Origin of the sequence: Actinoplanes sp. NPDC051861 (assembly GCF_040681145.1) — a bacterium.
In the GTDB taxonomy this organism is placed as follows: Bacteria; Actinomycetota; Actinomycetes; order Mycobacteriales; family Micromonosporaceae; genus Actinoplanes.
In genome coordinates this window covers 1-55953 of record NZ_JBFAYE010000021.1, presented here as the reverse complement: position 1 = coordinate 55953, position 55953 = coordinate 1, and the positions used below count along the sequence as shown (strand labels likewise).

At 68.0% G+C, this 55953-nt stretch carries 62 protein-coding genes and 1 tRNA gene (1 of these 63 only partly in view); 35 read left to right on the top strand and 28 right to left on the bottom strand.

Features of this window, described 5'->3' with window-relative positions; translation table 11 throughout:
- Positions 1-1308, top strand: partial view of a S9 family peptidase gene (locus AB0M02_RS36870; RefSeq protein ID WP_364235736.1) — the 3' portion only. The gene continues 756 nt to the left of window position 1, outside the view; 1308 of the gene's 2064 nt are visible here — the last part of the coding sequence; its start codon lies beyond the left edge, outside the window; the stop codon is at positions 1306-1308.
- A gap of 5 nt (positions 1309-1313) precedes the next feature.
- Here the strand turns inward: AB0M02_RS36870 and AB0M02_RS36865 are convergent, their stop codons facing one another.
- Positions 1314-1985 carry a transcriptional regulator gene (locus AB0M02_RS36865; protein ID WP_364235734.1) on the bottom strand — a complete coding sequence of 224 codons (672 nt, stop codon included), beginning with the start codon at positions 1983-1985 and terminating at the stop codon, positions 1314-1316.
- 85 nt (positions 1986-2070) lie between these two features.
- Here AB0M02_RS36865 and AB0M02_RS36860 point away from each other — a divergent pair, with 85 nt between their 5' ends.
- From AB0M02_RS36860 to AB0M02_RS36850, 3 genes are all read left to right on the top strand, one after another.
- A complete protein-coding gene (locus AB0M02_RS36860; RefSeq protein ID WP_364235731.1) occupies positions 2071-2421 on the top strand; it encodes a DoxX family membrane protein in 351 nt (116 codons plus the stop codon).
- Between the two features lie 72 nt (positions 2422-2493).
- Entirely contained in the window at positions 2494-4773 is a 2280-nt protein-coding gene (locus tag AB0M02_RS36855; RefSeq protein WP_364235729.1) for an EAL domain-containing protein, read from the top strand.
- A 113-nt stretch (positions 4774-4886) separates the two neighbouring features.
- Complete coding sequence (locus AB0M02_RS36850) at positions 4887-5306, top strand: hypothetical protein (RefSeq protein WP_364235727.1); 420 nt, start codon at positions 4887-4889, stop codon at positions 5304-5306.
- Here the strand turns inward: AB0M02_RS36850 and AB0M02_RS36845 are convergent.
- Positions 5300-6100, bottom strand: a complete 801-nt coding sequence (locus AB0M02_RS36845) for a L,D-transpeptidase family protein (RefSeq protein ID WP_364235725.1) — start codon at positions 6098-6100, stop codon at positions 5300-5302. The two genes, AB0M02_RS36850 and AB0M02_RS36845, sit on opposite strands and share 7 nt — an antisense overlap.
- A gap of 133 nt (positions 6101-6233) precedes the next feature.
- On the opposite strand from AB0M02_RS36845, the gene AB0M02_RS36840 reads away from it, so the two are divergent.
- Together AB0M02_RS36840 and AB0M02_RS36835 are read left to right on the top strand one after the other, a co-directional pair.
- A complete protein-coding gene (locus AB0M02_RS36840; RefSeq protein ID WP_364235724.1) occupies positions 6234-6863 on the top strand; it encodes a CGNR zinc finger domain-containing protein in 630 nt (209 codons plus the stop codon).
- A gap of 69 nt (positions 6864-6932) precedes the next feature.
- On the top strand, positions 6933-7709 hold the full coding sequence (locus AB0M02_RS36835) for a zf-HC2 domain-containing protein (RefSeq protein ID WP_364235722.1): 777 nt from the start codon (positions 6933-6935) through the stop codon (positions 7707-7709).
- 2 nt (positions 7710-7711) lie between these two features.
- Here the strand turns inward: AB0M02_RS36835 and AB0M02_RS36830 are convergent, their stop codons facing one another.
- The 3 genes from AB0M02_RS36830 to AB0M02_RS36820 form a co-directional block, all read right to left on the bottom strand.
- Positions 7712-7945 carry a hypothetical protein gene (locus AB0M02_RS36830; protein ID WP_364235719.1) on the bottom strand — a complete coding sequence of 78 codons (234 nt, stop codon included), beginning with the start codon at positions 7943-7945 and terminating at the stop codon, positions 7712-7714.
- Positions 7946-8008: 63 nt separating this feature from the next.
- Positions 8009-8476, bottom strand: a complete 468-nt coding sequence (gene mscL / locus AB0M02_RS36825; protein WP_364235980.1) for a large conductance mechanosensitive channel protein MscL — start codon at positions 8474-8476, stop codon at positions 8009-8011.
- A gap of 107 nt (positions 8477-8583) precedes the next feature.
- Complete coding sequence (locus tag AB0M02_RS36820) at positions 8584-8937, bottom strand: anti-sigma factor antagonist (protein ID WP_364235717.1); 354 nt, start codon at positions 8935-8937, stop codon at positions 8584-8586.
- Between the two features lie 161 nt (positions 8938-9098).
- Here AB0M02_RS36820 and AB0M02_RS36815 point away from each other — a divergent pair, with 161 nt between their 5' ends.
- The 7 genes from AB0M02_RS36815 (at position 9099) to AB0M02_RS36785 (ending at position 16705) form a co-directional block, all read left to right on the top strand.
- Positions 9099-9950 carry an STAS domain-containing protein gene (locus AB0M02_RS36815; RefSeq protein ID WP_364235715.1) on the top strand — a complete coding sequence of 284 codons (852 nt, stop codon included), beginning with the start codon at positions 9099-9101 and terminating at the stop codon, positions 9948-9950.
- 1 nt (position 9951) lies between these two features.
- Complete coding sequence (locus AB0M02_RS36810; RefSeq protein WP_364235713.1) at positions 9952-10371, top strand: STAS domain-containing protein; 420 nt, start codon at positions 9952-9954, stop codon at positions 10369-10371.
- On the top strand, positions 10368-10772 hold the full coding sequence (locus AB0M02_RS36805; RefSeq protein ID WP_364235711.1) for an ATP-binding protein: 405 nt from the start codon (positions 10368-10370) through the stop codon (positions 10770-10772). Before AB0M02_RS36810 ends, AB0M02_RS36805 begins: the two co-directional genes overlap by 4 nt.
- Positions 10769-11800 (top strand): SpoIIE family protein phosphatase, encoded by a 1032-nt coding sequence (locus AB0M02_RS36800; protein ID WP_364235709.1) that lies wholly within the window; start codon positions 10769-10771, stop codon positions 11798-11800. The genes AB0M02_RS36805 and AB0M02_RS36800 overlap by 4 nt, the downstream gene beginning before the upstream one ends.
- Positions 11797-13146: a sensor histidine kinase gene (locus AB0M02_RS36795; RefSeq protein ID WP_364235707.1), complete on the top strand. Its 1350-nt coding sequence runs from the start codon at positions 11797-11799 to the stop codon at positions 13144-13146. The genes AB0M02_RS36800 and AB0M02_RS36795 overlap by 4 nt, the downstream gene beginning before the upstream one ends.
- On the top strand, positions 13143-14714 hold the full coding sequence (locus AB0M02_RS36790; RefSeq protein WP_364235706.1) for a SpoIIE family protein phosphatase: 1572 nt from the start codon (positions 13143-13145) through the stop codon (positions 14712-14714). The genes AB0M02_RS36795 and AB0M02_RS36790 overlap by 4 nt, the downstream gene beginning before the upstream one ends.
- A gap of 89 nt (positions 14715-14803) precedes the next feature.
- Positions 14804-16705: a glycosyltransferase family 2 protein gene (locus tag AB0M02_RS36785; RefSeq protein ID WP_364235705.1), complete on the top strand. Its 1902-nt coding sequence runs from the start codon at positions 14804-14806 to the stop codon at positions 16703-16705.
- Here AB0M02_RS36785 and AB0M02_RS36780 read toward each other — a convergent pair.
- Genes AB0M02_RS36780 through AB0M02_RS36770 form a run of 3 tightly spaced genes read right to left on the bottom strand, consistent with a single transcriptional unit; the run spans position 16689 to position 19014 of the window.
- Positions 16689-17726, bottom strand: a complete 1038-nt coding sequence (locus AB0M02_RS36780; protein ID WP_364235703.1) for a glycoside hydrolase family 16 protein — start codon at positions 17724-17726, stop codon at positions 16689-16691. The genes AB0M02_RS36785 and AB0M02_RS36780 overlap by 17 nt on opposite strands.
- A gap of 3 nt (positions 17727-17729) precedes the next feature.
- Complete coding sequence (locus tag AB0M02_RS36775; protein ID WP_364235701.1) at positions 17730-17888, bottom strand: hypothetical protein; 159 nt, start codon at positions 17886-17888, stop codon at positions 17730-17732.
- A gap of 22 nt (positions 17889-17910) precedes the next feature.
- Positions 17911-19014, bottom strand: a complete 1104-nt coding sequence (locus AB0M02_RS36770) for a glycosyltransferase family 2 protein (RefSeq protein ID WP_364235699.1) — start codon at positions 19012-19014, stop codon at positions 17911-17913.
- 375 nt (positions 19015-19389) lie between these two features.
- Here AB0M02_RS36770 and AB0M02_RS36765 point away from each other — a divergent pair, with 375 nt between their 5' ends.
- Positions 19390-20631, top strand: coding sequence for an Ig-like domain-containing protein (locus AB0M02_RS36765; protein WP_364235696.1), 1242 nt, complete (start codon positions 19390-19392; stop codon positions 20629-20631).
- A gap of 182 nt (positions 20632-20813) precedes the next feature.
- Here AB0M02_RS36765 and AB0M02_RS36760 read toward each other — a convergent pair whose 3' ends face one another.
- The gene (locus tag AB0M02_RS36760) at positions 20814-22604 is read right to left on the bottom strand and encodes a phytase (protein ID WP_364235695.1); all 1791 of its coding nucleotides are present in this window, start codon (positions 22602-22604) and stop codon (positions 20814-20816) included.
- A gap of 26 nt (positions 22605-22630) precedes the next feature.
- On the opposite strand from AB0M02_RS36760, the gene AB0M02_RS36755 reads away from it, so the two are divergent.
- The 4 genes from AB0M02_RS36755 (at position 22631) to AB0M02_RS36740 (ending at position 26577) form a co-directional block, all read left to right on the top strand.
- The gene (locus AB0M02_RS36755) at positions 22631-22774 is read left to right on the top strand and encodes a hypothetical protein (RefSeq protein WP_364235692.1); all 144 of its coding nucleotides are present in this window, start codon (positions 22631-22633) and stop codon (positions 22772-22774) included.
- A gap of 136 nt (positions 22775-22910) precedes the next feature.
- A complete protein-coding gene (locus AB0M02_RS36750) occupies positions 22911-23387 on the top strand; it encodes a YcxB family protein (RefSeq protein WP_364235690.1) in 477 nt (158 codons plus the stop codon).
- A 1207-nt stretch (positions 23388-24594) separates the two neighbouring features.
- Complete coding sequence (locus tag AB0M02_RS36745; protein ID WP_364235687.1) at positions 24595-25950, top strand: helix-turn-helix domain-containing protein; 1356 nt, start codon at positions 24595-24597, stop codon at positions 25948-25950.
- A 249-nt stretch (positions 25951-26199) separates the two neighbouring features.
- Positions 26200-26577 (top strand): hypothetical protein, encoded by a 378-nt coding sequence (locus tag AB0M02_RS36740; RefSeq protein WP_364235684.1) that lies wholly within the window; start codon positions 26200-26202, stop codon positions 26575-26577.
- 305 nt (positions 26578-26882) lie between these two features.
- Here AB0M02_RS36740 and AB0M02_RS36735 read toward each other — a convergent pair whose 3' ends face one another.
- The gene (locus AB0M02_RS36735; RefSeq protein WP_364235682.1) at positions 26883-27212 is read right to left on the bottom strand and encodes a hypothetical protein; all 330 of its coding nucleotides are present in this window, start codon (positions 27210-27212) and stop codon (positions 26883-26885) included.
- Between the two features lie 123 nt (positions 27213-27335).
- Here AB0M02_RS36735 and AB0M02_RS36730 point away from each other — a divergent pair, with 123 nt between their 5' ends.
- Positions 27336-27578 (top strand): hypothetical protein, encoded by a 243-nt coding sequence (locus AB0M02_RS36730; protein ID WP_364235680.1) that lies wholly within the window; start codon positions 27336-27338, stop codon positions 27576-27578.
- A 435-nt stretch (positions 27579-28013) separates the two neighbouring features.
- On the opposite strand, the gene AB0M02_RS36725 is transcribed toward AB0M02_RS36730, so the two are convergent.
- Positions 28014-28499, bottom strand: coding sequence for a MarR family transcriptional regulator (locus AB0M02_RS36725; RefSeq protein ID WP_364235677.1), 486 nt, complete (start codon positions 28497-28499; stop codon positions 28014-28016).
- A gap of 87 nt (positions 28500-28586) precedes the next feature.
- On the opposite strand from AB0M02_RS36725, the gene AB0M02_RS36720 reads away from it, so the two are divergent.
- From AB0M02_RS36720 to AB0M02_RS36675, 10 genes are all read left to right on the top strand, one after another.
- Positions 28587-29234, top strand: coding sequence for a maleylpyruvate isomerase family mycothiol-dependent enzyme (locus AB0M02_RS36720; protein WP_364235674.1), 648 nt, complete (start codon positions 28587-28589; stop codon positions 29232-29234).
- Positions 29235-30146: 912 nt separating this feature from the next.
- Positions 30147-30518: a hypothetical protein gene (locus AB0M02_RS36715; protein WP_364235672.1), complete on the top strand. Its 372-nt coding sequence runs from the start codon at positions 30147-30149 to the stop codon at positions 30516-30518.
- Between the two features lie 156 nt (positions 30519-30674).
- Positions 30675-31022 carry a hypothetical protein gene (locus AB0M02_RS36710; RefSeq protein WP_364235669.1) on the top strand — a complete coding sequence of 116 codons (348 nt, stop codon included), beginning with the start codon at positions 30675-30677 and terminating at the stop codon, positions 31020-31022.
- 939 nt (positions 31023-31961) lie between these two features.
- Positions 31962-32243 carry a hypothetical protein gene (locus AB0M02_RS36705; RefSeq protein ID WP_364235668.1) on the top strand — a complete coding sequence of 94 codons (282 nt, stop codon included), beginning with the start codon at positions 31962-31964 and terminating at the stop codon, positions 32241-32243.
- A 189-nt stretch (positions 32244-32432) separates the two neighbouring features.
- Positions 32433-33908 carry an IS21 family transposase gene (gene istA, locus AB0M02_RS36700; RefSeq protein ID WP_364235665.1) on the top strand — a complete coding sequence of 492 codons (1476 nt, stop codon included), beginning with the start codon at positions 32433-32435 and terminating at the stop codon, positions 33906-33908.
- Positions 33905-34087: a hypothetical protein gene (locus AB0M02_RS36695; protein WP_364236005.1), complete on the top strand. Its 183-nt coding sequence runs from the start codon at positions 33905-33907 to the stop codon at positions 34085-34087. Before istA ends, AB0M02_RS36695 begins: the two co-directional genes overlap by 4 nt.
- Entirely contained in the window at positions 34084-34740 is a 657-nt protein-coding gene (locus AB0M02_RS36690; RefSeq protein WP_364235978.1) for an ATP-binding protein, read from the top strand. Before AB0M02_RS36695 ends, AB0M02_RS36690 begins: the two co-directional genes overlap by 4 nt.
- Positions 34741-34989: 249 nt before the next feature.
- Positions 34990-35358: a hypothetical protein gene (locus AB0M02_RS36685; protein WP_364235662.1), complete on the top strand. Its 369-nt coding sequence runs from the start codon at positions 34990-34992 to the stop codon at positions 35356-35358.
- A gap of 9 nt (positions 35359-35367) precedes the next feature.
- Positions 35368-35592: a hypothetical protein gene (locus AB0M02_RS36680; RefSeq protein ID WP_364235660.1), complete on the top strand. Its 225-nt coding sequence runs from the start codon at positions 35368-35370 to the stop codon at positions 35590-35592.
- Between the two features lie 349 nt (positions 35593-35941).
- Positions 35942-36013: transfer RNA gene (locus tag AB0M02_RS36675), tRNA-Lys, on the top strand.
- A gap of 85 nt (positions 36014-36098) precedes the next feature.
- On the opposite strand, the gene AB0M02_RS36670 is transcribed toward AB0M02_RS36675, so the two are convergent.
- Positions 36099-37301, bottom strand: coding sequence for a site-specific integrase (locus AB0M02_RS36670; protein ID WP_364235657.1), 1203 nt, complete (start codon positions 37299-37301; stop codon positions 36099-36101).
- Entirely contained in the window at positions 37294-38004 is a 711-nt protein-coding gene (locus AB0M02_RS36665; protein WP_364235656.1) for a hypothetical protein, read from the bottom strand. The genes AB0M02_RS36670 and AB0M02_RS36665 overlap by 8 nt, the downstream gene beginning before the upstream one ends.
- Positions 38005-38138: 134 nt before the next feature.
- On the opposite strand from AB0M02_RS36665, the gene AB0M02_RS36660 reads away from it, so the two are divergent.
- Positions 38139-38339: a DNA-binding protein gene (locus AB0M02_RS36660; RefSeq protein WP_364235653.1), complete on the top strand. Its 201-nt coding sequence runs from the start codon at positions 38139-38141 to the stop codon at positions 38337-38339.
- Between the two features lie 173 nt (positions 38340-38512).
- Positions 38513-39286, top strand: a complete 774-nt coding sequence (locus AB0M02_RS36655; RefSeq protein ID WP_364235652.1) for a helix-turn-helix domain-containing protein — start codon at positions 38513-38515, stop codon at positions 39284-39286.
- 146 nt (positions 39287-39432) lie between these two features.
- Here the strand turns inward: AB0M02_RS36655 and AB0M02_RS36650 are convergent, their stop codons facing one another.
- From AB0M02_RS36650 to AB0M02_RS36630, 5 genes are all read right to left on the bottom strand, one after another.
- Entirely contained in the window at positions 39433-40245 is an 813-nt protein-coding gene (locus AB0M02_RS36650) for a hypothetical protein (protein WP_364235649.1), read from the bottom strand.
- Between the two features lie 82 nt (positions 40246-40327).
- A complete protein-coding gene (locus AB0M02_RS36645) occupies positions 40328-40489 on the bottom strand; it encodes a hypothetical protein (protein WP_364235648.1) in 162 nt (53 codons plus the stop codon).
- Entirely contained in the window at positions 40486-41610 is a 1125-nt protein-coding gene (locus tag AB0M02_RS36640) for a radical SAM protein (RefSeq protein WP_364235646.1), read from the bottom strand. The genes AB0M02_RS36645 and AB0M02_RS36640 overlap by 4 nt, the downstream gene beginning before the upstream one ends.
- Before the next feature lie 41 nt (positions 41611-41651).
- Entirely contained in the window at positions 41652-41975 is a 324-nt protein-coding gene (locus AB0M02_RS36635) for a hypothetical protein (RefSeq protein ID WP_364235644.1), read from the bottom strand.
- On the bottom strand, positions 41972-42238 hold the full coding sequence (locus tag AB0M02_RS36630; protein ID WP_364235641.1) for a hypothetical protein: 267 nt from the start codon (positions 42236-42238) through the stop codon (positions 41972-41974). The genes AB0M02_RS36635 and AB0M02_RS36630 overlap by 4 nt, the downstream gene beginning before the upstream one ends.
- Before the next feature lie 256 nt (positions 42239-42494).
- Here AB0M02_RS36630 and AB0M02_RS36625 point away from each other — a divergent pair, with 256 nt between their 5' ends.
- The 4 genes from AB0M02_RS36625 (at position 42495) to AB0M02_RS36610 (ending at position 46133) form a co-directional block, all read left to right on the top strand.
- Positions 42495-43664 carry a hypothetical protein gene (locus AB0M02_RS36625; protein ID WP_364235639.1) on the top strand — a complete coding sequence of 390 codons (1170 nt, stop codon included), beginning with the start codon at positions 42495-42497 and terminating at the stop codon, positions 43662-43664.
- An 18-nt stretch (positions 43665-43682) separates the two neighbouring features.
- Complete coding sequence (locus AB0M02_RS36620; protein WP_364235636.1) at positions 43683-44609, top strand: inositol monophosphatase family protein; 927 nt, start codon at positions 43683-43685, stop codon at positions 44607-44609.
- An 817-nt stretch (positions 44610-45426) separates the two neighbouring features.
- Positions 45427-45822 (top strand): type II toxin-antitoxin system RelE/ParE family toxin, encoded by a 396-nt coding sequence (locus AB0M02_RS36615; RefSeq protein WP_364235633.1) that lies wholly within the window; start codon positions 45427-45429, stop codon positions 45820-45822.
- A complete protein-coding gene (locus AB0M02_RS36610; protein ID WP_317787984.1) occupies positions 45819-46133 on the top strand; it encodes a helix-turn-helix transcriptional regulator in 315 nt (104 codons plus the stop codon). The genes AB0M02_RS36615 and AB0M02_RS36610 overlap by 4 nt, the downstream gene beginning before the upstream one ends.
- Before the next feature lie 68 nt (positions 46134-46201).
- Here AB0M02_RS36610 and AB0M02_RS36605 read toward each other — a convergent pair whose 3' ends face one another.
- The 10 genes from AB0M02_RS36605 to AB0M02_RS36560 all read right to left on the bottom strand — a co-directional run bounded on the left by AB0M02_RS36605 (position 46202) and on the right by AB0M02_RS36560 (position 55759).
- Positions 46202-46636 carry a hypothetical protein gene (locus AB0M02_RS36605; protein WP_364235630.1) on the bottom strand — a complete coding sequence of 145 codons (435 nt, stop codon included), beginning with the start codon at positions 46634-46636 and terminating at the stop codon, positions 46202-46204.
- Positions 46637-47044: 408 nt separating this feature from the next.
- The gene (locus AB0M02_RS36600) at positions 47045-47617 is read right to left on the bottom strand and encodes a TetR/AcrR family transcriptional regulator (protein ID WP_364235628.1); all 573 of its coding nucleotides are present in this window, start codon (positions 47615-47617) and stop codon (positions 47045-47047) included.
- A complete protein-coding gene (locus tag AB0M02_RS36595; protein WP_364235626.1) occupies positions 47614-48180 on the bottom strand; it encodes a TetR/AcrR family transcriptional regulator in 567 nt (188 codons plus the stop codon). The genes AB0M02_RS36600 and AB0M02_RS36595 overlap by 4 nt, the downstream gene beginning before the upstream one ends.
- Entirely contained in the window at positions 48180-49871 is a 1692-nt protein-coding gene (locus AB0M02_RS36590; protein ID WP_364235623.1) for a hypothetical protein, read from the bottom strand. Before AB0M02_RS36590 ends, AB0M02_RS36595 begins: the two co-directional genes overlap by 1 nt.
- A gap of 84 nt (positions 49872-49955) precedes the next feature.
- Positions 49956-50639: an ATP-binding cassette domain-containing protein gene (locus AB0M02_RS36585; protein WP_364235620.1), complete on the bottom strand. Its 684-nt coding sequence runs from the start codon at positions 50637-50639 to the stop codon at positions 49956-49958.
- A gap of 1 nt (position 50640) precedes the next feature.
- Positions 50641-51444 (bottom strand): urea ABC transporter ATP-binding protein UrtD, encoded by an 804-nt coding sequence (urtD, locus tag AB0M02_RS36580; protein ID WP_364235618.1) that lies wholly within the window; start codon positions 51442-51444, stop codon positions 50641-50643.
- Complete coding sequence (gene urtC, locus AB0M02_RS36575; protein ID WP_364235615.1) at positions 51441-52538, bottom strand: urea ABC transporter permease subunit UrtC; 1098 nt, start codon at positions 52536-52538, stop codon at positions 51441-51443. Before urtC ends, urtD begins: the two co-directional genes overlap by 4 nt.
- Positions 52535-53419 (bottom strand): urea ABC transporter permease subunit UrtB, encoded by an 885-nt coding sequence (gene urtB, locus AB0M02_RS36570; protein WP_364235613.1) that lies wholly within the window; start codon positions 53417-53419, stop codon positions 52535-52537. Before urtB ends, urtC begins: the two co-directional genes overlap by 4 nt.
- A gap of 80 nt (positions 53420-53499) precedes the next feature.
- Entirely contained in the window at positions 53500-54798 is a 1299-nt protein-coding gene (gene urtA, locus AB0M02_RS36565; RefSeq protein WP_364235612.1) for an urea ABC transporter substrate-binding protein, read from the bottom strand.
- Between the two features lie 343 nt (positions 54799-55141).
- The gene (locus AB0M02_RS36560; protein WP_364235610.1) at positions 55142-55759 is read right to left on the bottom strand and encodes a PilZ domain-containing protein; all 618 of its coding nucleotides are present in this window, start codon (positions 55757-55759) and stop codon (positions 55142-55144) included.
- Positions 55760-55953: the final 194 nt, after the last annotated feature.

Sequence of the window (55953 nt, the reverse complement as noted above, 5' to 3'; positions counted from 1 at the left end):
ACTTCAGAGGTACGCATCATCCCGGCCGACGAGCCGGACGCCGACGCGGTCGTGCTCGCCCCACGGCAGCAGGGCGTGGAGTACACGATCGACCACCACGGCCACCGGTTCCTGATCCTGCACAACCGTGACGCCGAGGACTTCGCGCTGGCCTGCACGTCGGTGGACAACCCGGGCGACTGGGTGGAGCTGATCGCGCACCAGCCCGGCACGCGCCTGGAGTCGGTCGACGCGTTCGCCCGGCACATCGTGGTGTCGCTGCGCCGGGACGGCCTGACCGGGCTGCGGGTGATGACCGACGGCAGCACCGATGCGTACGACATGACGTTCCCCGAGCCGCTCTACAGCGTCGGCCTCAACGGCAACCCGGAGTACGAGACGGCCTCCGTGCGGATCTCGTACACCTCGATGATCACGCCCGACTCGATCTACGACGTCGACCTGGTCACCCGGGCCATGACGCTGCGCAAGCAGAAGCCGGTGCTGGGCGGTTACGACCCGGCCGACTACGAGCAGTTCCGGGAGTGGGCCAGCGCCGCCGACGGGACCAAGGTGCCGATCTCGATCGTGGCGCGCAAGGGCGTGCCCCGCGACGGGTCGGCGCCCGCGGTGCTCTACGGCTACGGGTCGTACGAGCACTCCATCGACCCCTACTTCTCGATCGCCCGCCTCACCCTGCTGGACCGGGGCGTGGTCTACGCGATCGCACACGTGCGCGGCGGCGGTGAGCTCGGCCGCGGGTGGTACGAGAACGGCAAGATGCTCGCCAAGAAGAACACCTTCACCGACTTCGTCGCCTGCGCCGAGGCCCTCGTCCGCAACCGGTGGACCACGGCGTCACGGCTGGTCGCGCGTGGCGGCTCGGCCGGTGGCCTGCTGATGGGCGCGGTCGCCAACCTGGCGCCGGAGGCGTTCGCCGGCATCCTCGCCGAGGTGCCGTTCGTGGACCCGCTCACCTCGATCCTCGACCCGAGCCTGCCGCTGACGGTCACCGAGTGGGAGGAGTGGGGCAACCCGCTCGAGTCCGCCGAGGTCTACGCGTACATGAAGTCCTACAGCCCGTACGAGAACGTCGCCGACCGGCAGTACCCGCGGATTCTCGCCGTGACCAGCCTGAACGACACCCGCGTGCTGTATCACGAGCCGACCAAGTGGATCGCCCGGCTGCGCGCGACCGCGCCCCGCGGTGACTACCTGCTGAAGACCGAGATGGGTGCCGGGCACGGCGGCCCGAGCGGCCGTTACGACTCCTGGAAGGAGGAGGCCTTCGTGCTCTCCTGGATCCTGGACGTGGTCAAGGCCGTCTGACTCCCCTACGCCTCCCCGCGGACCGCCGCGGGGAGGCGCACACAGCAGCGCTCAGCCCCCGGGTCGAGGACCGGGCTGTACGCGGCCGCGCAGCCGTCGGTCATCCCGCGCAGCAGGTGCAGGTTGAGCCCGCACACGAGCTCCGTGTACCGCTGCGCCAGCCGGTGGAACGGGCAGTTGGCGAGGACGAGCCCGGCATCCTCCTCGCGCGGCTCGTAACCGGTCTCGACCAGCGCCTCGAGCAGGTCCGGTGACGCCGCGGTGATGGCCAGCCCCGCGTCGTAGGCGGTCCGCCGCACTGTCTCCCCCACATCGCCGCCCGTTTCGATCGCCTCGGCGACGGCCGCCGCCAGTAGGTCCGCCGCCAGTTCGTAGCGCCGATCCGGCACGGAGACCGCCACCTCGTCGGCCGCCCGCCGATACAGCTTCGCCGGACGGCCGGCGCCCGGGCCGGTGCGGTCGTGCAGCCGGCGGAACTCCACCGACAGCAGTCCCTGCTCGGCGAGTTTGTCCAGGTGGGCGGCGGCGATGCGCCGGCTGACACCGAGACCGGCGGCGACCGCGTCACGGGTGAGCGGGCCGGCCGCGGGCGTCACGAAGTCGAAGACGGCCCGTGTGGTGGCGTCGTCGAGGGCCGCCACAGAGGCGATGCGTTCGGTCCGGCTCCGGTGTGCCATTCCCCAACTCTAAATGACCCAGGTGTGGACTTTAGAACGCGGCTCTTTCTAAAGTGCGTATGTCCGTACTTTAGAAGGAGACGCCATGTCCGCGTTCCTGCTGCTGCGCACGGTGTTCACCGTCGCGCCCATCCTTTTCGGACTGGACAAGTTCTTCAATCTGCTCACCGACTGGCCCGGCTACCTCGCGCCGTGGATCGACAATCTCGTGCCGGGCACCGCGCAACAGGCCATGTACGCCGTCGGCGTCATCGAGATCATCGCCGGGGTGCTGGTCGCGCTCCGCCCGCGCTGGGGCGCTCTGGTGGTCGCCGCCTGGCTGGCCGGCATCATCGTCAACCTGCTGATCCTGGGCGACTACTACGACGTGGCACTGCGCGACTTCGGCCTCCTCGTCGGCGCGCTCGCACTGGCCCGACTGGCCGCCGACAGGTGAGGCCGGGAATCGGCGAACGTCGAACGTTCGGGGGAGATCCACCTCACATCGGGCGCACTAATGTCGGGTGCCGTGACGGCTCGGACTTACGTGCAGGCCACCACAGCAGTCGCCGCACTGGGCACGATCTGGTGCGTGGCCTACCTGGGAGCCGGCTTCGGCCTCGAAGCGTTCGCCTACGTCTTCGTGCCGATCGGCGGGGCGCTCGCGACCGCGTCGGTCCGTCACCTGGCCCGCACCGCCTTCTGGCGTGCCGTCCGGCTCGCCGTCGCGCTGATCACGATCGGCTACGCCTGGCTGGCCGTGGACATGCTCACCCACGCCGCCGAGGCACGGACCCGGAGCATGCCGGCGCCCGCCGCGGCCTGCGTGGCCGTCGGCTTCCTGATCGCCATCTGGGCGCTGGCCCGGGTGCCGGTCGTCGCACCCGGTGGCGCCGAGCGGTGGCGCGTGGTGCTGGACCGGACGATCGCGTTCCTGGGCTGCGCGGCCGTTCTGTGGTACGTCGGGCTCGCCCCGATGCTCTCCGCGCGCGAGCCGTGGAGCCCGCAGGCGATGCTGCTGGTCGGGCTGGGCCTCCTGGCGGCGGTCGGCGCGGCGACGAAGGTGTCGTACATCGCGGGCGGCCCGGTCGACCGCGTCGCGATGCGGCTCGTCGCGGCCGCCGGCGGCGTCCCGGCCGGTGTCGTCTCGGTGCTCGCGGTGCAGTTCGGCTACATCGCCTCTGTTCCGGCACAGGCGATCGTCATGCCGCTGGCCCCGGTGCTCGTCACACTCGGCGTCGCGGCCCAGATCCGCGCCGATCAGGGGCTGCGCCGTGAACCGGCCCGGCGGGGCGTGCTGCTGCCCTATCTCGCCATGATCTCGGTCGACGTACCGCTGATCGCCGTCGCGGTCGGCGAACCGCTGCGCTGGCCGGTGCGGGTGGTCCTGATCGCCGCGGTCGTGGTGACCGTGCTGGTCATGGTCCGGCAGTACCTCGCGTACCGGGAGAACGCCCGCCTGCTCCGCAACGCGCGTGTCCAGGAACAGCGCCTGCAGTACGAGATCAGCCACGACGGCCTGACCGGCCTGGGTAACCGTGCGCTGTTCCGCGACCGGCTCACGGCGGCGCTGGCCACGACCGGCCCGGTCTCGGTGCTGCTCATCGACCTGGACGACTTCAAGGCCGTCAACGACCTGCTCGGCCACGGGGTCGGCGACCAGCTGCTGGTCGCGGTGGGACAGCTAGTGCAGGCCGAGATGGGTGACGGGGATCTGCCGGTGCGGTTCGGCGGCGACGAGTTCGCGGTGCTGCTGACCGGCGCGGGCGCCGAACCGGAGAGCCTCGCCGAGCGCCTGCTGACCGCGCTCTCCGACCCGGTCAGCGAGCACCGGCTGCTGGTGCAGGCCAGCATCGGTATGGCCACCGCCTCGCCCGGCGACACCGTCGACTCGGTGCTGAGGGACGCCGACGTCGCCCTGTACACGGCCAAGCAGAGGGGCAAGGCGCGGTTCGTGCGTTACGTCGACGGCATGGGCGAGCCGGTCCTGGCGTCCATGCGGCTCGGCGGCGAACTGCGGCGTGCCCTGGACGGCGACGAGTTCCGGGTGGTCTACCAGCCGATCGTGCGGCTGGACTGCAACCTCGTGAGCGGGGTCGAGGCCCTGGTCCGCTGGCATCACCCGGACCGTGGCGTGATCAGCCCGGCCGAGTTCATCCCGGCCGCCGAGCGGACCGGCCTGATCGTGCCGCTGGGCCGGCTCGTGCTGCGCGAGACCTGCCGTCAGGCGGCGGCCTGGCTGGCCGAGTTCGGTCCGGACGGGCTGAGGGAGGCGGCGGTGAACGTCTCCGCGCGGCAGCTGCACGACCCCGACTTCGTGTCCGACGTGACCGAGGCGCTCGCCGAGAGCGGCCTGCCCTGTGAACGGCTCGTTCTGGAGGTGACCGAATCGGCGGTGCTCCGCGGCCGGCAGGTCTCCCGGGCGCTGTACGAACTCGACCGGATGGGCATCCGTCTCGCCCTGGACGACTTCGGCACCGGCGAGTCGTCGCTGAGCCTGCTGCGCGCCTTCCCCGCCGCGATCGTCAAACTGGACAAGTCGTTCGTGGACGGCATCGAGATCGACGATCGCAAGCACGCCCGGCAGGCGGTGGCTCGCGCGGTGATCCAGCTCGCCGGCGCGCTCGGCCTGGACACCGTCGCCGAGGGTATCGAGAGCCCCGAGCAGGTGGCCGCGCTCCTCGAACTCGGCTACACCCTCGGCCAGGGCTTCCATCTGGGCGAGCCGATGACCGCCGACGGCGTGTCGGTCCTGCTCGCACAGCAGCGGCGGGCCGCGCGGAAACAGTCGGTGTACCCGCGGGCCTGAACGGACCCGGCCGAACGGCACCCGGTGGTGTGTATTCGCTTGGTCACCGACGGTCCGGCATGCCAGGGTCAGATGGGCCGCGCGGGGCGGCCGGTCTGGATCGGAGCGTGTGGGTGCCGGAGTACGACCCTGAGCAGCTCGCGGCGGGTTTCCGCTCGATGAGCATGCTGGCCGGTCTCGTGGAGCGGGGCGGGCGGCCGGCGGCGGTCAGCCCGACCGTCGCGCTGCGGGCCGGCGAGAAGCAGTACGGCTGGTTCCCGGTCGACGTCACCGGCGCGGGCCGCCGGCTGGCGGTGATCACGAGTCGGCGGCTGATCCTGGGGCCGGACGAGTTTCCGCTGCGGTCCGTGACCGCCCTGCGCCAGTCACCCGCGGACTGGACGCTCACCCTCGAGACCCGGGACCGGATCGTGACACTGCGCGGCCCTTGGGTGCCGTGGCTGGGCGTGGTCGTCTGCGCCGAGCTCTACGGCACCGCCTGGCCGGTCACCATCCCGGCACCGCGCCGGACCCGTCAGCTGACCCTTCAGTAGACCCAGACGCGGGTCTTGATCGGCAGCGCGTCGTTCTTCCACATCCAGTTCATCGCGGCGACCGAGACGCGGGCGCAGCCGTGCGACGCCGGGTAGGGCGGCACGCTCGGTGCACCGTGCACGGCGATGCCCCCGTTGAAGTACTTCGGGCGCCAGAGCAGGCCGAGCGGTGCGTTGCGCCACCCGTCGATCTGGCGGCTCACCCGGAACTTCCCGCGGGGCGTGTCGGCCAGGTAGGTCTGGCCCTCCTGCTCGTAATAGTCCATCGAGCCGGTCGAGGTGTTGAAGATCTGGGCGATCTGACCGTTGTCGACCAGCAGCAACAGCTGGCGTTTCAGGTCGATCTCGACGACCTTGCCGCTGGTCGACCTGGCCTTCGGCCGGACGCCGGAGTCCAGCGCCTTCCAGGTCTTCGGGCCGACGGTGCCGTCGCGACCCACGCCGGCGGCCTTCTGCAGGGCGAAAACCGCCTGCTGGGTGGTGCCGCCGAACTTGCCGTCGGCCTTTCCGTTCCAGTAGCCGAGCTCGGTGAGCCGGTTCTGCAGCGCGACGACCTCGGCGCCCTTGGCGCCGGATTTGAGCTTCTTCGGCCTGGGCGCGGCCGTCGCGGTTGGCGAGGACGACGGCGACGAGCTGGGTGCCGAGGGTTCCGGTGAGGCGGTGGTTGCGCTTGGTGACGGCGAGAGGGGTACGGACGGAGCCGTCCCGTCCGCGACCGGGTCGTCCGAGTCGCAGCCGGCGGCCAGCGTCAGCGCTGCCACGGCGGCGACGGTGATCGCCAGAACTCTCCGCACGGGCCCTCCCTCGCTGGTGGTCGCGTCATTGTAGAGACCCATTCACAATGGTCCACGCCGATTCGGTGATCATCCACTCGCCGGGGTGGCCCGTCGGGGGCGACCGCCAAAAAGAGCCGAGTACCCTTTGGCTATGTCATGGAAGGCCAGCGCCCGGCACGGCGTACGGGAGGCGCCCGGCGGGTTCGCACTCGTGCAGGAGTTGCTGAACACACGCGCCGCGATGTCGTATGGTCCGGACCTGCTGGGCACGGCCGAGGACGCCCAGTGGTGGGTGACCGAGTCGCTGGGCACCTGGTCGCGGGTCTCCGGCCTGCCGGCGCCGACGCTGCTGCTCTCCGCCGCCGACCTGCGCTCGCTGCGACGGCTGCGCACCGCCTTCGAGAACGTCGTGCTCGCCGGGGCCCACCCGGAGCCGGACGGCGCCCTGCCACCCGCGGACGTGCAGGTCAGCCTCGTGCCGGACGCGGACGGCTGGGTCCGGGTGGTGCCGACCGGCCGGGGCACCCGCTGGCTGGCCTCGGCGCTGTGGGCCGAGGCGCACCTGGCTCAGCAGGCCGGCCTCTGGCCGCGGCTCAAGCTCTGCAACAACGCCGCCTGCCGTGCCGCGTTCTTCGACACGTCCCGCAACAACAGCGGCGTCTGGCACGACGTCAGCACCTGCGGCAACACGGCGAACCTGCGGGCCTTCCGGGAGCGCCGCCGCCTGCTGGGCCACACCGGCGACCAGTCGGGGATCGTGCGGGCACCGGAACCCCGCTGATCCGCCCCATTTCCTCGATCCGCTGATCAGCCCTGGAACCAGGAGACGTTCGCGGACGACTATGGGGACATGGGATGTGAGCGGTGGCGCGAGATGCTCTCCGCGCAGCTGGACGGCGAGGACGACCCGGCTCTGCGGCCGCTGGTCGATGATCACCTGGCGGGGTGTGCGGACTGCCGGACGTGGCTGGACCGGGCGGCGGCGGTCAACCGGCTGACCCGGACCGGGCCGGTCGCGGCGGTGCCCGATCTGAGCGCGGCGATCCTGGCAGCGCTGCCCGCCGAGCCGGAGCGGTCCCGCCGCCGATGGCGTCTCCCGGCCGCCGCGGCGCTTTACGTGGCGCTGGCCATGGTCGGGGCGGTGCAGCTGATCCTGGGGCTGACGCAGGTGGGCGGCGGGGTGAGCGCCGGTCACGAGCACAGCGGGCTGAACGCGACACCGGGCCACCTGTGGCACGAGTCGGCCGCCTGGAACGTCGCGGTGGGCGCCGGATACCTGTTCATCGCCCTGCGCCGGACTCGGCCAACCGGGCTGGTGCCGATGCTGACCGCGTTCGTCGCGATGCTGCTGCTGCTCTCGGTCAACGACCTCACCGGCGGCCGGGTGGACGTCACGCGGCTGGTCGGCCACGGTTTCGTCATCCTCGGATATCTGCTGGTGCTGGCCCTGTCCCGGGGCGTGGGCGGTGCCGCACGGCCGCCGGGCAACCGGGCCGGGATCGGCTGGCGGGCCCGCTTCGACGGCGACGGCACCGATGAGATGCCGGCGCCGAGGCCGGGGCTGCGGCTGCTGCCGCCACCGTCCGGCCCGCTGACCGCCTCGCACGACGACCGCCGAGCCGCCTGAGCTCAGCGGGCGGGTGGTCGGACGGACAGCTCACGCCACTCGTCCGGACCGGCCAGCAGGGCGCGGACCATGTCGAGCGCGGCGTCCTCACTGTCGTACTCGAAGAAGTGGGAGACACCGTCGGAGCCGCCTGCTCGCTGCTCGACATACCACTGGTCGCCGCTCGTCCGAAGGTAGACATCCTTTCGGGCGAGACGTCCCCACTTGCCGTTCCACCAGTGTTTACGCTGCTCCATCCCGGCACTGTATCGAACATATGTTCGAACAGTGCCGAGAGGGCGGATCTTTTTCGCAGCGTGTCAGCGGGGCGGTTCCTGGCGGCGCTGCAGGACCTCGTCCACGGCGCTTCCGTAGACGTTGCCCTGACCCTGGCCACCGGCCCGGCTCTGCGCGACGAGCGCGTCCCGGATCTCGGTGAGCAGCTTGATCTCCTCGCTGGGCGCCTTCGGCGGCGGCTCCTCGCCGCGCTGGCGGCGCTCGGCGAGCTTGTTCAGCGGGAAGACGACCAGGAAGTAGAGGACCGCAGCGGTCAGCAGGAAGGTGATGATCGAGTTCAGGAAGATCGCGTAGGTGAACTCGACCCCGGCCGTCGGCGAATACGAGCCCGCGAGCTCCCCTTTACCGCCCGAGATCCACTTGATGAGTGGCTCCAGGAACGACTTGGTGAAGCTGCTCACCACCGCGGTGAACGCGGTGCCGATCACGACGCCGACGGCGAGGTCGACGACGTTGCCGCGCATGATGAAGTCTTTGAAACCTTGGAACATCTTGCTCACGGGCGCTCCTGAGGGCCGGAAGTCTCGTCCGGCAACGGATGCCCGTCACCGGTCGGCGACAAACTACGCCGACCGGTCGGCCCGGCCAACGCGCAGGCTCAGTCGAGCGCCGGCTGGTCGGCCGCGACAGCCTCGTCAACGGTCGGATAGGTGTGCAGCACCTCGACCAGACCGCTCACCTCGAGAATACGCAGAACACCGCGCTGCGGGGCGGCAAGCCGGACAGTCCCGCCGGCGTCGTCGGTGCTGTTCTTGGCCCGGACGAAGACCGACAGACCGGTCGAGTCGCAGAACGACACCTCGGCGAGGTCGAACACCAGACGCGTGCGCCCCTTCTCCAGCAGGTCACTGATCTGATCCTGCAGCTGGGGGGCGGTCGCCATGTCGAGCTCGCCGGCGACCGACACGACCACCACGTCGCCGCGTTGTTCTGTTTGTACCGTCAGGGACATTCGCCGACCTCCAGTTATTGCTGAACGGTACTCCACGTACCGAGGGACGCGCAGAACGGGACGAAGCTTGACCGTGTCCATTAGTTGGTCTACAGCAACTAATGGACACCCTGATGGTAAAGTCCGGCCGTTGCGCACGGATCGCGTGGTGGGAGACAGTGATGCCGCTGAGTCCGGACGAGGCGACCCGCTTCGCCGACCTGCTGAAGGTTCACGCGGAGCCGCTGTCGGCTCGCTGGACGGATTTGGTCGCCAAGGGCCTGCAGGGCCGGTTGAGCGGAGCCGAGCTCCAACGGCAGACGACGGATCTGCAGAAGGCTTTTCAGCAGGCGCTCGCCGCCGGTGCGGTGGACCTGACCGACGAGGCGTCAGCCGAGCTGCGGGCACAGCTCAGCGAGCTGTCGAGCAACCGCGCCCGGCAGGGCTTCACCGCCACCGAGACGGCGATCAGCGTCTTCGCGTTCAAGGAGGCGACGCTGGAGGTGCTCGGCGCCGCCGATGACGCCGCCACCCTCCGGGACTACGTGGCGTTCTCCACATTCGTGGACCGGGCCGCGCTGTTCACCTTCGACAGCTACGTACGGGTCCGCGAGACGCTCATCGCCGATCAGGCGGAGCAGCTGCTCGAGCTCTCCACCCCGGTGGTGAAGCTGTGGGACGGCGTGGTGGCCGTGCCGCTGGTCGGGACGCTGGACTCGGCACGGGCCCAGGTGGTGATGGAGCGGCTGCTGCAGACGCTGGTGGACACCGGCTCGCCGTACGCGATCATCGACATCACCGGTGTGCCGGCGGTCGACACCCAGGTGGCGCAGCACATCCTGAAGACCGTGGTGGCGGCCCGGCTGATGGGCGCCGACTGCATCATCTCCGGCATCCGGCCGCAGATCGCGCAGACCATCGTGGCCCTCGGCATCGAGTTCGGCGACATCGCGACGAAGTCCACGCTGGCCGACGCCCTGCGGCACGTCATCGGTAAGACCCGGCGAACCGGCGCGAAGAACTCGGAGCGCTGACGTGGAGCGCGTCCCGGTCCTGAAGATCGGCGGCATTCTTCTGGTCTCCATCCAGATCGACATGGAGGACCAGACCGCTCTCCAGCTCCAGGAGGATCTGGCCGAGCGGATCGTGTCGACCGGCAGCCACGGCGTGATCATCGACATCAGCGCGCTCGACATCGTCGACTCGTTCGTCGGGCGCACCCTGGCCACCATCGCCTCCGTCTCCCGGGTGCTCGACGCCGAGACCGTCGTCGTCGGCATGCGCCCGGCGGTGGCGATCACCCTGGTCGAGCTGGGGCTCTCGCTGCCCGGCATCCGCACGGCGCTCAACGTCGAGCTGGGCATCGAGATGCTCGCCGACGCCGCCGCCGCGGACGACCTGGAGCTGGACGACGACGAGGATGATGCCGACCAGGCAGCGGTAACCACACCGTGAACGAGGAGAGCCAGCAGATCCCGGTCGTGAGCGACCAGGACGTCGTTCGCGTCCGGCAGCTGGTGCGCACCGTCGCGGTGGCGGTGAAGCTGTCGCTGGTCGACCAGACGAAGCTGGTCACCGCGGCGAGCGAGCTGGCTCGGAACACGCTGGTGTACGGCGGTGGCGGCAAGGTCGAGGTGACCCGGGTCCGCAACGAGCGCCGCGCCGGCATCCGGATCGTTTTCGCCGACCAGGGTCCGGGTATCGCCGACCTGGATCTGGCCCTCACCGACGGGTACACCACCGGCGGCGGCCTCGGCCTGGGTCTGAGCGGCGCCCGCCGGCTGGTGGACGAGTTCGACATCCAGACCGAGGTGGGTAAGGGGACGACCATTACCGTTGTCAAGTGGTGCCGATGAGCGGAGGCACGGTGGCGTCACTGCCCGAAGGGCTCCTGGACGGAGGAGTCTGGTTCCGGGTGGAGGCCGCTGGGACCGCTGCTGCCGTGCGCCGGGCGGCGGAACGGCTCGCGGCCGAGCTCGGCATGCCCGACAACCGGGTCGCCGATCTGTCGATCGTCGCCGCCGAGGCCGCCGGCAACCTGGTCAAGCACGCCGATCAGGGCACCGTCCTGCTGCGGGCGGTACGCACCGCCGGGCAGGCCGGAGTCGAGCTGATCGCGATCGACAACGGGCCCGGGATGGTCGACGTCCAGCGGTCCGCCGGCGACGGGCACTCCACGGCGGGCACTCTCGGCATCGGGTTCGGCGCGATACTGCGCCAGGCCAGCTGGTCCGACCTGCACTCGATCCCGGGCAAGGGCACGGTGCTGGCCGTGCGGGTGTGGCCGGCCACGGCGCCGGAGCCGTCCTGGGCGGCGGGGATCACCCGGCCGATCACCGGGGAGACGGTCAGCGGGGATGCGTACGCCGTACGCGACGCCGAGGGACGCCGTCAGCTGCTGGTCTGCGACGGCCTGGGACACGGCGGCCTGGCCGCGGCCGCCGCCAACGAGGCGGTGCGCACGTTCCTGAAGGCACCGTCCGCACCGCCCGCCGTGGTGGTGGAGTCGCTGCACCGCGCGATCAGCCACACCCGCGGCGCCGCGCTGGCGGTCGCCGAGCTGGACAGCGAGGCCGGCCTGGTCCGCTACGCCGGCCTGGGCAACATCTCCGGCACGGTGTTCGGCCCGGACGGCACCCGCCGCGGCATGGTGTCGATGCCGGGCATCGCCGGCCATCAGCGCCGGCAGGTCCGGGAGTACGACTATCCGCTCGCCCCCGGCGCGATCGTGCTGATGCACTCCGACGGTGTGGTGGACCGCTGGCAGCCGGCCGACTACCCCGGCCTGCTCAGCCGCTCGCCCGAGGTGATCGCCGCCACAGTCCTGCGGGACGCCGGCACCCGCCGTGACGACGCCGGCGTTCTGGTCGCGCGGTCGTCATGACCGGCGGACCCGAGCCGCTGATGAGCATGCGCCTGCGGGTTGAGCAGGACATCTTCGTGGTCCGGCAGCTCGGCCGGGAAGTGGCCCGAGCCGTCGGGCTGGAGACGCAGGACCAGACCCGGATGGCCACGGCTCTCAGCGAGGTGGGCCGGGTGCTGCTGGCCGGTGGGCAGGACGCTGACGTGGCGTTCACCGTTGTGCCGTACGGGGTACCTACTCTGCAGGTGTCGATGGCGCACCCCGCGCCCGGCGAGGCAGGCAGGCTGGCTGAACAGCTCCAGCAGGTCGGTCGTCTGGTCGACACGATGGAGGTCGACGATGGTGGTTCCGGGACAGTTGTCCGGATGGCTCGGCGGTTGCCGCCCGGCGCGCCGCCACTGACCCCGGCGCGTATGGACGAGATTCGCACGGGCCTGGCCCAGCATGTCCCCGGCAGCCCTCTGGACGAGCTGGCGGTGCAGAACCAGCAGCTCATCGCGGCGCTCGACGAGGTGCGGGCGCAGCGCGACGACCTGGCCCGGCTCAACGCCGAGCTGGAGGAGACGAACCGCGGCGTGATGGCGCTCTACCACCAGCTCTCCGAGGAGCTGGAGGAGACGAACCGCGGCGTCGTGGCCCTCTACGCCGAGCTGGACGAGAAGTCGGTGCAGCTGCGGGCGGCGAGCGAGGCGAAGAGCCGGTTCCTGGCGAACGTCAGCCACGAGCTGCGCGCCCCGGTCACCGCGATCATCGGGCTGGGCCGGCTGCTCACCGACTCCGGCTCGGACGACCTCACCGAGGAGCAGGATCGCCAGGTGGGCCTGATCCGCACCTCGGCGACCGATCTGCTCACCCTGGTGAACGGCCTGCTCGACCTGGCCAAGGCCGAGGCCGGCCGGATCGAGCCGAACTGGTCCGACGTGGACCTCCGGGCGATGTTCGGCCAGTTGCGCGGTACGCTGCGCCCACTCGCCACCCGCCCCGAGGTGGACTTCATCGTCGAGGAGCCGGCCGTGCCGGGTATCCGCTCCGACGAGGTGCTGCTGGCCCAGGTGCTGCGCAACCTGCTGACCAACGCCCTCAAATTCACCGAGGACGGTTCCGTACGCCTGAGTGTGCGCAGCACCGGCGGTGACGTGGAGTTCGTGGTCGCCGACACCGGCACGGGCATCCCGCCGGAGCTGCACGAGCGGATCTTCGAGGAGTTCTACCAGGTCCCGGGCAGCAAACCGGTGAGCGGCAGGGGCACCGGCCTGGGCCTGCCGTACGCGCGGCGGCTGGCCGGCATCCTCGGCGGCGGCCTGCGGGTCGACTCCGAACCGGGTTCCGGCAGCACGTTCACGCTGCAGTTGCCGGCTGTCTCATGACCGAGCCGGTCCGCGGCGGAAGGCCGATCGAGAACCAGGGCAGAGCCACGGTCCTCGTCGTCGACGACAGCGCGACGAAGCGATATCTGCTGGTCAGCTGGCTGACAAGGGCCGGTTTCGTGGTCCTGGAGGCGGAGACCGGCGGTGAGGCGCTGAGCCGGCTGCTGGAGGCCGACGCGGACCTGGTCGTGCTGGACGTGAAGCTGCCCGACATGAGCGGCTTCGAGGTCTGCGAGCGGATCAAGACCGATCAACGGTACGGGGTACTGCCGGTCATCCACGTCTCCGCGCACGCCGTGGACGTCGGTGACCGCACACAGGGGCTCAACCGGGGCGCGGACGCGTACCTGGTGGAGCCGATCGAGCCGGACGAGCTGATCGCGACCGCGCAGGCCGTGCTCCGTTACTACCGGGCCCGGCAGCGCGCGGAGCTGTTCGCCGAGCGGATGGTCCGGCTGGCCGAGACCACCCTGGCGATCAACTCGGCGTCCACCCTGCCCGCTTTGCTGGCGGCGGCAGCCGAGGGGGCCTGCGACATCTTCGGGTGGCCCGCGGCCGTGGTGGCGGAGACCTCCGAGGGCGAGAGCCTGGCCGCGGTCGGCAAACCCGCATCGGTACGCCGATGGGCGGTACCCAGCCACGCCGTGGCGGTCGGGTCGCTCGTGCGTTCCGACGAGACCGCGGACTGGGACGTCGCCGAGTGGCCGGAGGGCGAGACGGTGGCGGTCGCGGCGGCCCGGCTGCGAGCCGACCGCCCACCCGTCTACGTGGCCGCGCCGGGTAGCTCGCAGACACCCGGATTCCCGGTGCTGCGGCAGCTGTCCCAGGCGGTGGCGGCGGCCGTGGAGGCGCAGCGGTCGTTCGACGAGGAGCACCGGATCGCGGTGACCCTCCAGCGCAGCCTGCTGCAGTCGCGACTGCCGGACGTGCCCGGGGTGGACCGGGCGGTGCTCTACGAACCGGCCGGCTCGCAGACCGAGGTGGGCGGCGACTTCTACGAGCTGACGGTGCTGGGCGACCAACTGCTGGTGGCGATCGGTGACGTGGCCGGGCACTCGCTGCACGCGGCGACGGTCATGGCCGAGCTGCGGCACGCGGTCCGGGCGTACGCCGTCGAGGGACACCCACCGGGAGCGGTCCTGGAGCTGGTGAACCGCTTCATGCGTACCGTATTGCCGACCGATTCCGCCACGCTCTGCCTGCTCACCCTCGATCCGGCCTCGGGCCGGATCCGGATGGCCGGCGCCGGCCATCTGCCGCCGCTGGTGCACATCGACGGTGAGGTGCGGTTCCTGGAACCGCGCGGCCCGCTGCTCGGCATCGACGCGCCGCCGCGCACGGAGCTGGAGTACACGCTGCCGCCCGGCGGGACGCTGGTGCTCTACACCGACGGGCTGATCGAACGGCGCGACGCGGACATCGACGAGGGCATGGCGGCGCTGGCCGCCTGCGCCGCCGAGGTGGAGGACGACCTCGACGTGTTCTGCCGCCGCCTGCTCACCCAGCTCGCCGGCGCCGGCGAACAGGCCGACGACATCGCCGTCGTGGCGCTTCGCCGCTCCGCCTGACCCGCACCCCCTGTCGCATCCGGTTTCTCCTTGGTTTCGGCATGCCCGCCGCCGATGGGAGGACAACCAGCGACAGCAGAGGCGGTTACGTGGCGAACATCGAGGTCGAACGGCGAGTGCCCGGTGCGCTCTACGGCCGTACGGCTACCGAACTGACCGGCCCGTTGCAGCCGACGAGGGACCGCGTCGAGTACCGCCACGCGTACGCCCGCCGGGCCGAGTGGACCCTGCGTGGCCTCGGCGTGCTGCACGTCGCCGCCGCCGTGGCCCTCGCGGTCTTCCTCCTGCTGCCGGGCCACCTGCCGGCGCTGGACTCGCTGCATCCCGTCGCCGCGGTCTTCACCGTGATCGGCCTCGCCGTGATGGTGCTCATGCAGATCATCGTCGCGCTGCGCACGCTGGTGCTGACGTTCTTCGCCGCCCGCGCCCGCGATCCGATTCCGATGGTGCCGCAGCCCGGCCTGCGGGTGGCGGTCCTGACCACGATCGTGCCCGGCAAGGAACCGGTCGACCTGGTCATGGCCACGCTGCGGGCGATGCGCCGGATCCGGCACGACGGGGTTCTGGACGTGTGGCTGCTCGACGAGGGCGACGACCCGGAGGTGCGCCGCCGGTGTGAACGGCTGGGTGTACGCCACTTCAGCCGCAAGGGCCGGCCGGAGTGGAACCAGGCCGCCGGCCCGTTCAAGGCCCGCACCAAGCACGGCAACCACAACGCGTGGCGGTCGGCGCACGAGACCGAGTACGACGTGGTCGCGCAGATGGACCCGGACCACGTGCCCTACCCGAACTTCCTGGAACGCACGCTCGGCTACTTCGCCGATCCGGACACGGCTTTCGTGGTCGCCCCGCAGGTGTACGCGAACCTGACCGAGTCGTTCGTCGCGCGCGGTGCCGCGGAGCTCGCCTACCTCTTCCACGGCGTCATCCAGCGTGGCGGCAACGGGCGCGGTGCTCCCCTGCTCATCGGCACGAACCACCTGTACCGTCCGGCGGCGTTCCGGCAGATCGACGGCTACCAGGACTCGATCATCGAGGACCACCTCACGTCGATGGTGATCTTCGGGGCGGTCAATCCGGCGACCGGCAACGCGTGGCGCGGCGTCTACACGCCCGACGTGGTGGCGGTGGGCGAGGGGCCGGCGACGTACTCCGACTTCTTCAGCCAGCAGAAGCGGTGGGCGTACGGAATCTGGCAGATCGCCCGCAGCCATTCCCCGGCGGTCTTGGCCCGCCTGCCGCTGATGAGCCAGCGCCTGTCCTTCGCCGCGTTGCAGACGCACTATCCGACCACCGCCGTCTCCTGGGTGGGCGGCATCTTCCTCACCGGCCTCTACCTGGTCGGCGGCATCACGATCACGCGGCTGCCCAGCGTGGTGTGGGCCGCGCTGTTCGTGCTGAACACGGTCGTGGGGCTGGCCTTCGTCCAGTTCACGCGCCGGTTCAACCTGGTCGACCACGAACGCCGCTCGTGGGGACTGAGCGGGATGCTCCTGGAGCTGGCGACCGCACCCATCTATCTGGCCGCTGCCGCCGCCCAGCTGGCCGGCCGGCCCCTCGCATACGTGGTCACCCCCAAGGGCTCCGCGGCGACCGGCGACACCTGGCGCACCTTCCGGCCGCACCTGGGGTGGGCCGGCCTGAGCGCCGTATTCATCGCGGCCGGGACTGCTATGCATCACTCGTACGTGTCGCTCTACGTCTGGGCGGCGCTGACCATCGTCACCTGCCTGATCCCGATCTTGCATCTGACGTTGAGCCGGTGGTCGCGTACCCAGCCGGTGGTCGCCCGTCGACGGGTCGGCCAGGTGCTCATGGAGGCGGGCCTGCTGACCGAGGCTCAGCTCGGCGAACTGCTCGACCGCCAGATCACCACCGACGGCCCGTGGCGCCGGCTCGGCGACCTGGCCGTCGAGGACGGCTACGTGACGGCCGCTCAGCTGGCCGAGGTGACCGGTTCCCGTCCCGTACTGGTCACTGCCACCACCTGACCGAGTCCACCCGCATGGTCTGCGGGAACGGCAGTGACGGGCTCGGCGCGCCGGGCCAGTCCCCGCCGACAGCGACGTTGAGCAGCAGGTAGAACGGCTTGTCGAAGACCCACTGCTCACCGGCCGCGAGGTCCTCGGGCGCGTAGGACGCGTACACCTTGCCGTCGATCGACATCTGGATGAGCCCCGGCCACCAGTCGAGCGCGTACGTGTGAAAGTCGTCAGCCAGAACCCGGGTGCCGGTGTGGGAGGTGGACCGGTCCCACGGCTGATCGCCGGCATCCGGCCCGTGGATCGTCGCGTGGACCGTGTACGGCTCGTTCCCGCCGAGGCTCTCCATGATGTCGATCTCCCCGCAGCCGGGCCAGCGACGGCTGCCGGCGTCGGCGCCCAGCATCCAGAACGCGGGCAGCAGTCCCGCGCCGGCCGTCGGTCTGATGCGGGCTTCGACGCGGCCGTACGTCCCCGAGAAGCGGCTGTTGAGCCGAGCGGAGGTGAAGTCACCACCGTCCCGGTGCGCGGTGATCTCCAACAGCCCGGTGCCGACCGAGACGTTGGCGGGATTCGAGGTGTAGTTCTGCAACTCGTTGTTGCCCCAGCCGTCCCGGCCCGTCTCGGTCACCCACTTGGCGGTGTCGAGCACCGGCCCGTCGAAGTCGTCGGCGAAGACGAGGTCGGGCGGCCCGGTCTCGCGGCGGGCCAGAGCAGGGGTCACGGATGTGATGACCGGCGCCTCGGTCACGGACTCGACCGTGACCGTGACCGTGGACGGGCCGGCGGCCACCGGCACGAGGATGGCCGCGCGCTTGATGCGGCCGGCCTCGACCTCCTGTCGTACGGTCCCGGCGGCACCCGCTGCCACCAGGGCGAACGGACCGGGGGCCGACGCGATGCCGAAGGTGATGAGCCACGTGCCGGCCTCGGGTACCGGAACCCTGTAGCCCTGCGGCTCGTCGAGACCGAGGAGGGTGAGGGCGGCGGCGCAGACCAGTCCCGACGCCAGCGCTGTCGCTGTTCGCAACGGTCAGGGTTTGATCGCGCCGGCCGGGCGCACCAGTCCGACCAGTGCACCGATCGCGAAGGTGAGCGTGACGACGGCGAGAATCCACGCGGGCAGGTCGATCAGCGCACCGGTGACCGGGACGGCGCCGCCGCCCGCGAGTGCCGCACGAGTTCCGTACATAGGTTGTTCAGCTCCGTTTTGATCAGACCGCGGCCTCGGCCGCGTACTGCATGGTCCAGCGGTCCTTGCGGGTGCCGGTGATCCGGCTGCGGATGACCTCCGCCCAGGCGGCCACGAACCAGCAGGCGCGCATCCAGGCGAAGGCCTCCTGGGGAAGAAGCAGGGCGGCGAGGACGATGTCCCAGCGGTCGCGGTGCGGAATGCGCATCGCCTGCTTGACGTCGTTCGCGATGAACAGCAGCGGCACGAAGAACCAGAACGGCGCGAAGTGCAGGATCCCGAGCGCGGCGTACAGGACCGTGAAGAAGATCCAGCCGAAGCGGACGGAGGCGGCGAGGAGGCCGGCCGCCTGCTGGCGCCAGTCGAGGAGGGTACGGCGGTTGACGCCGAACCGGATGAGGTCCTCGACCGTGCCGACCTGCCACTTCATCCGCTGGCCCCACAGCGCTCGGACCGTGGTCATGGCATCGGTGTACGCGCGGACCGTCGGCGACACCCGGCAGTAGTAGCCGAGCTCCCGGATGCGATAGGTCAGCTCGAAGTCCTCGACCTGGCTCGCGTGCAGCCACGGCCCGTACCGGCGGTGGGTACGGACGACCTCGTGCAGCACCGAGTTGCGGATCGCGCACGCCGTACCCGCCAGGACCGAGGTCCAGCCGCGGCGCAGCGACGAGTCGGTCCACTTCGCGAACTCGGCACGTTGCAGGCGGACCAGGAATGCGGTGCCACGCATGGTGAACTTGCTGCTCGAGCCGGCGAGGCCGGGGTCGGTGGCGAACTCCTCGATCCAGTCACCGATGGCGTTCGGGGGCAGGACGGTGTCGGCGTCGAGGCAGACGACGATGTCGGCGTCTGTCGCGTACCGGCGCCAGGCGGCATTGAGACCGCCGCACTTCTTGTCCCGGTTGTTTCGCGTCTCGGTCACGACGAGCGCCTGGTGCCGCAGGGCGGAGGCGATCGCAACCGTTCCATCGGTGCAGTTGTCCGCGATCACCACAATGCGGTCGGGAACCCGCTCCTGGCTCAGCAGCGCCTGCACCGTGGCACCGATCGACGACTCCTCGTTGTGCGCGGGAATCAGCACGACGACCTGTGCCTGGCGGTTGCCTTCAATGCTTGATTGCATCGGTGCCTTCCGAAATCGGCAACATGGGATTGCGTTATTTGCGGCAATCCTGGCAGCCCTCTGAGACCCCACAAAAGGGACCTTTCCCTCCGCCGGGTGAACGGTTACGGCATTACCTCACCGCGGGGTCGGCTGTTCGGATGCGGCACTCCTCCGAGCAGCCTGTGGCACCCGACGTAACGCCGCAGTCACCCGCCGCAAGGGCGGTCGAACCCGAACGTTCTGCCGCCGATCGATGCGGTCTACCGGCAGAGATGTAAATCTGTCAGGATGATCTCTCTTTGAAAGAAGAGGCAACGTTTTGAGCCTCGCTCACGTCTTCTTTCTTGCAGGGCCATGGATGGCGCCGGTCGACATCCCACGAATGTGAGAGTCATGATTCAGCGACGCAAGGTGATCTTCGGCGCGGCGGGTGTGGCCGCGGCCGCCACCGCCGCGACAGCCGCCGGGTGCTCCTCGTCCGGAAAGACGAGCGGCAGCGGCGCCACGAACTGGGTCGAGCCCGCGGCCAACCTCGAGCAGGCGCTCGTCGCACCCGTCAAGCTGAGCGTGACGCCGGCCAACGGGGGCACCGGCGTGCTGCCGGTCGACCCGATCGTCGTGAGCGCCGCGGACGGCACGCTCCAGTCGGTCACCGTCACCGCAGGCAAGACGACGGTCGAGGGCGAGATGCAGGGCGACGGATCCTGGCGTTCGACGGGTGACCTCGCGTACGGCAAGAAGTACAAGGTCTCCGTCACGGCCACCGACAGCGCCGGCACGTCGACGACCGAGGACCACACCTTCACCACACTGAAGCCGGAGAACACCGCCCGGGTCACGTTCCAGGCCAACGGCATGCTCGCCCTCAAGGAGGGCAGCACCTACGGCGTCGGCCAGCCGGTCATCGTCGCGTTCAGCCGCGCCGTCAACAAGAACGCGGCCGAGAAGGCCATCGAGATCACCACCTCGCCCTCCGTTGAGGGCAAGTTCTACTGGAAAGACGACAAGACCGTGCACTGGCGCCCGAAGAAGTACTGGGCGGCCGGCAGCACGATCAAGGTCAGCGTCAACATGTACGGCGTCAAGCTCGGCAAGACGACATACGGCGCGAAGAACGTCTCGACCACCTTCAAGATCGGCCGTGAGCTGATCGCGATCAGCGACAACCGCACCCACCTCACCAAGGTCTACATCGACGGCAAACTCGTCCGCACGATGAAGAGCAGCCTCGGCAAGGGCGGCGGCACCACCGGCGCGAACGGCGAGCGCATCAGCTACTGGACCGCCGGCGGCCCCCACGTGGTGCTGGGCAAGAAGCGCAAGCACACGATGAGCTCGGCGAGCTACGGCGTCACCGACCCCAAGGACCCCAACTACTACGTGTCCGAGAACATCGAGTTCTGCACACGCATCAGCTACTCCGGCGAATACCTGCACGCCGCACCGTGGAACGGCTCCCTGGGCCGCGCCAATCTCTCACACGGCTGCATCAACCTCAGCACCGCCGACGCCAAGTGGGTCTACAACAACTTCCGGGTCGGCGACATCGTCGACGTCAAGAACACCCCCCGAGACCTACCCATCTGGAACGGCCTGGGCGACTGGACAGTCCCCTTCGACAAATACGGCCGCTGACCCGAGCTGGTCGCGTCGGAGCGGGGCTGACTTACTGTTGGGAAGTCGTCCCCGCTCCGGCGCTCAACCACCACCTGGGCAGGAAGGGCTGACACGTTCCAATTTAGTCGACGGTTCCGCCCGAGGACACTGACGACCACCGTAAGGCGTACCTGTACCTGCACATCGCCGAAAGGCCGGCGTCAGGACGGGAGGTTCAGGTTGCGCCAGTCGACGTACTTGAAGTTGGTGCTGGTGCGGTCGTCGTTCGGGACGTTCTCGCCGTCGTGGAGGACCAGGAGGCCCCGGGGGTAGCCGGGTAGTGCGACGGCGGTCGCCGCGGCGCCGTCGGAGTGCTGGACGCCGTCCGCGCGGGGACCGTCGACGACCGAGAAGATCTTCAGCGGGCGGTTGGTGCGGCGGTCGTAGACGAAGAAGCGGCTGTCGCCCTGACTGGAGACGATCAGGTAGCCGTCGCGCTTGCCGGTCGGGTAGATCGTGGCGCCCTCGACGTCGGCGTGGATGCGGCCGCCGAAGCCGGGGTCGTTCGCGGCGTCGAGGACGCACTCCTCGGTCTCCGGGTCATAGGTGCCGGGAACACCGAACTCGGCGACCTTCTCCACGATCCGCGGGACGCTGCTGAACGTGCCGCCCTTCAGGCTGATACGCCACAGGGCGACGTCCTCCTGGGCGGCGTACAGGACACCCGCCTCGGCGTCCACGACCATGCCCTCGACCTGGGGGTCCTCACCCGGCTCGAGACAGGGCGACCAGCTGCCACCGTTCGGAAGGCGGAAGTCGCGCGGAAGGTCGAGCGTGTCCGTCGTACGGTAGGTGACTTTGCCCTGTCGCTCCTCGAGCCGGAAGATGCCCAACCTGGTCGAGTGCCGCCGGGAAACGACCGCGTAGCGGTCATAGAGTGCCAAACCGTAGCCGGTGGCCTGCTCCTCGACCTCCGCCTCGTCCTTGGAGAACAGCAGGGGCACGTCCGCGGCGGTGATGTCCGTCAGGCCACTCGCGTCGATCTTGTAGACCCGCAACCTGTCCAGCCCACGGTCGGTCACCACGGCGATGTCGACCTGGCGCTTGCCCAGCCGGAACCCCGACAGGACATCCACGTTGTTGAACCGCCCACCCGCCGGCGTCGCGATCGACTGGACCTCCCGGCCCCGCAGATCGTAGACACGCAGACCACCGTTCTTGGCAGTCCCGATGATCAGGCTACGAGCCCGGTCAGCCTTGTTGATCCAGATAGCCGGGTCGTCCGCGTCAGCGTCCCCACCCGCCTCATCGTCGAAAAGCCCCGGGGTCTCGACCGTGGCGGTGATCTCCCGAGCGGGCCGCTCCGCAGCCTGGGCAGGAGAGGCGGCAAGCGCGGTCAGCGCGAGTAGGGCGGCAAGTCCGGCAGTCCGATGCATGAGATCAAAGCGTTCCCGATCGACCTGACCACCCGGTGGCCGGCGCTTTAACAACGTGCGCGCCACAGGGGTGGATGCAGAAGGTGCGCCGGTGTCGGTCAGCGGCACATCCCGAGACCCTGCGAGCCCGCGCCAACCTCGCCTACTCCTATCGGCAGGTGGTTCGGGCCAGGCTACGAGTAGGTACGTCTCGGTGGGGCTGGTGGCGACCCCGTCGGGTGCGATGTCGCGGCCGCGGGCGTGGATACGCAGACGGTGCCAGCCGGGTGCCGTGGTGAGGCAGGGCAACGGTTCGGGGTCGTCGTCGGCTGGTGAGGTGGGCTGCAGGAGTCCGGCTGGTGCGTCGATGCTGACGTCGACGACCTCCTCCCAGCCGCCGGTGTCGACGGTGCCGGGCCGGTCCTGGCGGGTGTCGACGGTGACGGTGACGGGTCCCTGGTGGATGCCGGTGAAGACGATGGCGGCGCCGGGCCCGCAGACGGCGATGAGACCGCTGCGGGTCGGTTCCGGCGGGGCGGGGCGCCGTCCGGGTTCGATGATGCGGAACTGGTGATGGTCGGCGTACACCACGCCCATCCGTGGGTCCCTCCGTCAGGCCGCGGGTGGGCCCTGATTCGTGGCTCGCCGAAGCCGTCGACTTCCCGCAGCGGCTGCACGCCGCCGCGACCGGCAGCCCGTCCACCACCACCGACCGCACCGCGGCACTGACAGAGTTGCTGCACCGAGCGGCGAACAGCATCAAGTGATCACGCCATCGACACGGCTTGGTCTGGATACCGGGTGCCGTCACCATGATCCTGCCCGCTCCGGCGCAACCATGGCAGTTCATTTCTGCCGCAGGCATTCACCTCGACAGATCGAGGGGATGGCATACTGCCGCGCGTGCATGCGATCGCGGATCTCCAGCTCACCTATGGTCTTTTCCGGAAGATGGTTCTCGACACCCTAGGTAAATCTGCCCGGCGGGCACGGATCATCGGTCTCGTTCAGCTGCCGCTAGCGACCGTGTTGGGGTTCGCCGGCGGCTTCGACGGCCGCGCCCTGCTGATGATCGGCGTCGGCGTTGTCCTTGTCGTGTTCCCCGATCTCGTCGCTGTGCTGAGTTGGGCACCGCAGCGGAAGATCCTCACCACCCCGTTGCACTACGAGATCAGCGCCGCGGGTGTTCTCATCCAGACACCGAGCAGCCGCACCGAGGTCGCCTGGCCCGGCATCTCGCAGATCCGGACCGGCAAGCACTCCTGGTTGTTCAAACACGGCGCAACACAGCTTCCCGTGCCGCGTGTCGCGTTCAGCGCTGACGAGCAGCACTCGATCGAGCAGTTCCTGGCGGCACGCCCCGGGCTGACTCCACGCTGAGCCACACGCTGTTTCTCTGTGCTGCGGGGACGCGTCGGTGGATGGCACGCGGCGGGCAAGGTCACGATCAATGTCGACCGGTGCCGCCGACGGGCGCCCGATGACAGACGACTCGTGAGCCGTTCATCGTCGCGGCGGGCAAGATGCCGCGGGCAGCGTGCCGAGGTCCCGCGAACCAGGGTATCGGCCATGCGGACATCACACACACCCTCGCGGCGCGCAGCCTCAACGGGCCTGCCTGGCCCTTCCACTCCCGCCGCGCCGTCCTTCTGGGGTCGGCGACGTGAGCGCTCTGGCACATGTCACCGGCCCGTGCTGGGCAAGCCCACTGCCTCCGCGGATGTGCCGGCCGGACTCGCCCGCTCGTCGACGCCGAGCGGGCACACCCGCCGATGCCGCCTTGCGCGCTGCCCGAGTCCCGGAAGAGCACGGCCCGCCGATGCGGCCGAGGTGAGGCGGGCGCCTGGGAACAAGGCTGAGCGGCGTAACCTGTGGCGTCGTGCTTCGTTGTGCTCAATAGCAGAAGCGGAGCGGGCCCGCTGGCAGCGGACCCGCTCCTTGGAGACACGGTCAAAGGCCTAGGAACCGGGTGACCGTGTCGTACACCTCCGCGTAAACGCTCATCACCGGCTGGGTGATGAGCGTTTCGTGTTTTGCGGAACATCTCCCACCACGCGAGACCCCGCAGGGCAGCCAGGATCGTCGGCGCCAGGGTGTTCCCGGAGAGGCCGCGGATACCTCTCCCGACCCGGCGGTGTGCGCCGCCCCGCCGGGGCCGGCATCTGCCACACGGATCGTTTCTCGGACTGGACACTTCTCCTTCGGGCTCCTTCCACTCGCCGACAGCGGCGTGCAACCCGCTCGAGCGGGTTGCAGCGCATCCGCCGGTGGAAGAACAAACCCTGCAGGGCTCCACCGTGGGAGCCGGATGTCGAGGAGCGGGCTTCACCTCCCAAACTCAGACCGGGCGTAGCGGCTTGCCACGCCATCCGTATCCGCCGTCGCGTGAGCAGGCAAGCCCACCAGGGACATGAATGCGCCTGACTATCCCGGACCGGCAACGATCAACGACGCACCACGTGTGCGCTTCCCTATAACCCCCAATCGGGTGACAGATGAGACAGCCTGGAACCGGCTGCGACAGGATCGGACGATGCACGCAGCAGTCCCGGCATCGACGCAAGAGCTACTACTGGATCCACGCACCGTGAACACGGTCGCTGAGCTGGCGGAGCTGCTCCGCCGGCTACGGTTGACCGCCGACCGGCCGTCACCCACCGACGACCCGCCCACCTTGCGGGAACTCGCCGTGCTGACCGGGCTGCCGCACAGCACACTCGGCAACGCCGAGTCCGGACGGGTACTGCCCCGCGTCGAGGTCGTCTACCGCTTCGCCCAGGCCTGCGGGGTGCCGGCCGACCAACTTGCCTGGTGGACCCAGGCCCGCAACCGGGCCGCCGGCCGCCGCCGCCGGCCCGCCCACCCGGTCCCGCCACGTGCGCGCCCGGCACCCGCCGCCCGCACACCGTCGACGGCCACCGACGATCCGGCACAAGCGGAACAGCTACGCAACGAGATCACCGGCGTCCCCCTCGACCGGGCCGCCGAACTACTCGCCTCCCGGCCACCCGAAACAATGATCGGGTTCCTGCAACGGCTGCACCCGACACTGGTCGCGAAGCTGCTCGCCACCATGGACCCGGTGCTCGCCACCGGTCACCTCAACGGCCTGCAACCGCGATACGCGGTGGCCTGCCTCAACGAGATGGATCCCGCCCCGGCAGCCCGCCTGCTCACCCTGAAAACGGTCGGCGACGCCGTCACCCACCTCGCCCTGATGCGCCCACCCGCCGCCGCGGCCGCCCTGCTCCTCATGCCCACCGCGGTACTCGCCCAGCGTCTCAGCCACCTCGACGTCGACCTGGTCCGAACCACCGTGCAAGAACTGCCGCTCCAGACCCGCATCACCATGCTGACCGGGACACCGCTCCCGCAAGCATTGACCGCGGAACTGCTGTTCAGCCTCTCCCTCACCGAAACCATGACGCTGCTGTCAACCACCGACGCGAGCATCGCCGCCCGAGTACTCGTCATGCTCCCGCCCGACCCAGCCGCCGGTTTCCTCACCGCACTCCCGGTCCAGAAAGCCGCCAAACTACTCACCCGAATGCCGGCCGACCACGCCGCCCACCTGCTCCTGGAGATGACCGGCCACCAAGCCGCCGCACTCCTGACCGCGTTGCGGCCCCGCGCCGCCGGTGCCGTGCTGTCCCACACGCCCGTACTCTGCGTGGCCCGGCTCCTGGCCTGGCTACCCGACACCCTCCGCCACCGCCTGCTGAGCGAGATCCGCACCGAACAGGCCATCATGATCCGCTGGCACATGGAAACAACCAGCTACCAGATCTGGCTCCGGGCACTGTCCGCAACCAGCAACTCCAGCAGCGCACGCACCCTCACCGAACTCGCGACAGCGGACACCGTCTCACGCCTGCTAGCGCTTCCCCACGCCCAACCACCGCACCCAAAAAGCACGACAGGCCAGGCCAGGCCGCAAGGATGAACGAGCTCCACCACTCGGCTCCGATCCCTCAATCACGAGACCAACCGGATCGCGACGATCAGGCGCGGAAACCTGCGTGGACCCCGCTCCCGTGGGAGCGGAAACATCGTCGTCGCCGTCGTCGACATCACCACCGGTAACTCTCCGCGTCCTTTTGGGGTTCTGTCCCGCGAAGAGTGATCGATCCTAAAATCGATGAGCGCCAGGCATGTTCTGTGAACGGCCGGGCGGGCGAGACATACTGCTGTGATGGAGTACCAGGAGGCCTTCCCGGACCTCGCCGATGTCTATCTCGAGGACTCGTGGGTGTTGGGCATTAGGTCCGCAGCGCGCGATGTCGCATTTCAACTGGACGCCGTCCTGACACCGAGTCACCGTCTGTATCAACCGCCTGTGCCTGGTGAGCAGCACTGTTACCACGCTGCACGGCTCTCGGTTTCCAGCAGGAAACTCCTACTGGATCGTTCTGACCTGCCGGCCGCGACCGACGCCTCGGGCAATTCGGACTTTGGGAACGTTGACGTAGTAGTCCAGGTGCTCTGGGACGGCGAGGCCGCCTGGGAGATGACCGGGGACTGGGGCATCCTTCGGTCTGTCGATCCGTCCGTGAGTATCACCTTCGATTGATGCACATGATCAGCTTGGTTTCATCATGCCGGCAGGACTCGTTTGCGGAGTAGGTCGACGCCGGCTCTGCTGTACATCTGCCGCTTGAGCATCTGAGAGATCCGCTTGACGTTGCCCTCGACAGGTCCGGAGCTGAACGGCAGGTGGCTATCTGTGCGGGTCCGGGCACCGTTTCACTAAGGCTTTCGGCACCGCTGACAACCGCTTGATCGTTGGCAGATGTCGTGTCCGCGAGTTTCGACTCCAGTGATCCCGTAGTCATCAGGGCGTGGGCCCGCTGCGAACGTGTGGGGTGGCCCTGGTAGCTACAGATATCTCTCGCCGGCCTTGGTGACCTGGGCTACCAGGTGAGTTCGAGCGGCGTTGGAGGTCCATCTCTCGACGCGTCGGCTTTCAGCAAGAAGCTCGTCGCCCAGAACGGGTCGGCCGCGGTCCCACGGCTCCGGCCAGCTCTCGAAGCGCCGCACCTCGATGAAACCGCGGGCTTCCAACGTGACAAGACCTGGGCCGCACACCTCGGCAACCCGCTGCCGTGATGGCGCCTCGGGCCATCCGATTTCCCAGAGGGGCATGGGGGAATCCTCTAGGTCTTCGAGCACGATTTGTTCTCCGAGGCCGAGTCCCTGGTCGTTCATGGCTTGATTCTGCCGGGGCCCCGACCTACCGCGACGGCAACATGACCGCCGAACAAGCAGGCCCGTTCATCGTGATGGGTGCCTCCGCCGCGACCGGCGCCCGCCGTACTCACCCTCCTCGCCATGGTCGCCCTACTACGCGGCCAGCACGGCTCGCGACTGGCACAAACCACCCTCACCCTGACCGGGCTTCGGCTCGGCGCCGTCCTCACCGCCCTGATCGCCGTCACGCTCACCGCCGGCATCGCCCCAGCCGGCATATTCGGCATGGCAGTAGCCGTCGGCGACGCACTCGCCGGATTCGTAACCACCACAATCACGGCACATCGCACCCGCAACACGTCACTCGACCACCGCCAGAGCTGACCGCCCTGCAGCGCGGCGGCACTATGCCCCGACACGGCACTCGGAAAGCATTACGAACCAGCGCTCCGTCGTCCTGCACCCCCAGCAGGCGTCGGCGTGCTGCGGTAGGGATGGCCAGCGACGATAAGCCCCGGACATCCGCAGCCCACGCGTACTCAACTGGCGGGAGGGCAGCGCTACTTCGAGCTGGGCATACCCCTCTGGAGCCTCTCCGCGCCGCGGTGACCAGCGGAGCGCACGCCAAATGAGAGCCACACCAACTACGGTGGGCAGCCGATGAGAGAGCTATCCCGCTGGTCACCTCGACCAAGCCTGGCCGGGCTGCGGTCGTACGACCAGTAGATAAGTAGCCGATGAGCGGATAAGTGATCACGGAATCTGGGATGTACGGAGCAGGGATCCAGCGATGCGTTCCGCCTCCCTGGCCTACGGTTGTCAACCGTTGTGTCCGCCCTCAGGTTCTTCTCGCTGCGGGTCTTCGGGCGCGTGTAGGTGCGGGTCGGCGCTCAAGGCCAGCTCCCACAGCGCCCTGCGGAGCGCCCGCATCCGTCGGATGCCCAGGAGTGCCTGCCAGTCGGCCTCGATCCGCGCTTCCTCGGCGATAGCGACGGGCAACCCGCCTCGGCCGTGTGCTGTCAGCCGGATCAGTCGTGCTCGCCCGTCGGAGGGATCCGGCACCCGTTCCACGTAGCCGGCCGCCTCGAGGCCGTTGACCAGGGCGAGGGCGGTCTGCTTCGGGATCCGGGCGCGGTCGGCGAGGACGACCAGCCTGGTGCCGTCCAGGTCGATGCCGGCCAGCAGCCGGGCCTGCGCCCGGGTGATATCGGCGTAGCCGGCCTCGGCGAGCGCAGCGACGATGCGGTCCTCGGCCGCCCGGAAGCCGATGAACATCAGCCAGCCGGACGAGATCTCGCGTTCCACCAGAGACCCTTCCAGGTAGTCCCGATCAGGACCAATTGTTAGTACCATTATCGTACTAGATTCGGTCGGGTGAAGGGATCGGACTCTATGGACGACACCGAGGTCTGGTCGGCCGTCGACCGGCGACGCCGCGCCATCGTGGACCTCTTGACCGGCCTGGCCCCGGGCGAGTGGGACACCCCCTCGCTGTGCGAGGGGTGGACGGTCAAGGACGTCGCAGCGCACCTGACGATGCCGCTGCTGACCGTGCGGCAGTTGACGCTGCTGGCGATCCGGCATCCGGGCCGGACCAACCACCTCATCCGGGAAGGCTCGATCGACCTCTCCCGACGCCACGACCCCGGGCAACTCCTCCACAGGCTCGATCTGCTTGTGGGACGCCACCGCACGTTCCCGGGCCTGACCTGCCGCGAGTCGCTCATCGACGCCGTCGGCCACACCTTCGACATGGCCATCCCCCTGGGCCGCGAGATCCGCGTCCCCGCCGCCGAGGTGGCCGAAGCAGCCGACCGGGTGGTCTCCTACCGCGGCCGCGGGAACGCGAAAGTCTTCCGCTCGCTGCCGCTGGCGACGTTCCGGCTCACCGCGACCGACCACGCCTGGTCCACCGGCGACGGCGCGCAGGTGACAGGCACCATGACCGACCTGTTCCTCCTACTCACCGGACGCGCCGTGTGGATCGGGCACCTGCACGGCCCCGGGGCAGACGACCTACGTCGGGCCGTCGCCGCCTGATCCCGTGCCCGCCGCCGGACATCCGCCGCACGGGCCGACACCCACCGAACGACACCACGACCCTCCCGAAGGGAAAGCAGCCGACATGCACCCGATCCGCGTGGCGCGCGCCTTCGACGGACAGCCATCCCCGCCCGACACCGCCCACCGAGGTGGTCCACCACAACCGCATCGTCGGCGTCGAGCGCGGCCCTGGCCTGACCCGGCTCAGGGCGAGAGGGATCATGCGCTTCGACATCGAGACGCACGCATCACCCGAGCAGGTGTACCGAGCCCTGACGGACTTCACTCAGGAGCGGCTGCACATCTGGAACCGCACCCTCGACCCGAAGACGTACGAGTTACGTGAGCATGGGCTCCACTGGGCCGTCGCACGGGAAAGCACCCTCCGGTCACCGTTCTGGGTTGTCGCCCGCTACTACTGGTCCGTGCCTTCCGTGGTTCGCTGGACCGTAGTCGAAAGCAGTTACGGAGGAGGTAGCCAGGGCTTCGTCCGGATCGCCCACGGGACGGTGGAGGCAGCCGGTTACACGCCGAATGGGTCAACACCGAGCCCCGACGGCAGGAGCTCATGCTCCTTCTGCTGCACCTCGTCCCGGACCGGATGATCGCGCGGATGTGGGCCGCCGCGCTGGACCGCTACGCACTGACCCAAGACACCTGAATCGAACGGGCACGCTTACGCAACGAGGGCATCTCCGGCACGTCGTGAACCCGCGCAAGTACCGCATAGCCTCGCCGCTCGCCGCCGCACGGACATGCCGCCGATCGTGCCGCCCGGCCAGGGGCGGTCCGTCGCATACCGCCTCTGATCAGGTGCTCGGCCGATATCATGATCGTCGTGATTCGGGTGGTGGTTCGGCCGTACGCCCAGATCGCTCTGCTGCTCCTGGTTCTCGGAATGTTCGGTGTGTGGTACCTGCCAACGGATCGTTCGCCTGGCGAGACTGGTTTAGTGTTGGCCTCGGACTGGTCTTTGTGCCCGCGAGCCTTGTCGGCGTGTGGCGTACGGTCCGGCTTGGCGCGACTCTCGATGTCGAGGGCATCCACATCCGGGGCAGGGTCGACGGCCGCGACGAGTTCCTTCCGTGGACGGTGGTCGCGTCGATCGAGTGCGCTGAGATCGACCATCGGATTGTGGCGGCCATTCACGGCCCGATCCTTATCGGCCCGGACGGTAGTCCGGCCGCCATCATCCCCGCCCTCGGCTCCTACTCACGACGCCGAGCCGAACGCAGAACCGAACAGCTTCGAGCAATTCGTGCCGCAGCGGTGAACGGCTGACCCGCAGATCAAGAAGCGGCCCGCGAGTAACGCACTGATCTGCCGCTGATGGCGCGCATCGCCTACCGCGCTGGTCGCGCTCTGTGCATCCACCTGGTCAGCTACCGCACGCTCTTGCCGATCTAGGTGCGCCGCTTCGCGGCTTATGATCGCCGCATGCAACCGGTCATTGACGTGACGCTGGGTGCGGCCGGTCCACCGCACGAGGTGGTGCTCAAGCTCCAAGGCGGTGATGACTGGGAGCTGAACGTCTGGGCAGCCTTCGAGGATCTGGCCAAGCTGCGTGGCGTCCGAGCCGCCGCGTGGGACCAACGTAGGTCGATCGCCGCTGGAGTAAGCGCCGGCGACAGGGTCTTTTGGTGTGCTCCCGGCGAGGGGGCAGATCCTGAAATCGCGACGGTGTTGATCGGACATGACGATGAGGCGTGGGACATCGCCTTCCTGATACCCGTGACCCTCGTCGAGAAGATCGGCACTCTGGCAAGCGCACGACAGTTGGACTAGCTGGCCAAAGGGGGCACCCGAGTCACTCATTTGCCGCAATCCGCGCGCTGCTCTCAGTGGCAGCACCCGAACCCCTACGCGCCGTACGCCGACCGGAATGCCGTTCGGTCAGATCGCGGGTCGGCTCCCTTCGTGCACGACACCCACTCGCTCGCAGACCGCGCACTTCTGCTGGCCCCACCAGGCAGCGTCTTCTCCCGCGCCGACGTAGCAGGCATCCTGGGCATCGTCGCCACACGAACACGCCGTACCGCTCGGCATTCGATGAAGATGGTGCCCGACATGTCCCAGCCGGTCAGGTAGCAATGGGCGGCGGCCCTGCTCGATCCGGTATGCCGCCCGCCCGGCTGCACGAGCCGCCATCGACTCCTCCCAGCTACCGTTCACGAGGCCACCCTAGCGCTGCGAAACCGCCTGCCGGAGCGAGCCAGCCGCGCATTCATCTGCCGCTGTAATTTCGTCGTGCCGCTCAGGTCGTGGCCGGCGGCCACACACCGCGGCGAACGAGGCGATCGAGGTGGTCGAGGAGTTTCACCTCGCTGCGAGTCAGCTGTTCCCGCTCGGCTGGAGGCAGTCCGGCAAGCGGGTCAAGAAGGTGTTCCTCTCGCGGCACTTGCACCGTGGCCCCCGAGTACTCGCGGCAGGTCGAACACCATGCCAGACCGATGCACCGTTCGTAGGAGGTGTGCCTTGGCGGGCAGAAGCGGTACCGGTGAGAGCGGACCTCGCCGTCGCAGGTGGCCTCCCGTCCGAGTGGGTCGCCATGGACTTTGGTCACCTTGGTCCACGCCCATCCAGTCGCCCTGCGTCCCATACTGCGGATCTTCTCAGTCCGGCAGCCTGCGCAACCATCCGGATCTGCCGCCGATCACGCCACGGACCAGGATGGTCCGTCGGAGACGGTCTCTGATCAGGCGCTCGGTCGATATCATGATCGTTGTGACGCGGGTGGTGGTTCGGCCGTACGCCCAGATCGCTCTTCTGGTCCTGATTCTCGGAGTGTTCGGGATGTACGGCGTGTGGTACCTGACCAACGGATCGTTCGCCAGGCGAGACTGGCTTGGTGTCGGCCTCGGCCTGGTCTTGGTGCCGGCGAGCCTTGTGGGCGTGTGGCGGACGGTCCGGCTCGGCGCCATCCCCGCCCTCGGCTCCTACTCACGACGCCGAGCCGAACGCCGAACCGAACAGCTAAGAGGGATTCGGGCCGCAGCGGTGTGCTAGCGGAAACGCGAAAATCCTTGTCAGCGGACAGTTGAGTCCCGGCTCGCGGACACCGGAATTCCTGGTGTGCGGTCAGGTGATCTCGGTCCCGACCTTCTGAAATCGGATCTCTCCGGCCGATCGGTGCGGGTGCTGACCCATGCACTCGATCGGACCGGAGAGACCGTGACCAAGTCTGACAGGGAGATAATGGAAATTCTGGAAGCTTTCGACCTGACCGGGTGCGCTTACTCGGCCGGACAGCTCGCTGGCTGCGACCCCAAGACAGTGCAGCGGTATGTGACCCTGCGCGAGGCTGGCGGCAACCCGTTCCAGCGGTCTGCCCGGCCGAAGCTGATCGATGTGTTTTTGCCGAAGGTTGAAGAGCTCGTCGATCGGTCCAAGGCGAAGATCCGGGCGGACAAGGTCCATGAACGCCTGGTCGCGATGGGGTTCACCGGCACCGAACGCACGACCCGCCGGGCGGTGCAGGCCGCGAAGGCGGCGTGGCGGGCCGGCAACCGGCGTGTCTACCGGCCCTGGCTGGCCGAGCCTGGCCTGTGGTTGCAGTTCGACTGGGGCGACGGCCCGCGGGTCGCCGGCCGCAAGACCAGCCTGTTCTGCGCCTGGCTGGCCTGGTCACGGTTCCGGATCGTGATCCCGACCTGGGACCAAACCCTCGGCACCCTGGTCGCCTGCCTCGACGCCACCCTGCGGCGTCTCGGTGGCGCCCCGGCCTACCTGCTCGGCGACAACGCCAAGACCGTCACGGTCGAACACGTCGCCGGCGTCGCGGTCCGGCATCCACAGATCGTCGCCGCCGGCCGCCACTACGGCATCACGGTCGCGACCTGCGAACCCTTCGATCCCGAAAGCAAAGGCGGCGTCGAGGCCACCGTGAAGATCGCCAAGGCGGATCTGGTGCCGACCACCGCGAACCTGCGCGGCGATTACGCGTCGTTCGCCGACCTGGTCGCGGCCTGCGAAGCGTGGTGCGTCAAGGTTAACCACCGGGCCCATCGCGAGACCTCGGCCGCGCCGATCGACCGCCTCGCCGTCGAACGCCAGCTGCTGCACCCGCTGCCCGCCGACCCGCACACGGCGGCACTGGGCGAGGAACGCTTGGTCAACGAGGATCAGACGGTCCGGTTCGGCTCCGTGCGCTACTCGACGCCGCCGGGTCACATCGGTGAGCGGGCCTGGTGCCGGGTTGTCGGCGACCACCTCGCGATCACCGCCATGACCAGCACCGGCGTCACCGAGATCGCCCGGCACCGGCTGTCGACACCCGGCAACCCGTCTATCCTGGACGAGCACTACCCGGGGCATCCACACCTCGGCGACGGCCCGAAACCACCGCGTCCGAAACCCCGCACCACAGCCGAGGCCTCGTTCCTCGAACTCGGCCCCGGCGCCTACGACTGGCTGGTCGAAGCCGCCGCCACCGGCGCCACCCGGGTCCGGGCGAAGATGGCCCGCGCCGTTGAACTGGCCACCATCCTCGACCCTGATCGCGTCGATCACGCCTTGGGCCTGGCCGCCGCCGCGGGCCGGTTCGGCGAACACGACCTCGCCTCGATCCTCGACCACCTGGCCACGGCCGGCGACCCCGCCGACGTCGTCCGCGCCGACGAGAGCTTCTCCGCCCAACCCGGCACCAGTTCCTGGAAGCAGTACGGCGCATGACCACCGAACCCACCATCGCCACCGTCCGCGCACCGCGCTCGCGCAGCCGCCGCCCCGACCAGACGCCACCCGCCCCGGCCCTGCCCGCCGACCTCGACGCTCTACTACGCCGGATGCGGTTCCCCTACCTGCGGGCCGCGGCTCCGGACGTCCTGGCCACCGCACGAGCACAACGCTGAGACCCCGCCGAAGTCCTGCGCGTCCTGCTCACCGAAGAAGTCCTCGGCCGCGACAACGCCGGCCGGCGCACCCGTCGCAAAGCCGCAAACTTCCCGACCGGCAAACCTTCACCACCTGGCGGCCCGAGGACTCCGGCATCCCCGCCGCCACCCAACAGGGCTTGACCACCCTCGAATGGGTCGGCCGGGCGGAGAACCTGGCCATCGCCGGCCCGTCCGGCACCGGCAAATCCCACTTCGTCGAGGCCCTCGCTCACCAAGCCATCGACCAGGACCTACGGGTTGCCTGGTTCACCCTGGAAACCTTGACCAGCACCGTCACCCGGGCCAAGGCCGACGGATCGGTGGCCCGCACCGTCGCCCGGATCTGCCGCGCCGATCTGATCGTGGTCGACGACATCGGCATGCTCCCCGCCGGAGCCGACGCCGCCGAAGCGTTCTACCGCGTCGTCGACGCCGCCTACGAACGCCGGTCCATCGCCGTGACCAGCAACATCCACCCATCCGGCTTCGACACGATCATGCCGAAAACGATCGCTACCGCGACCGTTGACCGGCTCCTGCACCACGCCCACGTGATCACCACCAAGGGCGACAGCCACCGACTGCAACAAGCCCTCGCCGGCCACGGCGTCCAAGCCCTAACCACCTAGCCAAACCGCAAACACCTGGCCACAGGCATGGAATTCTGGTGTCCGCCTACCTGGCGATCAAAAGCCCATCAGCCAGGACTTCGTCCTGACCGTTGACACGGTGAACGGCTGACTAGACTAGAAGATTACGAAGGCGGCCCGCGAGTAACGCGCTGATCTGCCGCGATCTGAGCGCTGAACCAGCCGTTTCGTCGCGGTTGCGCGGCCCCTCGGATGGCCAACCCGGCAGGTTCGTGACGACCTCTGTAGATGGACGCCGTCGACCGCGAGCAGCCTGCCGGTTACGGTGAGGGCGTGTCGTTGGGACCGGAGATCAGGACGTTCAGTGCTTACGGGTACAACCTCGGCGGGCCCCGTGCATGGAACCTGTTCCGGTTCAGCCCTGGCGACGAACTTCGGACGGACTGGTACGACGAGACCGACCCGACGCACGACTTCCCGGCTCAATCCCGGCAGTCGCTCCGTGCCCGGCTCGGCACGGCGGCGACCGGGGGCGAGCTGGCGCTGCCGGTGCTGTTCATGGAAACGATTGAGGTTTCCCCGCCGGGTTGGACGTTGGAGACCAGTGCCCGGTCGTCGTCCAGCTATAGCCTGCCACCGGGTTCGGAACTCCGGTGATTGGATCGAGTGGCGGTCGCTCAGTTCGTGGCTATCCATATTGATTCGCTGTTCGATCGCGACGCTGAAGACCAGGCGCATCACCAGGGTGAGGACTACGACGTGGATCCTGCGGCTGGCGGGGCCGGCCATTGGGATCGGAGCCTGCTTGACGCGCTGGTCAGACTCGACCTCCAACCGGTCGGCATGCCGGACTCGTTGTGGTTTCGGACCGGCTGGACCGAAGACGAGTGACCTGTGCGGTGCTTCGCCGGACGGCGGCTGAGCCCCCGAGCGATGTCCGTCGCCCGGCACCCGCGTGCACCGACTCCAGCGCGGGACGAGCACCATCCGAAAGGACCAGTTGAACCTCTCGCCGGAGCAGCCGGACGGAAGGTTGCGCGCGGACACTCCGGTAGCTCCGTGGTCGCTCGCCTGTCCGCCAGTCAGGTGATTCCGCGCCTCTGCAGGCAGGAAAGCCGCAACGGCTCGAGCGGACGGCCCCAACCAGAAACGCGCTCACCGAGCCGCTGACCTGCAAGAATGAGGCAGAACGGGTATCCCGATGGGTTGTTCCGCCGCCCACCGGTACGCTGTCTGCTGCGGGCTGCTAGCTCAATGGCAGAGCTGAGGACTTTTAATCCTTAGGTTCGGGGTTCGAGTCCCCGGCGGCCCACTCTTTCACTCGCTGACCTGCGTCGCCGTCCTGGGCGGAAGGTCGTTCGAGGGTTCGGTTACCGCTTTTGTTACCGAGAATGGTCTTACAGGTGCTGCGCGACCGAGGACTTGTCGCCCTTGGGGTCGCGGCCAAGGTACACCCTGGCGGTCATCGCCGGGTCGGCGTGGCCGAGCTGGTCGGCGATCCGGGCGATGGGGACTCCGGCCTGGTCAAGCAGGGTGGCGACGGTCCGCCGTAGGGTGTGCGGCGTCGCCCAGGCGAAGCCGCTGGAGCCGATCACGCGGGCTACGGCCTTCGCGGAGTTACTGGAGTCCCAACGCCGTTCCGGCTCGTTCAGGTGGTGAGGCGAGGGGAACACCAAGCCCTCCGTCCCGCACACGTCAGCGCGGACCTTGAAGCGGGCGAGGAGCCATTCCGGCAGAGTGAGGCTTCGCCTGGACGCCTTCGACTTGGTGCCGTTGACGTTCACGGCACCCGTCTCCAGGTCCACGTCCTCCCAGCGCAGCGAGCGAGCCTCGTTGATGCGGATGCCGGTTCCGGCCATGAAGGCGAGAAGGTCGGCGACGGTCTGCCGCTTGCGTCGAGTGGACGGCGAGATGGTCTCGCTCAGCGCCAGCTTGTCCGCGTGCGCGATGAGCGAGTCACGCTCCTCTCGGGTGAGCGCGCGGGTGGTGTCGCGCTCTCGGGTCGTCGGCTTGACCACCTGAGCGGAGACCGGACGGATCTCGCGGAGCGCGTTGCGGGGCAGGACACCGTTCTCTACCGCGAGTCGCAGGATGCCGGAGACGATGCTCTTGGCCATCTTCGCGGAGGCGGTGCCGTGCTTGTCGGCGACGTTCTGCAAGAACTTCTTGAGCCGTTGAGGGTCGTTGAGCTGGGTCAGCGTAAGCCCTCGGATGCTGGATCCGTCGACATCGACGTAGCGGAAGAAGCCTCCCTCGTACGCCTCGATCGTCTTGGCGCTCAGGCGCGAGTCGGTGCGCTTGATCTGGGTCAGCCACTGCTGTCCGGCTTCGGTCAGGCGGGTGTCGGAGGTCATCTCCACCCCGGCGTTCTGCCGTTCGGTCAGCGCCTTGTCCAGCGCTTCGGTGGCGAGCCTCTTCGTCTTGGCGAAGCGGGAGAGTTCACCGATCAAGCCGTCGTGTCCCCGGTAGCTGCACCGTGCCCGCCACCGTTGCGCGCTGCGGGCGTAGGGAGCGCGCTTCCACTTGCCGGTTTCGTCCTTGACCTGTGGCGTTACCTCGATCTCGCCGTGCTCTCCGAGCCCAAGGGGTCGTCTACTCACTGTCCGTCCTTTCCTGCGCTGCCTCTTCCTCGGCGATCTGCGCGTCGATGCGTTCGTCTTCTTCGGGATCCCATCCGAGGAGGCGGAGAGCGGCATCCGTGATCCCGCCCCCGGCTTCGCCCGGCTTGACGGGCGTGAGGAAGCCCCGTCTGCGCGCCTCAGCGATCCGGTTAGCCCACGTGCCAGCGGACCCACCCTCGCGTGCCGCTAACGCCTTGACGGGCGATCTGTTGCCGTCTTCGACCAGGAAGGAATACTCCAGCGCTAGTTCGGCGTAGGCCCGATCATCGCGAGGAGCCTTGCCGCGTGCGTCCGTCTTGAACGCGGCCAAGCGGTCGATCCTCATCGGACGGTGCCCGCTACCCGACGCAGGCGTATCGGCACGATGAGAGCTAATCGCCTTGCGAGCGCTGGTCAGCAGGTCACCGATCGGCAGTGACCGGATCGTCTTGCCTGTCACGCCGAAGGCTCCTGACGTCTGGACCTGGTGAAGGGCAAAGCCGGTAGCCCTCCACTCGCCAGCGTGAGCAGAGGTAGAGACCAGGCGGAAACCCGCCAGCCACTCTTCTTCGCCGTCGCGGTGACGCAGGACCACGAACGCAGCCCCGGTATCGCCGTCCCAGGAGACGACGGGTGCCGCCTCGCCGTGAGCTAGGGCGACCTCGATCGCCTGACTGAGATTGCTCGGTTTTGGTGATGGCATGAGTAGACCATACAGTATGGCCTCAACCCATGCAACGGTATGATGGGTTGTCGCTCTCACGATTACGTGTCATGATCCAGGGGCGGTCACCGAGATCATCGGCTGACAAGAGTCACGGAGGAGGACGAAACCTAGTGGGAAATCCGGCTACCACGATCCATCTCAGCGCGCCTGACCTGGCCTTGCGGTGGCGCGTCACCGTGGGGCACCTCGCCAACGAGCGCAGCGCCGGCCGGGGTCCGGCGTATCTCAAGCTGGGTGGTCGAGTGGTCTACCGGCTCGCGGACGTCGAGGACTACGAGGAGCGATCCCGCATCGCCGGGAGTGCTGCCTAGGTGCCACAGCCACGACCTTCCGGGCTGCCCTGAAGGTGATGCGACGTTGCGGGTGGGCGGGCGGAGGTGCCCACCCGCGCGCGCTCGACCCAACAACTTCCCAGCCCGCCGACATGTCAACCGATCAAGGAGCGATCGAGCAAGTGAGTAGGAACGACCCATCGGGAGTCGCCGTGTCCGCCAAGCGGCCAGCGCCGTTCAAGGTCCAGTGGGAACGGGCGTTGATGAGGCGGTCCAAGCTTCCTCTTCCCGGCATCGCTGTTCTGGCAGCTCTCGCGAGCTATGCGAACGCCGATGGCGGAAGCATCCATCCGTCACAGGCGCGGCTCGCCGATGACCTCGGGGTGACCGTGCGGACCGTAGGAAAGTGGGTCCGCAAGGGGCTAGAAACCGGATGGATCTTGGAGATTCGGCGCGGCATCGGATACGGCGATGTCAGCATGCCATCTGTTTACAGCCTGACGATTCCTGGCCCGCTCGAACAGAGCCACGAAAGCTCTTTGTGCTCTGCGGGGCAACAGAACCAGCAGCCCCCTTCCGGTTCCTCTGATGATCTACGGGAGGAGAAGAAGGAAGCTTCCGATTCTACGGTTGACGGCATCCGGAACGGGAAAGATCCTTCCGCTTCGGTATGGGACCTAGCCCAGAAGAGGAGCGTTCGCGAACCGGAAGCAGAACGCTCACACGGCGCAACCGGACCGTCCGTGCATGACAACCGGAACGAAGCTTCCACCTATCAACTCAATACCAACTCATCATCAACTCAAGTAACAAGTCAACCTGCCGACGAGGCGGCGACGCCGGAACGCGAAGCAGATATATCCGAATCTGCAAGCTATGGTTATCCCTACGAAAGCTTCGCACGCAGGTTCGAGCGAAGAGCCGCAGCTAGAGCTGCGGCGACCGAAGGTGAGCCAGCACGCTATCGACCTTCCTGGACTAGATAACAACAAGCTAACCGACCCTGCACCGGCGAAGGGATTCCCATGGATACCTTCGCCGGTGACAGGTTTACAGTTAAACAGGTAACGGATAGGAACCGACACGTTCGCCGTTCAACGAACAGGCGTCAGTCCGCCGCCGACAGGTCGCCTCAATAGCGGCTGAAGACCGTCCGGTATTCATGCCATAGGTCGGATGCGTTTATCAGGCGTCGAGTCCAATCATCAGGTTCTCCGCCGCCGATCTCTACCCATACGCGAACGTTCGCCTTTGCGAACGCCGTGACCCCGTGAGCTGGAGCCGATCGCCATGCGGGCACTTTTGCTGCCCATCGCTCGGCAGAGCTGGGATCGTGCCCGGACGCAATCAGCCATATCACCCAATAGCCAGCGTCGAGCCACGCTGCACCACGTGTCGCCCATCCCCAGTCAACAATCCTTGCCTGGTCATCGCCGATGATGACGTTGGCGTGGTTCAGGTCGGTATGCAGGAGAGCATCACCGGCGAAGTGGCGGAGGTAGGTTGGTTCGGCGTACGCCTGGAGCCGTTGCTCCGCACGCCTGAGGGTGACGGGTGGGCAGGGAAGCTCACCGATGCGCGTGAGCAGATCTGCGACGTGCCCGAGATCCCTTGATCCGGGGGCGTAGTCCGCTTGGTGACCGTCCAGCGCCTCGAAGATCAGGACGTCCCAGCCGAGGTCCACGACCCGCGTGCAGAGCGCCGGAGCCACCGCGCTCACGTACGGGGCGATCTCGGCTTCCCGTGCCTGCGTCCATACCCAGCGATGATCGGCGGGCAGCGCCTTGACGAAGAACCGCCCTTTCGATGTGCGCAGCAGGGCGGCAACGGAACTGTTCAGTCCTTCACCGACCGAGGGAGCCGACGTGACGGTGCCGGTGGTGTCCTCGATCTTGTTGCGGACGACCATCGGGAGGTTCCAGTACGAGATGCGGTCGATCGGCACGGTCGGCTTCCTCAGCAGGCAACGCGCTCCGGACCGCCGCGCCATGGCACGACAGCGATCCGGAGCGCCTGGGGGCGTTGGGTCAGTTGTACGGGTTGTCGTCGCCGCAGCCGCGCACGTTCTCGGTGGTGAGCGCGTCAACGGTCGTGATGACGATGCCGGCCGGCTCCTGCTTGGGCAGGTGCTTCGCGGCGTTGCGCGCCCGTGGCGGACGGCTGATGATCTCGACGGGGATGGCGGTCATGTTCCCTCCTTCATTCCGTGCTGGCAGTAGTGACTCAGCGGTGCCTTCGCCTCCTGGTACACGCGCGCCATGGGTCGGCATACCCGGCAGGTGGACGACAGCTTGCAACCTGTGCATCCACCTGTGCGAAGCATCTGGGCGTCTGCAATTCCGGGCAGGCGCAACAGCCCGTCAGGGCCTTCGGTGAGCACGTTGATCGGGTTGTCCCGGCCGACCTTGCACATGGTGGCGAACCCGAGCGGATCGACGTGAAAGGACGTGTGCCCGGCTGGACAGCCCTGGAAGACATCACTCTTGCCGATCAGGCCCGGCACCTGAGCGGCGAGCGTGGAGCCCTTCCCGGTGTAGGTGGGCGAGATCGACGCGTACTCCTTGAACGGCAAGCCGAGGTCGCGGACCATCGCGCGCATCTCGTCGAGTTCCTCGACGTTGTGCTTCGTGATGATCAGCGTGACCTCGATGGGCAGGCCGACTCCGGCCGCCGCCGTCATTCCCCGGTAGGCGTTCTTGAACGCGCCGCGCGTCTGCGTCAACGCGTCCGCCGTTTCCGGGCTCGCGCCGTACATCGACACGGTGATTTTGTGCGGTCGGCAGACGGCGAAGGTCTCCAGCAGTTCGTCACGGTAGAGCCGAGACCCGTTGGTCAGGATCTCCATCATCATTCCGGCGGCATGGGCTCGCTTGTACGCGGGTACGAAATCGGAGTCGATGAGCGGTTCGCCGCCGGTGATCTCGAACCAGACCACGCCCATGTCCCGGAGCATGTTGAGCAGGCGGAACTTCTCCGCCAGTGGGAGCCCGGCGAACGGGCGTTGTTCCAGGTAGCAGTGCTCGCAGGAGAAGTTACAACCTTTGTTGATCTCCCACGACGCGCGGCTGTAGGTCACCGGCAGGACCGACGGCGCCCTGACCACAAGCACGTCATTGACCGGTCGTCCGGCAAGCTCGATGCCCCAGGTACGCCGTGCCGCATCTCCGAACCAGTCCGGCACCGTGCCGTCTGCGTCCGCCAGGTCGGCAAGCTCGGCGTAGTAGGCGGAGGGGAGCTGCATTGCCTCTTGCCGACCAGCGCGCACGGCAACGAACAGGTTCTCTTGTGGACTCACGATCGCCTGGTACATCCGATCCTCTCCTTGTCTTGGAAGGGCAGAGCGAACGGGGCCTAGCGCACCCCCGGCGGCAAGATCAGACGATCGAGAGAGCCATGCGTACCCATGCACACCGCGCACAGCGGCCGGGCAGCGTCCTCGTACACCACCGTGGATTCCTCGTACGCATGCGGCGGGTACTGCACGGTTTCCACGACACCACGCGCTTGCAGGGTGAAGTGGTAGCACGAGTGCATGCGCCCGTTCGGGTATGCGCGAGCGATGGCCGGAGTCACCATCGGGATCAGGGACGCGCCGTGCGCCCGCAGGGTGGCGACGTCGGGGCAGGACTCGGAGTGCACCAGGACAGCCGGTGGATACTCCCTCAGCGCCGTCACGACCGGCGCCCGTTCGAGATGACCGCTCCTGCGTCCCAGGCCGTCACGATGGCTCTCACGGCCTCCTCCTCGGCGTATCGTCCAAGGAGGTCACCAACCGTGCCGGGCCGCCTCACGTAGGCGTTCCAGCGGTCACCGAAGCTGGCGTGAATCCAGCCGATGTAGTCACCGTCTCGCTCGATCGAGTACCCGCCCATGACGCTCACGGTCAGGGTGACGCCGGGAAGAATCTCCCGCTTCGCGGGCGGTACGCGGCGCTCCACCGTTCACCTCCCCACACCGGACACTTCCTGTTTCCGCCCGCCGCCTTCGCTCGTTCGCTGGGACGGCGGGCGGGGCTCCCAGGTGCTCAATTCGTTGATCGAGCTGGGAAAACGGTCGCACTCTCGGGGGCCTGCACACACCTGCGAGGCGGTCCGCTCTCCCTCGGATCTCTGTGTGGGGCTGACCTGGAATTTCGTGGCGGCCGGAGGACATTGCCCATCGCAATGGGCAACAGTAAGGTGACCGTCACGGCCGGTGAGCAAGCCGTATGTGAGCGGCGGAGAGGTCGGCATAGGCATGACTGGGCGGCAGAGCCAATCTCCCCAGGCACGCGGGCGAGAGCTGGCGAAGCAGGGCAAGGCCCTGTTCTTCTCCTGTGGATCCGTCAAAGCGGCAGCTCACGAACTGATGAAGCGTAATCAGGATTTGCCCAGCATCCAGGCGTTCCGGTACGCGGCCGGTCTTTCACAGGACCAGGCGGCCACCCGCTACAACGAGGTCGCCGGTAATCAGACCACCCTCGGTGGCACCACGATCAACGCCTGGGAGAGCTGGGCAAGGGCACGCGGTAGTACTGGGGCCGGCTCTCCGCCGTCATTCGCGAGCCTGCTCATCCTGGCTACCGCGTACGGACGTGGACCGCACGGCGCGGCTGACGAGGTCATTTTCCCCGGCGACCTGGTTCAGGAGGCGTACGAGAAGCTTGCTCCGGAAGACCAGTTGGCGTTGAAGACGACCGCCGACCGCTTCTCCGCTACGGCGACAAGCGACTCCCTCCAGGTGCGGAGCGCGGTGGTCGGCGGATCACCCGACGTGGATAACATCATCGGGCCGGACTTCAACCTTGTCGTACCCACGATCGACAACGGAAATCCGGCCATCTGCTCGTTCTCGCTGCCCAACCCCAACCCAGGGCACTTGCTTGACCTGACCTGGAACACCTTCGGATTCGGTGTCCAGCGGCTGATGCGGCAGATCAAGAGCCTCGGGCGACGGCTCGATGCGGACATCTGCTTCGGAATCAACGAGGCTGGCTTGGTCATGGCGACCTTCCTCGCGTCGGCCCAGTTCAATCGCTGCGCGATCGGGTACCTCAGGTGCAACCGCGTCCGGAACGAGATCACCTTCGCGGCGGAGTCCCACTACCCCGCGTCGGTGGATGCGCCGGTCATCGTGATCTGCGACTTCGAGGTCAAGCACGCCGACGTCGTAGGGCTTGTGGCCCGCGAGCTACGCGAGCGGTACCCCGGGGCGGAGCTGTACTTCGCGGTGTTCGGCGCCATGACCAAGGGTGATTCCTTGGAGGTCGAGAGCTTCGACGACCTCACCGGCGCCACAATCATGCAGGCGGCGAAGTTCGAGGCGGTCTTCATCGCAGCAACGATGAGCCCTCCGGGTATAGAACCGCCGTTGGAGCTTCGCTAGCAGACGGGAGAAACACCGATGGAGAAGACCCACGACATCCCCGAACTCGCCGCCCGGATCGCCGAGACCGTACGCGGAGTGATGCTGGACCTGCGTCCCCGGCTCATCGAGGCAGCGCTGACCGGCCAGCGTGGCGAGAGCGAGAACCTGCGCCACGAGGACAACTTCCTGTCCGAGTACGACCTATGGATGCACCGTCGCTACCGCGAACTGCTCACCCCGATCCTCGGTTCGTTCGTCTACGCCTCCGAGGAAGCCGAACCGGAGGTCATCGGCGACAACCCCGATCCCGACCTCTGTGTCCTAGTTGATCCCCTCGATACCAGCGAACTGGCCGTGCGCGGCCTGCTCGGCTACACGCACGTCATGGTCCACTCCCGCGCCGCCGCCCAGCCCGTCATTGCGGTCGTCGGCGACATCTTCCACCACCTCCAGCTCTACGTCGGTGCCCGCGACGACCACGGCACCGACCGCGCCTTCGTCATCACCGCCGACTCCCAGGCGTACGAGCTGCAACAGCACACCAAGAAGCCGCTCTCCGAGTCGTTGGTCACCAACTTCCTGATGCGACCCGGCGAACGGTTCGTTCCGCTCTCCCAGAAGACCCAGCTCCTCCAGGCGCTCGACACACCCGGCAATGACGGCAAGAGCCGTGGACGGATCGGCGTGGACTTCGGCTCCGTCAGCCTTTGCCACGTCGCCGCCGGTATGACCGAAGCCGTCATCGAGTTCGCCAAGGGCTTCGCCGTCTGGGACCTAGCCCCTGGCCACTACATCCTGCACGCCTCCGGCGGCACCGTGCTTGACCTAGACGGCAAGCCTGTGCCGCTCGACTACCACTTCGACTCGTTCGCCGAGGTAGCCAAGGCAATGGACCGCCGCCAGCGATTCGTAGCAGCCGGGAGCATCGACCTCGCCCAAGAGATCGTGGAAAGCCTCCGATAGACACGGCGAGGCAAGCCGATTCCGCAGGTCAACGGGCGATTGGTGGCGTCACAGACGACTTCTAAACCGTGGCAGTTTTAGAGCTGCTATCACCCGGCGGTCCCGCCTCGAAGCCCGAGGGGGTCATGCCCCCACCCATGGCAGGGTCGTGCTCCGCCCGAGTGAACGGCGGTTCGCTGTGTGACCGGGTGTGCCACGGGGCACCCGACCCGCGACGAAGGGATCGAGAGCGCTCGCAGGCAGCGCGAGCTTGAACCACTGCATCGCTGGCCTGCCTACAGAGATCGCGGCTGGCCGAGAGCAGTTCCGAGGTCTCGGCCCGCAGCTCGGCGACGCCCACGCGATGAAGACGCTTGTCTCGCATGCGCACGGCTTCCCCTGGCGCGGCTGGTTCAAACGGCCCTGATTGAGGGGACGCGGTACGCACCCGAAGCCGGAGCGTGCGCCATCGACATGGGCGAAAGAGGCGCCTGAGCTGCACGGTAAGCTGGTGATCCCGACAGGTTGCCGGGGTCACCAGCACGCCACGCCGATACCGTCATCGTTCCCGGAATAGTTACCGGAGATGACCATGATTCGTGGTTGAGGCGGGTGATCACCGATGATCGCCGCATCCTCGCGAAGCCCCGTACGGCCTGCTCAGGATGATGATCGATGGTCTCTCGGCGGCCCCCATGATCACCCGCCCCTTTACTCCTTAGGTTCAGGGTTCGAGTCCCTGGCGGCCCACAACTCGTTGACCTGCAAATCCGTGTAGGTCAACTGATGCATTGCGCAAATCGCGTGCCTGTTGTTTAGTCCGAGCTATAGTCGGGTCATGCCTGAGGGTTCACCGCGTCGATGGTCGATCAAGACCACCGGGGACGTGCGGGAATGGCTGCGAGCGCTGCGGCAGTCCGACCCGGACGTCTACCGTTCGGTGAACGTCGCCATCGACATGCTCGCCGAGGTCGGGCCAGGTCTTGGACGGCCACTGGTCGACACGTTGCAGGGATCGAGCGTCGCCAACCTCAAGGAACTGCGGCCGAGGTCGGGCCGGGACGTCGCGATCCGGGTGTTGTTCGTGTTCGATCCCTGGTCGCAGGCGGTGCTGCTGGTGGCTGGGAATAAGGCCGGCGGTTGGAGTCGGTGGTATCGGACGGCGATTCCGGTCGCCGAGACCGCGTACGACGGTTGGCTCGCTGCGGAAAGAAAGCGGAGGGAGAACTCATGAGCGAGTTCCACGACTGGGAGGACCTCCGTGCGGAGCTGCACGACGGGGACGACGAAGCCATCGAGCGGGAGCGTGCCCGGACCGAGGCCTGGGTTGGTGCGTTTCATCTGGCTGAGGAGCGAAAGCGTCTGGGGTTGACGCAGAAGCAGGTGGCGGAGCTCATGGGCGTTTCGCCGGGACGCGTGAGCCAGATCGAGAACGGCGATCTGGACGTCAACGAGGTGGCGACACTGAGCCGGTATGCCCGGGCGCTGGGTGCGCGGATGCGGATCATCTTCGACTACGGCAGCGACCTCCGGCAGATCGCCTGAAGTCGACAGTTCAGTACCCTCCCCAAGCCTGGGTGTGCCGCCAGAGTCGATGCGGCACACCCAACTGCCTAGGCGGCTGACCTGAGTGTGCGTTCAGGGCGTTCGGAAGTAGGCGGTCCGGCCGATTCGATAGCGACTGTGGCAAGCTGAGCAAGTGCTTCCGACAGCCGGATTGCCTCGGGCAACGTGAGGTAGACGCCGTGAGAGTCGTCTTTGTGCAGGGAGAGTCGCGGCTCTTGTTCGCGGTAGTGCTGCCATAGGCTCAGCCGCAGTTCCGAAGGACCGGATCCGGTGAACCGCTCGGTCGACAGCGTCACCGATTCCTCGTCGGTGAAATGAGAGCGGTCGTCATACATCTGGCCGTCCGAGTGCTGCTCGGCACACCACTGCGGGCACGGAGCCTCCTGCCAGAACGGGCGCCCTCCAGTTCCCGTACGGAAGCGCCCAACGTGCAGCGCGGCTCCAGCCTTGAATCCTTGAGTGAAACGGTCGTCCGAGTCCATCTGTTGACTCCTCTCCTGTTGCGAACACTGAACTCAACGAGACGGGTCAAGGCGACGCGCCGGGTGGAATGATTCGGCTACGCGACACCAGCGCGGTCGGAATTGTCCCCGGTCGCGTTGAAGAGGAGGTACCGCTGGCTGTCCGAGATGGACGGCGAGGCCCTTATGGCCGGTCATCGGGCCGTTCACATGCCCTTGAGCTGGTCAAGCGTCCCGCCAACGGGCCGCTCGGAATGACTATGGGTTGGTTCGCATGGTGCAACGTCCGGCCCACTCGTATCTGCCTGGGGCGGCCCCCAGACCCCACGTCGCGGTGGGTGTGCTGGATGCGTCGTTCCAGGTCTGGCGGAGTTGTCTGAGAGCCGTCTACGCTCGCGGACACCCCGCGAGCGGGGGCTTTGCGCCCCGTTACGAGGCGACGCGATCGCGGATGCTGTCGAGCACCGCCTCCGCTGCCCAGGCAGCGGCGTCGGCGATGTCTCGCTGGTCCATACCGAACTCGCGGTGGAACGTCACCCAGGTTCCGGCGGAGTCGAGGTGTGACAGCGCCGCGATTATCGCCCTGCGCTCCGCGGTGTCGAGGGACAGCACCTCGGCGTCCAGCAGCCGCTCGAGTTGCGCCCGGCCGGGTGACGGCGCCGCGCCGCTCACGCCGCGCATCGCGGTCTCGGCGACGACGTGCGCCAGCTCCGGCCGTTCGCCGTACCGATGCATTGCATCCCTGATCGCGAGGGGGATGTCGAAGATCGAGTGTGATTCCTCGCGGACGAACAGCGTCGCCTCGATCCAGGCCGCGGTCGCCAGCAGCAGATCGACGCGGGTGGGATAGTTGCGGAACACCGTGCGCTCGGCGATGCCGGCCCGGCGCGCGATGACCCGGTACGACACGTCGTCGCTGCCGAGCTCCTCGATCAGTTCGGCGTAGGCGGCGAGGATCGCCGCTTGCGTGCCGGTCAGCGCCGGGGCCGCCGGCTCGGTCACGGTTTCACCCACGTCGCGTCCGGCAGCCTCGCGAGCACGGTGCTCACCACCCGGTCGAACGCGTCGCAGATCTCGTCGGCATCCAGGTCGAAGCTGACGCGCAGCCGCGCCCAGAACATCGCCGACGAGAAGTAGCGCAGCGATGCCGCGACCCGCTGCCGGTCCCGCCCGTTGAGCGTCGGCGCCGCCACCTCGAGCATCGCCTCGATCGCTCGCGTGATGTAGGCGGGCTCGATGTCGATCGTCGGCGAGATCGCGGACGCCCGCGCCCCGACGTACGCATAGGCCGGCAGCGTGTCGAAGGCGCGGAAGCGCTCGTGCGCGGCGGCACGGAAGTCGGAGACGGTCACGAACGGCGGCAGCGGGAAGCTGGTTTGCTCGATCCAGTTCGAGAGCGCGGCGAGCAGGTGCGCGCGCGTGGGGTACTGACGGTAGATCGTGCGCTCCGAGATGCCGACCTCGTCGGCGAGGGCACGGTAGGAGATGTCGTCGAACGTGCACTCCCGCAGGAGCACCGCGGCGCTCGCGAGAATCGCGGTCGCGGTGTCGACCGGCTCCTCCATCAAGTCTCCCCCCGTCGTTGGGATGCCCTGCGGGCGGCCGCCCGGCGCGGGGGGCCGGCGGCTTCCGGGGGGAGCACGTAGTGGTCGGAATCGTCGAGCGTGAGCGCCAGCGACGAGACGTACTGCACCTCGCCGTGCGGTCCCCTCTCAGCCGAGGCCAGCATATCCGGCCGCTCGAACATGTAACCGGTGACGTGACAGCGGAGCCGCTCGCCCGAGGGGTTGCCGTTGTCGTCGAACCGGGGTGAGTCGATTCCGTCGGAGCGGCGGCGCAGGTAGTAGCGGCCGCGCGTCGCGACGGCCACGGCCGGCGTCGCCACGACCGCGACGCCGATCGCGATGAGCACCGAGAACGGCTTGACCGCGGCGCCGAACACCCCGGCGAACGCGAGCAGCGACAGCACCGAGGCGAGCCCCACCGAGACGGGCCCGACCGGGTTCCAGTCGTGCAGCATGCCGCGGCGGAACTCGGGGAAACGCGGCGAGATGCGCAGCACCCACTTGTTTATCGCGATGTCGGTGGCGATTGTCACGAGCCATGCCATGACGACGTTCGCGTAGAGGCTCAGCACGAAGGAGATGAGGGTGAAGACGTCCAGCATCATGAGCACGTAGGCGATCACGAGGTTGAACAGCACGAAGATGGTGCGACCCGGGTAGTGCTTCGCCACCCGGGTGAAGACGTTCGACCACGCGAGCGAGCCCGAGTACGCGTTCGTCACGTTGATCTTCACCTGCGCGACCACGATGAGCACCAGGGCGAGGACGATCGCGAGCCAGTCGGGGAGCAGGGTCTGGTACATCACGACGAACTGCTTTGCTGGTTCGGCCGCCTCGCGCCCGAGGGTGGGTTCGACCTTCACGAGGAGATAGACGGCGAGAAACACCCCGATCACCTGCTTGGTGCCGCTGAAGACGACCCAGCCCGGGCCGGCGAACGCGAACGACGTCCACCACGAGCGGGTGTTCGACGGTGTTCGCGGCGGCATGGCACGGATGTAGTCGATCTGCTCCGCGAGCTGCGGGGTAAGTGCGAAGCACACCGCGGCACTCGAGACGACGGCGCCGAAGCTGATCGAACCGTCGGAGTCGCCGGTGAACGACGTGAAGGCGCGAACCGCCTCGGGGTCGGAGACGACGATCCACAGCAGCGGCAGCAGGGCGAGGGCGAGCCACAGGGGCGTGGTCCAGAACTGCAGCCGTTCCAGCGCACGCATGCCGTAGATGACGATCGGGATCACGACGACCGTCGAGATGAGATAACCGAGCCACAGCGGCATCCCCGTCGCCAGTTGCAGGCCCTGCGCCATGATGGCGCCCTCCAGGGCGAAGAAGATGCAGGTGAAGCCCGCGAAGATCACCGTCGTGATGATGGAGCCGTAGTAGCCGAATCCCGCGCCGCGGGCGATCAGGTCGAGGTCGAGGTTGAAGCGGGCGGCGTAGTAGGCGACGGGCACCCCGACGATGAGGATGATGACCGACGCGAACACGATGCCGAGCACGGCGTTGGAGGTGCCGTGGTCGATGCCGATGCTCGCGCCGATCGAGAAGTCGGCGAGGAACGCGATGGATCCGAGGGCGGTCGCGCCGACGGAGGCCGCGCTCCATCGCCGGAAGGTCCGCGGCACATAGCGGAAGGCATAGTCCTCGAGGCTGTCCTCTGCGGCCGCGCGCGCGTTGTCCGTCGACACAGTGGCATCCCCTAAGGCACCTTGCGTTGGGGCATCCTCCCGATCTGCTGTTACGACGGCATTGCGGACGTGGGTCATGTCGGCTCAGATCGCCATGGCGGCTCGCACGGTGGAGGTGGCTGCCATGCCACCCACCCCGGTCTGGGTGACGAAGCCCGAGGCGAGGACGACGTAACGCTCGGCGGCCTCGAGGGCGAAGCCGATGTGCTGCTCGACGAGAAGCACGTTGATGCCCTCCTCGGCGAGCTGCACGATGGTCTGCTCGATCTCGGCGACGATCGTGGGCTGGATGCCCTCGGTCGGTTCGTCGAGGATGAGCAGTTTCGGCTGGGTGATGAGGGCGCGGGCGATCGCGAGCTGCTGGCGCTGCCCGCCGGAGAGCAGGCCGGCCTTCCGGGTGGCGAACTGCTCCAGCGCCGGGAAGCGAGCCATCTGCGCTTCGATGAGAGCCTTGCCGTTGCGGCGCCCGTCCGCGACGAGCTGCAGATTCTCCAGCGTCGTGAGCTGGCCGAACGATTGCTGGCCCTGCGGGACGTACGCCATACCGCGCGCGACGCGCTGGTTGGGGGCGAGCGAGGTGACGTCCTCGCCGTCGAACACCACGCGGCCCTTCGACGGCTTGACGAGCCCGATCGCGAGGCGCAGCAGGGTCGTCTTGCCGGCGCCGTTGTGGCCGAGCACGGCCACCACCCGGCCGGCCGGCACCGTCACACCGTGCAGTACCCGCGTACGCCCGTACCCGGCCTCGATGTCGGTGAGCTCCAGCATGTCAGTCCTCCGTGCCTCTCTGCGTCGCGGCAACCGGTTCGGGCACTGCCGACATGGCGGCCGTGGTAGCGGCGCCCGCGGTGCCGAGATAGACCTCCTGCACCTTGGGATCGGCCTGAACCTCGGCCACCGTGCCCTGCGAGAGCACCTTGCCTTGGTGCAGCACGGTCACGCGGGTGGCGAAGCGGCGCATGAAGTCCATGTCATGCTCGACCACGAGCACGATCCGCTTCGCCGCGATGCGCTGCAGAAGCTCACCGGTCGCGGTTCGCTCGTCCTGGCTCATGCCGGCGACGGGCTCGTCGAGCAGCAGCACCTTCGCGTCCTGCACGAGCAGCATCGCGATCTCCAGCCACTGCTTCTGCCCGTGCGACAGGATGCCGGCCGGCGTGCCGAGCTCGCCGCTGAGCCCGGTCTCCTCCAGCGCCTGCTCGATCGACGGGTCGACGCCACGCCGGGCCCGCAGCAGCGAGAACGGCGAACGGTGACGCCCGGCGGCGATGTCGAGGTTCTGCAGCACGGTGAGCTCGTCGAAGACGCTCGCGGTCTGGAACGTGCGGCCGACCCCGAGCCGGACGATCTTGTGCACCTGACTGCCGAGCAGTTCCTTCTCGCCGAGCCTCGCCGATCCGGTGCCCTTGACCAGCCCGGTGATGGCGTCGATGCAGGTCGTCTTGCCGGCGCCGTTCGGGCCGATGAGGAACCGGACCTCGCCGGGGTGCGCGTCGAAGGAGACGCCGCCGACGGCGACGAAGCCCGAGAACTCGACGCGGAGATCGGTGACGACGAGTGAAGCGTCGGTCATGACCGCACCTCTTCGAGCTCTGCGGCGACGATCGCCGGGGTCGGGGGCTGTTCGTCCGGCTTCCGGCGGGCAGCGGCGAACCGGGCGGGCAGCGACGACAGCCCGTTCGGCAGGAAGAGGACGACGACGATGAACAGCAGACCGAGGATGTAGGTCCAGCCATCGGGCCAGGTCGAGCCGAGGCTCGACTGCCCCCATCCGACAGCGATCGCGCCGAGCGCGGGGCCGAAGAGGGACGCACGGCCGCCGAAGGCGACACCCGCGATCATCAGGATCGAGGCGGCGGCGCCGATCTCGGCGGGGGTGATGATGCCGACGATGGGTACGAACAACGCGCCACCGATGCTCGCCATCAGCGCGGAGACGATGAAAGCGACGAGCTTGACGTTCGCCGGGTCGTAACCGAGAAAGCGCACCCGCTCCTCGGCGTCCCGGGTGGCGACGAGGAGCTCACCGAAGCGGCTGCGGTAGAGCTGCCACACCGCGAGCAGGCAAACGATGAGCAGCGTGGCCGCGATGAGGAACACCATGACCTTGTTCGCCGGGTCGTTCAGCACGAAGCCGAAGAAGTACTTGAAGTCGCTGAGCCCGGTGTCGCCGCCGGTCTCGCGGATCGTGGAACTGATCAGCGTGGCCAGCGCGACGGCGAGCGCCTGCGTCAGGATCGCGAAGTACGCGCCCTTCACGCGGCGTTTGAACAGCGCGTAACCGAGGGCGCCGGCCACGATCACGGGCAGCAGCACGATCGCCAGCAGGGTCACCGTCCCGCTGCGGAACGGCTCCCAGAACATCGGGAGTGGCGCGAGCGGGTCGTAGAGCACCATGAACCCGGGAACCCGGTCACCCGAGGTCTCCAGCGTGAGGTGCATCGCCATCGAGTAGGCGCCGAGGGCGAAGAACACGCCCTGCCCCATCACGAGCATCCCGCCCCGGCCCCACGCCAGGCCGATGCCGACCGCGGCGATGGCCCAGCAGCAGTACTTGCCGAGATTGTTGAGCCAGTGATCGGTGAGCATGAGAGGAGCCACCGCGAGGAGCAGGACGGCGAACACCCCGATGCCGCTGAGGGAAAGCCATGACTTCATCTTGGTCATGCCAGACTCCTGGTTCGCACCGTGAACAGGCCCTGCGGGCGCAGCTGCAGGAAGACGATCACGAGGATGAAGGCCAGCACCTGCGCCAGGCTGCCGGTCGTCCAGTAGGCGAAGTACGCGAGGGCGACACCCACCGCCCACGCGGCGACGATGGTGCCCTTGAGCTGGCCGATGCCACCGGCCGCGACAACGAGGAAGGCCGGGATGATGTACTGCGCGCCCATCTGGGAGTTCGTGCCGCCGATGAGTGACGCCGCCACGCCGGCGACCCCGGCCAGGCCCGACCCGACGAAGAAGGTGAGGCGGTCGACCGTGCGTGTGGAGATCCCCGCGGTCTCGGCGAGGTCCCGGTTGTGCACCGTCGCCCGGATGCGGCGGCCGAACGAGGAGTACTTGAGCCAGGATGCCAGCAGGGCGACGCATACGGTCGCGAGCACGATGGTGAACACCTGCCGCAGCGGCCAGGCGTAACCGAGGATGCTCAGCTGCCCGTCGAGCCAACTGGGCTTCTCCACCGGGACGCCCTGGGACGGGAAGATCTGCAGCGCCGCCTGCTGAAGGATCAGGCTGACACCGACCGTGACGAGCAGGGTGTCGAGCGGCCTGCGGTACATCCACTGGATGATGGTGACCTCCAGCAGGAGGCCGAACAGGCCGGCGACGACGAACGCGACCGGCAGCGCGACCGGGATCGACAGGTTGCTGGCGTCGATGACCTGCTGGACGAGGTAGGCGGCGAAGGCGCCGAGCATGAGGAACTCGCCGTGGGCCATGTTGATCACGCCCATCTGGCCGAAGGTGAGCGAGAGGCCCAGCGCGGCGAGCAGGAGCAGCGCACCCTGTGCGCTGCCGTTAAGCAGTGGGGCGATCAGTGCGTCCACGTGCTCTCTCCCTGTAGCGGGTTGATGTTCTCTCAAGGTGCGGGGTCGCGTGCCGCGGGCGGCACGCGACCCCCGGGCGGTCAGCCCGCTGCGTCCACCAGCTGCTTGCGGATGTCGGCCGGGAACCAGTCGTAGCCCTCGAGGTAGGGGTCGGGCTCGATGAACTTGTCGGAGGCCCAGACCACGTCGAACTGGTTGTCCTTGTTGATCTGGCCGATGTGGCCCGGCTTGGAGATGTGGTGGTTCTCGCCGTCGAGCGTGACGGTGCCCTCCGGCGCGTCGAACGTGATCTTGTTCGCCTTCGCCGCGGCGTTCACCTTGTCGACGTCGAACGAGCCGGCCGCCTCGACGAGCGCCTTGTAGATGTACATCGAGATGTAGGCGGCCTCCATCGGGTCGGAGGTGACGCCGCTGCTGTTGGGGTAGGCCTTCCAGCTCTCGATGAACTTCGGGTTGGTGGGGGTGTCGAGCGACTGGAAGTAGTTCCAGGACGCGTAGTTGCCGGTGACCTCGTGGCCCATCGCCGGCGCCTCCTCCTCGGCGATCGACACCGAGATGATCGGCGTGGTCGCGGGGGTGAGGCCGGCGTCGTAGTACGCCTTGACGAAGCCGACGTTCGACGAGCCGTTGATGGTGTTGAAGACGAAGTCGGGCTTGGCCGCCACGATCTTCGCCACCTGGCTGGTCCAGTCGTCCTTGTCGAGCGGGACGTACTCCTCGCCGACGATCTCGATGCCGAGCTTGGCCGCGTACAGCTTGATGATCGCGTTCGCGGTTCGCGGGAAGACGTAGTCGCTGCCGGCCAGGAACAGCTTCTTCACGCCCTTGGAGGCGAGGAAGTCCATCGCCGGGATGATCTGCTGGTTGGTGGTCGCGCCGGTGTAGTAGATGTTCGGCGACGACTCGAGGCCCTCGTACTGCACCGGGTAGAAGAAGAGGCCGTTGAGCTTCTCGACGACCGGCTTCACGGCCTTGCGTGAGGATGAGGTCCAACCGCCGAAGATCGCGGCCACGCAGTCCTGAGTGAGCAGCTTCTCGGTCTTCTCCGCGAAGGTCGGCCAGTCGGTGGCGCCGTCCTCCTGGACGTACTCGATCTTCTTGCCGAGGATGCCGCCGCTGGCGTTGATCTCGTCGGCGGCCATGTGCAGCACATTGGAGACGGTCTTCTCGGAGATCGCCATGCCGCCGGTAAGGGAATTGAGGAAGCCGAGCTTGACGGTGCTTCCGGACGTGTCGACGCAGCTGGCCGCCGGTGACGACCCGGCGCTGGACGTGTCGTCACCGGCCCGGGCGCCACAGCCGGCGAGCACGAGGGCCATGGCCGTACCGAGGGCACCCGTCGCCATGAGCGCGCGCATCCGCTTGCTGGAGTTGGACATATGTGGGAACTCCGTTCCTGGTGAAGGGGGCGATCGTGCGGAGGAAATGTTCAGGGCGAGCCGCCGTTGTCCCGGACTCCCCACCCGGTGCCGTCGGCAGTCGCTAGTGAGAGCAGACTGGCTGCAAGTCATTACTCTGACATTTCCTGACTGTTCCAACTCTGTAGCCGCCACATCGGCCAAGTTGAGTTCTCCCTGGAAAAGCACGGAGACCTGCAAGTCTTCGATGTCATAGTTCTGCCATACCTGGAGAGGGTGCGACTTGCATGGCACAGTCCTGACATCGCGGAAGCGGCAAAGCCGGGCTTTGACGTCGCCTCGGTCCTGGGTCGTCAGCGGCTGGTCACTGGGTCCGTTGGAAGGCGTCGAGGCGATCGCGGATCTCGGCGCTCATGTCCACGAACAGCAGGCGCACGTCGCCGAGTTCGTCGCTGCCGCGCACGTGACAGTTGATGTCCGCGGCGCCGTCCGGCAGGAGCATTTCGAGGGCGACCAGCTGGCCGGGGGCCAGGCCGTCGACCAGGTCGATCAGCGCCTCCTCGCCGAGGTCGTCGACGTCGAGATCAACGATGACGCGCGCACCGCCCAGCGACAGGTCGATCGCCAGGCCGGGGAACATCTGACCCGAGGGCAGAATCAGCACGACCGGCACCTGCACCGAAACGCGCCGGGAGCGGCGTCGATCGACGGCGCCCACGGTCGTGTCCACCCGCATGTACACACCGGGCATGCCGCCGGCGGGCGGCGGCACCACCGTGCCCACGACGCTGAAGCCGGTGCCGTTCTGCGTCCAGAGCAGGGCCACGTCGACACCGACCATCGCGAACCCGGTGAGGTTCAGCCGGAGCGTGCCGTCGCTTTCACGCGAGACTCGGCAGGCCCGGGCCGGACCACCGCCGAGCGACGCGCTGACGGTCGGGGCGGTCCACGGCTGCGGTTCCTCGGTGGTCTTGGCCATCATTGTCGGATCTTTCTGGGCGCACGAATCAGGGCCCGGTCGAATCCTCCCCCGCAAAAACGGTACCGTCGCGAACGGCCCTTCAGGCGCGAAGTTGCCCCGGAAATGCAGAAAGGCCCACCCCGGAGGGTGGGCCTTTCTGTTCACGTTGAGTCCGGCGGCGTCCTACTCTCCCACACCCTCCCGAGTGCAGTACC

Coding starts and splice junctions, on each gene's coding strand:
- AB0M02_RS36865 (WP_364235734.1), bottom strand. CDS start 1,985: ATGGCACACCGGAGCCGGACCGAACGCATCGCCTCTGTGGCGGCCCTC.
- AB0M02_RS36860 (WP_364235731.1), top strand. CDS start 2,071: ATGTCCGCGTTCCTGCTGCTGCGCACGGTGTTCACCGTCGCGCCCATC.
- AB0M02_RS36840 (WP_364235724.1), top strand. CDS start 6,234: ATGTCATGGAAGGCCAGCGCCCGGCACGGCGTACGGGAGGCGCCCGGC.
- AB0M02_RS36835 (WP_364235722.1), top strand. CDS start 6,933: ATGGGATGTGAGCGGTGGCGCGAGATGCTCTCCGCGCAGCTGGACGGC.
- AB0M02_RS36830 (WP_364235719.1), bottom strand. CDS start 7,945: ATGGAGCAGCGTAAACACTGGTGGAACGGCAAGTGGGGACGTCTCGCC.
- mscL (WP_364235980.1), bottom strand. CDS start 8,476: ATGTTCCAAGGTTTCAAAGACTTCATCATGCGCGGCAACGTCGTCGAC.
- AB0M02_RS36820 (WP_364235717.1), bottom strand. CDS start 8,937: ATGTCCCTGACGGTACAAACAGAACAACGCGGCGACGTGGTGGTCGTG.
- AB0M02_RS36815 (WP_364235715.1), top strand. CDS start 9,099: ATGCCGCTGAGTCCGGACGAGGCGACCCGCTTCGCCGACCTGCTGAAG.
- AB0M02_RS36800 (WP_364235709.1), top strand. CDS start 10,769: ATGAGCGGAGGCACGGTGGCGTCACTGCCCGAAGGGCTCCTGGACGGA.
- AB0M02_RS36795 (WP_364235707.1), top strand. CDS start 11,797: ATGACCGGCGGACCCGAGCCGCTGATGAGCATGCGCCTGCGGGTTGAG.
- AB0M02_RS36790 (WP_364235706.1), top strand. CDS start 13,143: ATGACCGAGCCGGTCCGCGGCGGAAGGCCGATCGAGAACCAGGGCAGA.
- AB0M02_RS36775 (WP_364235701.1), bottom strand. CDS start 17,888: ATGTACGGAACTCGTGCGGCACTCGCGGGCGGCGGCGCCGTCCCGGTC.
- AB0M02_RS36770 (WP_364235699.1), bottom strand. CDS start 19,014: ATGCAATCAAGCATTGAAGGCAACCGCCAGGCACAGGTCGTCGTGCTG.
- AB0M02_RS36765 (WP_364235696.1), top strand. CDS start 19,390: ATGATTCAGCGACGCAAGGTGATCTTCGGCGCGGCGGGTGTGGCCGCG.
- AB0M02_RS36760 (WP_364235695.1), bottom strand. CDS start 22,604: ATGGGCGTGGTGTACGCCGACCATCACCAGTTCCGCATCATCGAACCC.
- AB0M02_RS36740 (WP_364235684.1), top strand. CDS start 26,200: ATGGAGTACCAGGAGGCCTTCCCGGACCTCGCCGATGTCTATCTCGAG.
- AB0M02_RS36735 (WP_364235682.1), bottom strand. CDS start 27,212: ATGAACGACCAGGGACTCGGCCTCGGAGAACAAATCGTGCTCGAAGAC.
- AB0M02_RS36730 (WP_364235680.1), top strand. CDS start 27,336: ATGGTCGCCCTACTACGCGGCCAGCACGGCTCGCGACTGGCACAAACC.
- AB0M02_RS36720 (WP_364235674.1), top strand. CDS start 28,587: ATGGACGACACCGAGGTCTGGTCGGCCGTCGACCGGCGACGCCGCGCC.
- AB0M02_RS36710 (WP_364235669.1), top strand. CDS start 30,675: ATGCAACCGGTCATTGACGTGACGCTGGGTGCGGCCGGTCCACCGCAC.
- istA (WP_364235665.1), top strand. CDS start 32,433: ATGGAAATTCTGGAAGCTTTCGACCTGACCGGGTGCGCTTACTCGGCC.
- AB0M02_RS36695 (WP_364236005.1), top strand. CDS start 33,905: ATGACCACCGAACCCACCATCGCCACCGTCCGCGCACCGCGCTCGCGC.
- AB0M02_RS36685 (WP_364235662.1), top strand. CDS start 34,990: ATGGACGCCGTCGACCGCGAGCAGCCTGCCGGTTACGGTGAGGGCGTG.
- AB0M02_RS36665 (WP_364235656.1), bottom strand. CDS start 38,004: ATGCCATCACCAAAACCGAGCAATCTCAGTCAGGCGATCGAGGTCGCC.
- AB0M02_RS36645 (WP_364235648.1), bottom strand. CDS start 40,489: ATGACCGCCATCCCCGTCGAGATCATCAGCCGTCCGCCACGGGCGCGC.
- AB0M02_RS36640 (WP_364235646.1), bottom strand. CDS start 41,610: ATGTACCAGGCGATCGTGAGTCCACAAGAGAACCTGTTCGTTGCCGTG.
- AB0M02_RS36620 (WP_364235636.1), top strand. CDS start 43,683: ATGGAGAAGACCCACGACATCCCCGAACTCGCCGCCCGGATCGCCGAG.
- AB0M02_RS36615 (WP_364235633.1), top strand. CDS start 45,427: ATGCCTGAGGGTTCACCGCGTCGATGGTCGATCAAGACCACCGGGGAC.
- AB0M02_RS36610 (WP_317787984.1), top strand. CDS start 45,819: ATGAGCGAGTTCCACGACTGGGAGGACCTCCGTGCGGAGCTGCACGAC.
- AB0M02_RS36605 (WP_364235630.1), bottom strand. CDS start 46,636: ATGGACTCGGACGACCGTTTCACTCAAGGATTCAAGGCTGGAGCCGCG.
- AB0M02_RS36595 (WP_364235626.1), bottom strand. CDS start 48,180: ATGGAGGAGCCGGTCGACACCGCGACCGCGATTCTCGCGAGCGCCGCG.
- AB0M02_RS36585 (WP_364235620.1), bottom strand. CDS start 50,639: ATGCTGGAGCTCACCGACATCGAGGCCGGGTACGGGCGTACGCGGGTA.
- urtD (WP_364235618.1), bottom strand. CDS start 51,444: ATGACCGACGCTTCACTCGTCGTCACCGATCTCCGCGTCGAGTTCTCG.
- urtC (WP_364235615.1), bottom strand. CDS start 52,538: ATGACCAAGATGAAGTCATGGCTTTCCCTCAGCGGCATCGGGGTGTTC.
- urtA (WP_364235612.1), bottom strand. CDS start 54,798: ATGTCCAACTCCAGCAAGCGGATGCGCGCGCTCATGGCGACGGGTGCC.
- AB0M02_RS36560 (WP_364235610.1), bottom strand. CDS start 55,759: ATGATGGCCAAGACCACCGAGGAACCGCAGCCGTGGACCGCCCCGACC.